Here is a 57,671-nt window from a genome sequence, read left to right as displayed (position 1 = left end):
CGGTTTCCTAGCCGCCGGCTTGCTGTGGGGGCGGTGGACCGCGCAGTGGAACGTGGTGGTGTTCTTCCTGCTGTGCGTGGTCGCGGCCGCGCTGTACGGTGCGTGGAGCGTGAGCCGCCGCATCCTGGTGGTGCAGGGCGTGCCGGCGATTGCCGCCTTGGTGGCGATTTCGTTGTCGTAGGGGCGGGGCATGCCCGCGACTGCTGGCTCGCGCGGGCGATTCGTTCCCGTTCGCGCCCATGGAGCGCTCCTGCAGGGGCGCGTCGCTCTTTGCAGGAGCGGGCCACGCCCGCGACCGGCCTTCGAAGGCAGTGCGTTCCTCATATCCGAAAGCCTGCCCCGTAGCGCGGTGCGCCTACGCAAGCAGCGGCCATGCGAACAACGCGGCGCCGAGCGCGAACAGCGCGGTCAGGCCGTGCACCAGCGGATGGTTGACGCGCAGCCAGACGAACTGTCCGGCGACGCGGACGGTCCAGAATATCGCCATCCCCGCGAGCACCGCCCTGCCCAGCGGCGTGGTCACGAGTTCCGCGGGATACAGCAGGCACAACGCGCCGACGCCGGCGAAGACCCAGATCAGCTGCACGTTGGCGATCTGGATCACCGCCCGGTTGGCGAGGGTGGTGTCCTTGAGCGTCCGTGGCCAGCCGAACAGCCGCCAGAAGCCGGCGTGGAACAGCGCGAAGCCGAAGCTATGAAGCGCGCACAGCAGCAGGATGGCGTCGCCGCGCATGCTCAGGGCATCCGTTTCGGCGACACCCACATCGCGATGCGGGCGCGGAACACGGCCTCTCCCCCGGGATCGGACACCACCACGTCCACCGGCAGTTCATAGCCTTCGGCCGCTTCGCGCGGTTCGAAGGCCGGGGTGGCGATGGCGCGCATGGTGCCGATGGCCTTCTTCGGGTATTCCACGGTCATCCCTTTCGGGATCCAGCGCATCGACGCCGGGATGCTGACGTCGATGGTCAGCCCGCCCACGAACTCGGCCAGGTTGCACAGCGCGATGGCGTGCACAGTGCCGAGGTGGTTGGTGACCCGTCGACGATGCCGCAGCGTCGCTTCGCCGCGACCCGGTGCCAGCGACACGATGCGCGGGGAGATGCTGCCGAAGTAGGGTGCCTTGAAGCACACCAGCCGGGAGAACAGCCAGTGGCCGAAGGGCTTGCGGCTGAGGGACTGGTACAGCTGGAGGATGCTTGCGCTCATCGGATGTTTCCGGGATCGGTTCTTTCGCCGCGTGTGCGGGGAAGCAGAGACAGATGGCGCGGCTGCGGTTGCCCCCACCCCGACCCTCCCCCGTAAACGGGGGAGGGGGAATGCGCGTCGCGGTGGGCGTCAGGCCGCTTCGCGCGACTCGCGTGCGTCGTGATTGCCTTGGTAGCCGGCCGAACGCAATTCCTCCGCATCGAAGTCGTCGACGCTGATCGCATCGATGGTCAGTTCGCGCAGCTCCTCCAGCTGCGCGCGCTCGTCGGCGGTGATCCAGCCTTCGCGCACGCCTTCGTCCAGCTGCGACTTGAAATCGAGCGCTTCGATGTCGCTGCTCTTCAACGCCTTGAGGAACTTGCGCTCGACCGGTTCCGCGGCGATGGCCTTGGCCAGGTAGCTGTTGATGCGGCCGCCGGGATTGTTGGCGCACGGGGTCAGGAACACGCCGCTGGCAAGCCGGTCCCGCGCCTCGTTGGGTGACATCAGCAGCGCCGCGACGCGATGGCTCAAGCGGTCGCCCGGCGGTACGGCGCGGCGGCCCCAGGGGAAGATCAGCGCCCACATCAGCCAGCCCACCGGACGGATGGGGAAGTTGCGCAGTGCCGCCGACAGTGCCACTTCGATCTTGTGCACGCTGTCGTGGAAGGCCCAGGCCAGCAGCGGCTGGTCGCCCTGCGGCGCGCCTTCGTCGTGGTAGCGCTTGAGCATCGCGCTGGTCATGTAGACGTGGCTGAGCACGTCGCCCAGGCGCCCGGACAGCGACTCCTTGAACTTCAGCTTGCCGCCCAGCAGCAACATCGACACGTCGGCCATCAGCGCCAGGTTGGCCGAGTAGCGGTCCAGCTTGCGGAAGTAGCGGCGGGTGTAGTCGTCGCCAGGCGCCGCGCCGATCCTGGCGCCGGTCAGGCCGAACCAGAACGAGCGCACCGCGTTGGAGATCGCGAAGCCGATGTGGCCGAACAGGTTCTCGTCGAACTCCTCCACCGCCTGCGCGAAGTCGGGGTTCTGCGCCGCCTTCATTTCCTTCATCACCCACGGGTGGCAGAGGATCGCGCCCTGCCCGAAGATCAGCAGGCTGCGGGTCATGATGTTCGCGCCCTCCACGGTGATCGCGATCGGCGAGGCCTGCCATGCGCGTCCGCCCAGGTTGCGCGGGCCGAGGATGATGCCCTTGCCGCCCACCACGTCCATGAAGTCGCTGGCCACCTGCCGGCCCATCTCGGTGCAGTGGTACTTGGCGATGGCCGACGGCACCGACGGCACGTCGCCGCGATCCACTGCGGCCGCGGTGGCCTGCGACAGCGCGCTGGTGGCGTAGGCCTTGCCGGCGATGCGCGACAACGCTTCCTCCACCCCCTCGAAGCGGCCGATCGACAGCCCGAACTGCTTGCGGATGCGCGCATACGCCCCCACCACCACCGCCGCCTGCTTGGTGCCGCCGCTGGCGGTGGAGGGCAGGGTGATGGAACGGCCCACGGCCAAGCACTCGTTGAGCATGTTCCAGCCGAAACCGGCCTTGTCGACGCCGCCGATCAGCTGGCTGAGCGGAATGAAGACTTCCTTGCCCTTGATCGGCCCGTTCTGGAACGGTGAGTTGAGCGGGAAGTGGCGACGACCGATGTCCACGCCGGGGGTGTCGCGCGGCAGCAGCGCCAGGGTGATGCCGATGTCCTTCGTATCGCCGATCAGGCCGTCGGGGTCGTACATGCGGAACGCCAGGCCGATCAGCGAGGCCACGGGCGCCAGCGTGATGTATCGCTTCTCGAACGTCAGCTTGACGCCCAGCACGTTCGCGCCGTTCCAGTCGCCCTTGCAGACGATGCCGTAATCCGGGATGGAGGTCGCGTCCGAGCCGGCGAACGGGCCGGTCAGGCCGAAGCAGGGCACTTCCTCGCCGACGGCCAGGCGCGGCAGGTAGTAGTCCTTCTGCTCCTGGGTGCCGTAGTGCATCAGCAGTTCGCCCGGACCCAGCGAGTTGGGCACGCCGACGGTGGAACTGACCACGCTGCTGACCGAGGCCAGCTTCTGGATCACCTTGTGGTGCGCCAGTGCGCTGAAGCCCAGGCCGCCGTATTCCTTGGGGATGATCATCCCGAAGAACTTGTTGCGCTTGATGAAATCCCACATCTCCGGCGGCAGGTCGGCATGGACGTGGTTGATCTGCCACTCGTCGGTCATGCGGCAGAGTTCTTCGACCGGACCGTCGAGGAAGGCCTGCTCTTCCGTCGTCAGCTGCGGCTTGGGATACGCGAGCAGCTTGTCCCAGTCCGGGTCACCGGTGAACAGTTCGCCCTCGAAGCCCACCGACCCGGTCTCCAGCGCAATGCGCTCGGTCTTCGACAGCGGCGGCAGCACCTTGCGGAAGAACTTCAGCAGCGGCGCGGTCACCAGCGCCTTGCGCACCGGCGGCACCAGCAGCGGAATGGCGATGGCCGCGACCATCAGCGCCGCGATCAGGGTGGCGGTGGCGTTGGCGCCCAGCAGCCAGCAGGCGACCAGCAGGGTCGCGGTGATCGCGGCCCACCACGCCAGCCGCAGCCGGTGGTAGGCGGCGAAGGCGCCGGCCAGCAGGAACGCAAGGAAGGGGATCGCGATGCTCATCATGCCTCTCCGGGGCTGGGCGTGGACCCGATCGCCATGATGCGCGCGTGAGCGGGGACGCCACGTGATACAACCGTACGCTTGAGTATGGTGAGGCTTCCGGGTGTTGTCAACGCGCTACGCGGCGCCGGGACGGGGAGGGCGGCACGATACTTTTCCCTGCCCCAGCGTATGGATACACTCGGCCCATGACCTCATCCGCACTTGATGAAGCGGCGTCGGCCGCTGCACCGGAACGTACCGGGCGCCTGAGCGCCGACGACTGGGCGCAGGCCGCGCTGGACCTGATCGCCGAACAGGGCGTGGCCGCCGTGGCGGTGGAACCGCTGGCGCGCCGCCTGGGCGTGACCAAGGGCAGCTTCTACTGGCATTTCCCGTCGCGCGATGCGCTGCTGCAGTCGGCGCTGGAGCGTTGGGAACACGTGGAGCAGGAAGCCGTGTTCGGCGCGCTGGAGCGCGTGCCGGATCCGCGCGAACGCCTGGCGGCGCTGTTCCAGATGGTGGCGCACGAATACCAGTCGCACGTGATCTACAGCGCGCTGCTGAAGGCGCAGGACCATCCCGCGGTACAGCCGGTGATCGAGCGGGTCTCGAAGCGTCGCCTGGATTACCTCACCGCGTCGTTCCGGCAGACCGGGCTGGGTCGCGAGGATGCGCAGCATCGGGCACGATTGACCTATGCGGCCTATGTCGGCTTCCTGCAGCTGAACCTGCAGTTGCAGCAGGCGCGGATGCCACAGGAAGAGTTCGAAGCCTATGTCGAGCACCTGACGAAGACGCTGGTCCCGGTCTGACCACTCCCGTCGCCGCAAAGGCGACCGCATTCGCATGACAGCGTTGGACATCGCATGCGCATGCATGCGCATGTGGCATTGCCGCGAGCGACTTCGCGCTTGCCCCGATACACTCGCGCCATTGCGACACTTTTCGGCAGCGATGCCGGTTCTGTTTTGGGAGGACCACCGATGAATGCCGTTCCGCGCCCGCAGGCGTCGCCTGCGCATGGCAGCCGTCTGGCTGCGCTCAATGATTGGGTCGCCGAGGTTGCGGCGCTCACGCGTCCCGACGCGATCCACTGGTGCGACGGCAGCGACGCCGAGTACGCGTCACTGCTGGAAGGCATGGTGGCCGAGGGAACCTTGCTGCCGCTGAACCAGCAGACGCATCCGGGCTGCTACCTGCACCGGTCCGATCCCGACGACGTGGCCCGCGTCGAGCACCTGACCTTCGTGTGTACGCGCGAGCGCGACGACGCCGGCCCCAACAACCACTGGATGCCCCCCGCCGACGCGCACGCGAAGATGGATGCGCTGTTCGATGGCTGCATGCGCGGCCGGACGCTGTACGTGGTCCCGTACTGCATGGGCCCGATCGATTCGCCGCTGGCGCGCTGCGGGGTGGAGATCACCGACTCGCCGTACGTCGTCGCCAACATGCGACTGATGACGCGCATGGGCGTGGACGCGCTGTCGCGGATCGAACGCGAAGGCGCGGACGGCAAGGTCTTCGTGCGCGGGCTGCATTCGACCGGCGAGCTGGATCCCGAACGCCGCTTCATCATGCATTTCCCCGAGGACCTGGCAATCAAGTCCTTTGGTTCCGGCTACGGCGGCAACGCGCTGCTGGGCAAGAAATGCCACGCACTGCGGCTCGCGTCATGGCAGGCCCGGCAGGAAGGCTGGCTGGCCGAACACATGCTGATCCTCGGGCTGGAGACGCCGGCCGGCGACACCCATTACATCGCCGCCGCCTTCCCCAGCGCCTGCGGCAAGACAAACCTGGCGATGCTGATCCCGCCGGCGTCGTACCGCGCCAAGGGATGGAAGGTCACCACGGTCGGCGACGACATCTGCTGGATGCATCCCGGCGAGGACGGCCGGCTGTGGGCGATCAATCCCGAGGCCGGCTATTTCGGCGTGGCCCCGGGCACCTCGGCCAAGACCAACCCGAACGCGCTGGCCATGATCCAGCGCGACACCATCTATACGAATGTCGCCGTCACCGACGACAACCAGCCCTGGTGGGAAGGACTGGACGACCGCGTGCCGGCATTCGACTGGCAGGGACGCCCCTTCGACCCGGCCAACGGTCCGGCGGCGCATCCCAATGCACGTTTCACCGTCCGTGCGCGGCAGTGCCCCAGCTGGTCGCCGCGCGCGGAGGATCCGCAGGGCGTGCCGATCTCGGCCATCGTCTTCGGCGGCCGTCGCTCCACCCTGGTGCCGCTGGTATTCGAGGCGCGCGACTGGACCCACGGCGTGCAGGTCGGCGCCTCGATGGGGTCGGAGACCACGGCCGCCGCGACCGGCGCCGTCGGCGTGATGCGCCGCGACCCGATGGCGATGAAGCCATTCTGCGGCTACCACTTCGGCGACTACTTTGCGCACTGGCTGTCGTTCGACAAGCCCGGCGCGAAGCTGCCGAAGATCTTCCACGTCAACTGGTTCCGCAAGGGCGAGGACGGCAAGTTCCTGTGGCCCGGCTTCGGTGAGAACATCCGGGTGCTGGAGTGGATGGTGGCGCGCGTGGACGGTAGCGTGGTGTCCGGCGAGGACAGCGACATCGGCCTGTTGCCCACCCGGACGCAACTGGACCTGGATGACATCGCCCTCGCAACGGAGGACCTGGATCGCTTGCTGGGCATTGAACATGACGCATGGGCCGTCGAGCGCGATGCGGCGGTGGCGGACCTGAACGCGTATGGCGTCCGGCTGCCGGTTGGCCTTGGATCGAGCGACCCGGCTTGACCTTGCTGAACCCGGGGCAACAACCGAATGGAGCTACGTCCGTTCTTCACTGGGTTTGCATAACCATCTGTTTTTCAAAGGATTAATGCTGACTATCCCATAAGTCACGGATGCCTGTTTGCACTTCCTTTTTTTGTAAAAATTGCATTATTCTTCCGCCACCTTCCGCCAGCACCTGACGGCGGTCGACCCATTGGCCCGGAAATTCTGGACCTCTCGCTGTCCCACTCTTCGAGAAAGATCCCCAATGACAAATCTCAAGAAACTGCCGGGCGCAATCAAGCTCGCGCTGTTCGTCGGTGCTGCATCCGTCGTACCCGCCAGTGCAGTTGCGCAAGACGCTGAACCCGCCGAGAACACCTCCGCCGCCACGCTCGATCGCGTCCAGGTGACCGGTTCGCGCATCAAGCGCGCCGAGATCGAAGGTGCGCTGCCCGTCACCGTGATCACCCGCGAGGCCATCGAGGTCAGCGGCAAGACCACCGTCGCCGACCTGCTGCAGAACTCCACCTTCAACTCGTTCGGTTCCAACAAGCCTGCCTCCGGTTCATCGGCGCAGTCGATGTCCGAGCTGAGCCTGCGTGGCTTGGGCGGCGGTCGCAGCCTGATCCTGATCGATGGCCGTCGCCTGCCGCTCTCCCCGCAGTTCAGCGAGGCGGGTTCCGACCTCAACTCCATCCCGCTGGCGGCAGTCGAGCGCGTTGAAATCCTGACCGACGGTGCCTCCGCCATTTACGGCGCGGACGCCATCGGCGGCGTGGTCAACATCATCACCCGCAAGGACTTCAACGGCGTCGAGGCCACTGTCGGCATCGGCAACGCGCAGTACGGTGGCGACACCGAGTCCGGGTCCGTCGTCGCTGGCATCGCCGGCGAGCGCGGTCGCATGCTCGGTGGTGTGTCGTACGCCAACCGCGACATTTCCTACATTCGCAACCTGCCGTGGATGCAGGGGCGCAGGGGCCCGTCGTCCAACGCCAACAACTACTACGTCCCGGCGGTCAATCCGATCAACGGCAATGTTTCGCCGGGCAAGTTCATTTCCTCCGTGCCCGGTGGCTGTGACAACCCCGGCTTCTGGCAGGATGGCGCGGTCTGCCGTTACGACTACAACCTGGTCGCGGCCGACACGGCTTCGCTCGAGCAGAAGTCGCTGTTCCTTCGCGGTGATTACCAGATCACCGACGACTGGTCGGTCTACCTGAACTCCAGCCTGACCCGCGTGAGCAGCTTCGGCCGCTTCGCGCCGACCCTGGCTGACACGGGTATCTTCATCCCGGCCGCAAGCCCCAACAACACGACCGGCCAGGACGTGGTGCTCAAGCACCGCTTCGCCGCCATCGGCCCGCGCGACAACTTCGACGACACCGATACCTACGACACCACCCTTGGCTTCAACTGGCAGGCGACCGACAGCGTGGCAGTGGACTTCGGCATTCGTCGCGCCGAGTCCAAGTTCCAGTCGCTGGGCCGCAACTACGTCAACATCCCGATTGCTACCGCGCTGATCCAGAGTGGCCAGTACAATATCTTCGATCCGCTCGGCAACCCGGAAAGCGTGCTTGGCGCCGTTCGTGCAACCACCGGCCGCGACAGCTTCTTCAAGGAAGACGAGATCTACGCCATCGGCACCTTCGACCTGTTCGAACTGTCGGGTGGACTGTCGGGCCTGGTCGTCGGTGCGGAGCACCACAAGCAGGATTTCGCCGACATCTATGACTCGCAGTCCGAAGCCGGCAACATCGGTGGTTCGTCGGGTAACTCAAGTTCGGGTTCGCGCGACTACACGTCGGCATACTTCGAATGGCTGCTGCCGTTCACCAGCCAGTTCGAAGTCAACGTGGCAGCGCGTTATGACTCGTACTCGGACTTCGGCGATTCGTTCGTGCCGAAGATCTCGCTCCGTTACCAGCCTCTGGACAGGCTGACGCTGCGTGCCAGCTACGGCGAAGGCTTCCGCGCTCCGCCGCTCACCATCCTCAACTCGAAGGATGCCTTCTCCGCCGACAGTGTCGTCGACGCGGACACCGCCATCGCTTACGGCCAGCCCCCGGGCTCGACGCTGCAGATCGACGGCCTGCGCGTGGCGACCCCCGACCTGGAGCCGGAAGATTCCAAGCAGTGGTCCGCTGGCGTGGTGTGGGACCCGACCGACTGGCTGAGCCTGAAGCTCGACTACTACAACATCGAGCTGACCAATTCGATCCGGTTCTTCTCGGCGCAGACGGTCATCAACCGCGAACGTAACGGCACCTTCCTGCCGGCCAGCCTGTACACCGTCCGCGACCCGGTGACCAACGCGCTCCTCCAGGTGCGTGCCGGTTACGCCAACGAGGGCTTCATCGAAACCGATGGCTTCGATTTCAGCGCCGTGACCAGGCTGGATCTGGGTGCCTATGGTTCGTTGAGGAACAACCTGCAGGTCAGCTGGATCAACAAGTTCGAGACGGGTGGCCCGAACTCCGACACGACCGACTTCATCAACACCACCGACACGCCCCAGTGGCGCGCGACGCTGCTCAACGAATGGGAGAAGGGCAACTTCTCGCTGGCATGGGCGATCAACGCCATGGACCAGACCGTGTCGTACACCGAGGACTACCTGGTCAACGACCTGGGCTATACCTGCCAGGACATCGTGGACTTCGGCTACCTGTCCACGAATTGCGGCAACGACAAGGCGTACATCACCCATGACGTGTCGGTCAGTTACAAGGCACCTTGGGAAGGCCGGTTCACCATCGGCGCGATCAACGTGACCGGCAAGGAGCCGCGCCTCGACCAGTTCGGCTTCACCCCGCCGTACTACAACAGCTCGCTGTACTACGGCATCGGCCGCGAGGTGTACTTCCGCTACACCCAGAACTGGTAATCGCAGCTCTGGCGAGTCAACGAGGGGCCCCGTCCGGGGCCCCTTTTTTTGCATGTAAGATGGACCAGTAGAACCGCAAGACATGACGAACGGGGTTATGCCGCACATCGATGAATGGTTGTCGCGCGCGCGACAGGCGATCGCGGCCAGGGACATGGCGGGTGCCACGGCGCATTACCGCAAGGTGCTGGAGTCAGGCGAGAATCCCGAAGCCTTCCTGCACCTGTCGAGTTTCGAAGCCAGGGCGAACGACAATTACCGGAAGGGGCGTGAGTACGCGTTGCGCGCCCTGCCTTCCGCGACGGGGCTGCCGGCCTTGGTCCCCAGCGTCCTGTTGTGCCTCAGGCATTTCGAGGAATCGGCCGCCATGCGCCGCTACATCGATGCCTCGCCCTTCCTGCGTGGCATGGCGGACCCCAAGACCCTGCACCTGGTGTCCGCCCAGTTGAGCTGGCTCGGCGACCAGGCCAGCGCGATCGACTTCGTGACCCTCGCCATGCGGCAGGCACCGCAGATGCCGTCGCTTCGCCTTGCCAGGGCGACCATGGAACTGTTCCTCGGTCGTTTCGACGACGCCGAGGCGGACATCATGGCGTGCCTCCGCCAGGACCCGGGCTACGCGAATGCCTACTGGGTGCTGGCGTGGATGCGCAAATGGAATGCGGACAACCACCATGTCGACGCCATCCGTCGCGCACTGGACAGGCCCTCGCAGAAGGCGGTGGACAAGACGAGGCTGCTTTATGCGCTGCACAAGGAGCTTGACGACCTCGGGGACGTCGCGGGCGCCTTCGCCGCGCTGGATACGGCCAGTCGCATGCACCGTGCGGCGCACGGCTACGATATGGAAGACACGCGCCGCCTGTTCTCGAAGCTGAAGCAGATGCCGGTCCAACCGCCGGTGGCTGCGCGAGGCGAGGGATTCACCCCGGTCTTCATCGTCGGCATGTACCGATCCGGCACGACGTTGCTGGAGCAACTCATGGGTGGCGACCCCGGCGTGTTCAACGCTGGCGAATTGCACGACATGGCCGCGCGCATTCGCCTTGCGACGGATCACTATTTCCCCAGTGCGATCGACCCGGTGGCCATCGACCGCGTCCCCGGGGTGGATTTCGCCGAACTCGGCCGCCAGTACATGCAGGGCGTGGCCTGGCGATTGAATGGACATACGCACATCACCGACAAGTGGCCGCCCAACCACATGAATGTGGGGTTCATCTGCCAGGCGATGCCCCACGCCAAGATCATCCACATGTCGCGTGATCCGGTGGAAACCTGCTTCTCCAACTTCCGCGAGCTGTTCGCCCACGCGGCGGCCTACTCGTACGACCAGGTCGAGTTGGCGGACTACAACAACCAGTATCGTGACCTGATGCAGCATTGGCATTCGATGTTCCCGGGTCGCATCCTGGACGTCACCTATGCCGACCTGACCCGCAATACCGAGGCGACGATGCGCAAGGTCGCCGACTTCTGCGGCTTCCCGTTCACCGACAAACTGTTGCAACCAGACTCGCATGGCAAAAGCGTCGCCACGGCCAGTGCGGTGCAGGTCCGGGAGAAGGTGGTGGTGCGCGACGTACCCAAATGGGCGCCCTACGAGAAATACCTACAGCCGCTGATCGACGGCCTGCATTGAGGCCCGCGCGGCCCGGAGAGCCATGGAACCCGTCAACCACGAAACCAGAGCGCGCTACGACGACCTGCCCTACAGTTCGTATGCATACCAGTACAGCGCGCCAGAGCAGCTTGCCGCCGTTGCCAGCCTGTTCGGACTACCGTCGGCCGGGATAGCGACTGCACGTGTCCTTGAACTGGGCTGCGGGGCAGGCGGCAACCTCGTGCCGGTCGCATTGCGCCACCCCGCATGCAAGGCCGTTGGCGTGGATATCTCGCGCATCCAGATCGACGAAGGAAAGGGGGTGATCGACCGGCTCGGGATCGGCAATATCTCCCTGGTCGAAGCGGACTTGCTCGAGCTCGACGCAGAGTCGCTCGGCGAGTTCGATTACATCATCGCCCATGGCGTCTACAGCTGGGTCCCCCGACAAGTGCAGGAAGCGATGCTGGCATTGATCCATCGCTGCCTTGCCCCGGATGGCGTGGCTTACATCAGCTACAACACTTATCCCGGTTGGAAGACGAAGGAGATCGTCCGCGACGCAATGCTGATGCACGGCGGCGCGCGACCGACTGCGACCGAGCAGGTGGCCTATGGCCGGTCCATGCTGGGTTTCCTGAAGCAGACGGCACTGGCGGGCGGGCTGACCGCCGCAGCGGTGGACGAGTGCATGGCGCAGGTCATGAACGGACCGATCGACTACGTGGCCCACGAATACCTCGCGCCCTACAACCAGCCGTGTTACTTCCACGAGTTCGTCCGGCGCGTGGAGAAGCATGGGCTCGCCTATCTCGGCGAGGCGCAGCCATCCATGATGATGCCATCGAACTACAACCCGGAGTTGTCGCGCCAACTCTACGGCGCGCTTGGCGGGGACCAGGTGCGCGTGGAGCAATACCTGGATTTCGCGGTGAGCCGCGTGTTCCGGCAAACCCTGCTGGTTCATGCCGAGCGCGCGGCCGGTCTACGCTGGGAACTCGATAGAGGGGCATTGCACGGCATGCACTTCGCATCGCGCCTGGCCACCGTGGGCGGGCCGATCGTGCTGGATGGACAGCCGCAGGAGTTCGTGGCGCCACCGAATACGGCGAACATCAGCGTCGCCCTGAGCGGGATCAAGCAAGCCATCGACCTGCTGGCCAAGACATGGCCGGGCACGGTGACGCGCGACGAAATGATCAGGTACGCCTACCAGACGCAAGGCGGGAATGACGCCGTATCGGCCGAGGTGCTCGGCGGTGCGATCGACGAACTGTGCGAGAAGCTGGTGCTCCGTGGCATGGCGCAGGTGCGCCTGGCCGCGGTGGCCGTGGTGCCTGCCAGCGGCGACCGGCCTGTCGTGGATCCCGTCGTGCGGAAGCAGCTTGCCTCGCTGGCCCCGCACCGCAAGCACGTCGCGAACGCATGGCACGACAGCGTGGAGGTGATGGATATCGACCGCCTGCTGTTCCCGTTGATGGATGGCACCGTGGACCGGGCGGAGCTGATCGCAGCGACAGTCGACGCCCTGCGCGATGGGCGCTTGTCGCCACCCGTGGACGGAAACAACGACCTGGGTACGCATGCCTCGGCAGCCGTTGCCGACATGCTCCAGCGCATGGAGCAGTCCGCAGTCCTGTCGAGGTCGCCCGTTCAGTAGCGCTGGCCGATCTCCGACAGCCTCCACACAAGTGGCGTGAGGTACTCGCTGTAGGGTTGCCACTTGGGACGCAAGGGCAGGCTCGGCTTGCGCCGGACCTGGACCGCGCTTGCGGTATTGACGCTCTGCGAGTTCGCTTCCGCCTCCAGCATGGCCGACTGGTATTCGACCCCGAGGTGCGCGGCCACGCGCTTGAGTTCCGAAGCGGGATCCGCGGCGAGCGCGGCGTAGGTCACGTCGTGGATCCGACCGGGGAAGCGCTGGCGCCAGTGCTGCATCAATGCAAAATACTCCCGATAGTAGTCGGCCAACTCCACTTGGTCGTATGAATAGCGGCAGGTGGTTTCCGAGAATGGCTCGCGGAGGCTGGAGAAGCAGGTTTCGATCGGGTCGCGTGACATGTGCAGGATCCTGGCGCCCGGCAAGGCGCGCAGGATGAACCCGAGATTGAGGAAGTTCGAGGGGAGCTTGTCGGTCACGAAGCGCTGGCCGGGGTAACGATAGGCCACTGAGTCAAGATAGCCTGCCCCAATGCTGGCATAGTCGAAACCGCCCGACGCCTGGATGATCTGGTGATCCAGTTCTGTGCTGCAATGGTGATCTGCCGCCAATCTCAGCTGGCTGGTGAAGTCATACAATTCCCCGCCCGCGCAGATTTCCGTGTGCCCGGACAGCAGATGCTCCAGTAACGTCGTGCCCGAGCGGTGCATGCCTACAATGAAGACGGGGGTGAACGGGGCGTCCGACATCATGGATGGAGGGCTCGACCCATCGGCCGGCAGCGCCTTGAGCATCGAAAACAGCCGCTTGTTGTCCTCCGCCGAGTAATCCACCACTTGCCGCATCGTCTTGCAGGCCAGGTCCAAGGCGTCGGCGGCGTCGGCATGGTGTCCCGCGCCATCGAGTTCCCGATGAAGGGCATACGCGAGCAGCGCCTTGTTCGCAGGCGCGTTCGCACGGCTTGTTTCGCGCTTCAATGCGTCAACGTGGATGGACCCGCCCCCATGCCGCGGCAAGCGCGACAGATGCCACCACGCAGGCGCATGGCCGGGGTTGATGCGTAGCGACTCCATGAAATGCCGCTCGGCCTCGTCGAAACGCCCGAGGTGGGTCATCGCCAGTCCGATCTCGGACTGCAATGCGCTGGAGCCGGGATGTCGCGCTGCAGCCGCTTGCACGTGTTGCAGGGCCGATTGCGGCTGGTTGAGGACCTGCATCAGCAACGAGAGCAGCAACGCAACGTCGGGGTCCTCGGACAGTGTCGGCGGAATGCGCGGAATGAAGTCGTGCAACTCGGGGATGAGGTTGAACGTCTTGAGTCGGCGTAGCAGCTGCATGCATTGCCGCTTGTTGCGGATGCCGGCGCGATACGCGGACAGGGTGTAACCGCGCGCCAGTCGATAGTTGTCGTCGACGGACTCCAGCCTGGATCGCTGGATCAGGACGCCGGGATGATGGGGTTGCGCGGCCAGCATGGCATCGCTGATCTTGCGGGCGCGCGCGAGGTCGCCGGTCCTGATCGCGTTGCGTACCTGGACGAGTTGGTGCTCGATGCCGGAGGCGGGCGTGCCGCCACTAGGGGGGGCGCTGGAGATCGGCAATTTACGGATCCTGCTGGTATCGTGGTTGTCGTATCGCCGTTTCGTCGGCGTGCCCGCTCATGTGAGGGGACGACGTCGTGGCACAGGCAGTCGCCAATGCGTGGCTCCGGCGGGACGTACGCTCAAAGTTCGCCCATGTCGATGTTGTCGTTGTATTCGAGGATGCCGGCGATGGTTTCGCTGACAAGTTGCCTCTCCAGGTCGCTCAACATTGGATGCCAGACGTCGAAGATCAGCACGACGCGCAGACGATCGCTGTTGTTCCAGGCTTCGTGCAGGATCGTGTCGTCGAACATGACCAGTTCGCCGGGTTTCCAGGCGTGGGTTTCACCGCCGACGCGCAGTGCGCAGTCCGGAGGGATGATGAGGGGCATGTGCACGGTCAGGCGGCTGTTCGTCGCGCCATGGTGCGCGGCGATGTGGGTTCCCGGCTTCAAGGCAGAGAAGAAGCTGACTGGAGCACGATTGGGAACGATGCACATGGGGGCGTTGTCCGCCAGCGCTTCCACGGTCAGTGGACACCGCTGCGCATGCTCCTCGATGAGTTGGCCGCTCTTCCAGAAATAGTAGGCGCCCCAGTCCGGGTTGTTGTTCAACGGAGCGAACTGGCCTTTCGGTTCATCGTCCGGCATTTGCACATAGGGGACGAATTCCGCTTGCTCCTCGAGCAATGCCTGCAGTTCACGCAGCATGTCGGGGAACGCGGCTTCCACAGCCGGGGCCCAGTCGAAATCCTCGCGATGGAAGATCGGGATCGAGGGCAAGCGCGCGAAGGGGAGCGTAAGCGGCCTGGACAAAGCCATGTCGCGGCGACCGGTCAGCACGTCAAAGCTGTGCTGGAAACGTTCCAGCTTGCGGGGCGAGCCAGTGCGCATCAGGTCGCCCAGCCGTCCCTCCAGGAACTGACGAAGCCGCGCCTGGTTCTCCGCCACCATTCTCTGCGCATGCCCAACCAGCGATTGCAGCTCGGGCGCCTGACGCGCGGGTTCGGGCATGTACGCCAGTCCGGAACCGTAGGCGGCGGCCGCTTCGCGATCACGGCCTTTTGCCTCGAGCATGCGCGCCTTTTCCATCCGCGGGCCCCAGGCAGCTGGATCGGCCTTGATCGCGTCATCGATCGAGGCCAAGGCCGCATTCTCGTTGCCCAGGACGGCATGGACGCGGGATAGATGGGCGTGGGCCATCGCGAACCCCGGTGCTGCGGCGACCGCTTGCTCCAGCAGGTCGCGCGCCATATCGATGTCGCCGCGTTGCGCAGCCTGCATGGCCAGGCAATCCAGCGCGGGGGGGAAGCCTGGCTCCAGCTCCAACACCTTCTGCCAGCAGACGGCGGCGGAAATGGACTGACCGTCCTGCGCAAGGCGGTCGCCCTCAAGCATCAACGCGTTGATGCGTTCGTTATGCGTGTCGTTCATTGCATTGCGGACAGGCGGGGAAGCGAAGAGGTGCATTGTCGCGCTCTTGGGGCGGGCCTGCCAGCGCGCGTCAGGGGGTGGGGCAACCCATTGGCTATGTCGCCGGAGCTGGCTCGGGCATCCGTGCCTTGGCACGCCCTGGGCCTCGCTGCGTCGGCTGGTCGCTGCAGGCGGCATGGCGTGGCGCATGAGCGGATCGCAGGACTCCTGCCGCACCGCGGGACAAGGCCGTCACACGCCAGAAGGCGGGGTCGGTCGCTCCACGCCATCCATCCGGAAGCGTGCGTTGAAGGCCACGGTGATGCGCAGGCCATCGCCTTCCGGCTCGAAAGGCGTCACCTCGTGCAGCAGCCATGACGGGAAGATCACCAATTGCCCCGGCTTGAGGCGCGTCGGGATGCTCCCGATCTGGTACGGCGGCTTGAGCTTGTGGGATGCCATGTCGACGAACATCGTGTTCGACGCGAAAGGGTTGATGAAGGTGAGTTTGCCGCTGTCCTCATTGCCTTCGTCGCCTTCCTGGCAAACGCAGTAGACCCCGGACCAAGAATGCATGGGATGGTTGTGCACCCCGAAGTACCCGCCCCTGCGCGTGACGTGGAACCAGGATTCATACGCGATGTGCAGCCTCTGCAGCGTCTGGAGGTCGTAGCCGTTGAGTTCGCGGATGACCTGGTAGAGATTCGAGACGCAGAAGTCGCGTAGCCTGGCGACGGACGGCTGCCGCCAATCGAACAGCGTGAACTGGCTCTCGAAAAGCGACGCATTGCGATGCGTGAAAGGATCCGGATTGGCGTACTTGTCGCCATACGACTGGCATTCGACGAAGAACCGTCGCAGTTCAGCGTTCAGGGTATCGCAGTCCGCCATCTCGATGGTCGCGATGGGGACGGCGAAGGCGGTGATGATCGTCGAGGTCATGGCACGGCAGGTCGGCGCAGAGTATCTAGTGTAAGCCCGCGCCTCCATGGCGGGACGACGGCCGTCCGTGGCACGCTGCGCGCTGCTGCAGTAGCGCTGCGGGCCTAGAGTCCGGGAAGCACGCAGCCTGTGCCCTGCCCCATGCAAGGTGTCGCCCGCTGCTTCTGCATCGCATCCTCGCGGTCCCGCGCACGCCGCCGTTCGCGATCAGCCACGGTCATGCAGACCTGCTGCCGACGATGGCTGCCGGTGACCTGCGTGCGCGTGCATACCATCCTGCTGTCGGCGCGCGCGCCGGTGAGGATGGTGTTCACCTGCTCCTGATCGTTGAACAACTGCACCCTGGAATCCGACGGCAGGCCATCGATGTCATTCTCGCTGGCATCAAGCATGGTTTCCATGCGTGCCAACAGCCCAAGCACCGTGTCCCGATCAGACGGGGAGATCTCCGAGTAAGCATCGCCTGCCGACAAGTCCGCACGGATCTGCGCGGCCTGCACGGCGAACGAGCGGGCTTTCACGTCGAGATCCGTTTCGGACGCATGCGTGGCGTGGAGGAATGTCCACGCCAGGAGAATCCCGAGCAGCAGCATCTTCAGGTAGTTCAAGTCATTCTCCCAACCATGATCAGTTTCGCCGACCTTCGCAGGGTGTACTGCGGCGGGCGCGGATATTGCGAGACAGCATAGCAGCAGGGCTTGCCCGCGTTGGCGGCCCCGATGGTCCTCAAGGTTCGAGTGGGCGGCCGGGATCGGTGCGCATGGATCGATAGCGATCCAGGTTCTCGCGATCGGCTGCAATCTGGCGGTCGCGCTCGGCCTTCGTCGCGCAGACCTGCTGTTTGCGATGACTACCCGTGACCTGGGTGCGCCGGCAGATGATGCGGCTGTCCTCGCGTGCACCGGTGAGGATCGCGTTGACCTGCTCCTGGTCGTTGAACAGATCCACCCTCGCCTGCGTCAGAAGTGCGTCCACGGACTCGGCCGAGCCAAGCGTGGTTTCGATGCGGGTCAACAAGGCCAGCACGACATCGCGATCGGATGCGGATATCTCGCTGTACTCCTCGCCGGTGGCAATCGCGCTGCGGATCAGTTGCGCCTGCTGCGCGAACGGGCGGGACTGCACGTCCAGATCGCCCTGTGTTGCGTGGGCGGTCGACCCAAGCATGCAAAACAGCGCGAAGCCGAGTAGGGCATTCACGTTTCGCATTCAACATCCCCCTCTGGAAGTGAATGACGTCAATAGCACTGATCGCGCATTCAATTCAAGTTTCCGGGATCGCTGGCTCGATCGTTGCCGGCAGCCAAAAGAAAAGGGCCCCGAGGGGGCCCTTTCCGTAGTGCGTAGTGCAGTCCAGCCTGGATCAGAAGCGCTGGGTGTAACGGACGTAAGGCACGCGGCCCCACGGGTCGTACAGGAACGAGTCGTAGCTGGAACCGCCCAGCGAGGTGTCGAACACCGGGATCTTGTCGGCAACGTTGTTGATGCCCAAAGTGATCGTGGCGTTCCACGGCGCCTTGTAGTTCAGCTGGACGTCGTTGATGACGTACGACGGCAGGCGGTCCGGGAAGGTCTGCAGGCGGACCCACTCGGCCTGCTGGGCCGGCGAGCGGGCCTGGTTGCGCTCCAGACCCAGCCACTGGCGGTAAGCCGCCGACTGCGTGCCGTGGATGTAGCTGATGTTCCAGTTGACCGACCAGTCACCCATGTCCCAGGTGTTGGTCAGGATGCCACGCATGCGCGGATAGCCCGGCGTGCCGACGACGCTGGCTGCGCCGTTGGCCGCGTAGTTGCCGACGTAGCTGACGTTGAACATGTTGCGCAGGCGGCCCGCGGCACCGAAGTCGAAATTGGTGCGGAGGGTCAGGTCGTAGCCATCGGTTTCGATGAAGCCGATGTTGCCCGAACCGGTCTGGGCATTGACGATACCGCCGGTGACGGCGTCGAACTGCGCGCCCAGGCCCAGAGATTCGTTCGGCAGCACGGTGCCGGCCGGGAACACCGACAGGCCGCTCGGGCAGATCGACAGCACGCCACGCAGACAGCCGACGACGGTGGCCAGGGTGATGCCCTGGATCGACTCAGTGATCTCGATGTTGTAGTAGTCGAGGGTCACGTTCAGCCAGTCACCCGCATCCCACACTGCACCCAGGCCCCACTGCTTGGACTGCTCCGAACCCAGGTTCGGGTTGGAGATGCCGTAGGTGCTGACCTGCGTCTGGCAGCTCGGGGTGCCAGCCAGCAGCTGGCAGGTCTGCGGATCGGACGTCGCGGTGGCACTGAACGCGGTGCGCTGCGTCAGCAGGTTCAGCGGCGGCGCGCGGAAGCCCTCGCCATACGTCGCACGCAGGGTCAGGTTGTCCAGCGGCTGCCAGCGGAACGAGATCTTCGGGGCGAAGTCGCTGCCGTAGTCGCTATAACGCTCGTAGCGGCCAGCCAGGTTGATCTCGAAGCTGTCCACGATCGGGAACAGGATTTCGCCGTAGGCCGCGTACACGTCGCGACCGCCTGCAGCCGAATTGCCTGCCGAACCCACGATCTGGCCCGATTCGGACAGCGGATCGTAGATGTCCTGGTAGAACTCCTCGCGGAACTCCGCACCCAGCACGGCACCGGCGGTGCCGCCGGACATGTCGAACAGGTCGAACGCGGCGCTGCCGTAGACTTCCTTCTGCGTGGTCTTCATGTCGCGCGAGATGGTCGCGGTCATGCCGAGGCCGCGCGGATTGCCGGCGTACGGATCGTAGATGTTGTAGCAGCGGGCGGCCGTGGTGCAATCGATCACCTGCTGGGCAAGCCCACCGACCACGTAGTTGGTGCCCAGGTTGGTGGCACGCGACTCGACGTAGCGCGCGCCGAAATCGACGTCGAACGTGTCCATCACGCGGCCTTCGAAGCCGAGGCTGTAGTTGTACGTGGTGTTCTCGAGGAAGTTGTCGCGTTCACCCAGGGCCGCAAACCGGTGGAACAGGAAGATGTCTTGGCCGTTGAGCGACTGGTAGTACGGGTCAGCGGCATTCGGATTGTTGCCGCCGATGGTGCCCGGGTGGTTCGGGCTGCCCGCGCGCAGGCGGATGGCGCCGCCCGGCCAGGGGCTGGACGGCACCGCGGCGAAACGGCCGAAGCCTTCGGTGCGGCTGACGGTGGCGCCGAAGTACAGCATCCAGTCGTCATTGATCTGGTAGTCGCCGCGGGCGAACACGGCGGTGTTCTCCAGTTGCGTCAGGTTGGCCGACGTGGCCAGGTGGTTGAACTGGCAGACGCGCGCGGAATCCTGGTAGAACAGGTCGCTGTCGTCGCCATTGGTGCACAGGCCCGGGACGGCGGTGCCGAACGTCGGATGCGTCAGGCGCTGGCCTGCAGCACTCGAGGTCGAGAGCGAGAAGTTGTTGGAGAAGATCGACGCGCCCAGCAGGCCGGCTTCCGGGTTGTACCAGTAGTCGCGGTCACGGCTGTAGATCACGTCGCGGTTGGAGTACGAGGCACCGGCCAGCACGCGGCCACGCTCGCCGGAGCTGCCGATCACGAAGCTCATTTCCTCGGTGTCGCCGCCCGCAGAGGTGGGACGACCCACGCCAACGGTGAGTTCGGCACCTTCGAAGTCACGACGGGTGATGATGTTGACCACGCCACCCAGGGCGTCAGAGCCGTAGATCGCGGAGGCGCCGTCGGACAGGATTTCAATGCGCTCGATCGCCGCCATCGGGATCGAGTTCAGGTCCTGCGAGTTGCCGAGCATCGGGGCGGTCGGGGCGCGACGCCCGTCGATCAGCACCAGGGTACGGGCGGTGCCCAGGCCGCGGAGGCTGATGCCCGAGAAGCCGATGCCGGAGCTGCCGGAGGTCGACTGGAAGGAACCGAAGGAGTTGAAGCTGGTGTTGCGCAGGTAGTCGGACACCGACACGTCGCCGCTGGCTTCCAGCTGGGCGCGATCGATCACGACGACCGGCAGGGCACCTTCGATGTCGGCACGCTTGATGCGCGAACCGGTGACGGTGACGCGGTCGAGGCTGCTGGCGCTCTGGCCGGTCGATCCTTCCGAATCTTCCTGCGCGAATGCCACGCCGGTACCCGCCACGGCGGTTGCGCCGGCGACGAGCGCGAAGGTAATCGCGTCGCGGAGCTTGGTGGTCTTCAAGGTCATCTCTCTCTCCAAGTGAGTCTTGGGTTAATCCCCATGGGAACCATGCCGACGGGGCCAAGGTGGCCCTGAAAACGACACGGTTGACCCGATACTAGCGGCCCTTGACGAAAAATTAAAGTGTCGTTAACAAAACGACCGTAGAGTGTGATGACGACCGCAAGGTGCCGGCGACACGCCGGGAGGACTCAGAGGTCCTGTTCGTAGCGGACGTACGGGACAGTGCCCTCGTCCAGATTCTCATTATTGAGCGAGAATGGGTTCTTGCCGCGGGTGACGACGTTCTCCGCGCCCACTGTGAGCTGGCCACTCCACGGGGTGCGCCATGTCAGGCCGAGCCCCAGGCCTTCCCACTTGGGCTGGCCGGGGGTATCGACCACGCGGCCGATGATGTTGGCGCTGAAGGCGCCATAGCCGCCGCCCAGCTCGAGACTGCGGCTGCTCCAGCTGTCGGCCAGGCCGGCGGGAGCCGAGGCATACGGCACCAGGGTGGCCTTGGCGATGGTGCCGGCGATGGTGACGAATCCGCCGGAATCACCCACGTTGCGCTGGGCGTAGACGGTCAGGTCGTTGAAGTCGATCTCGTTGCTGCGGCTTGCGTTGCCGCGGGACAGCCAGGCCGGCAGGGCTTCACGGCTCTCGCCCACGGTCACGCCGAGACGGTTGTTGCCACGCCCGAACGCGGCCCCGGCGGTGGCACGGTTGCCGCTGAGTTCGGCCAGATTGCAGTTGTTGGCCAGGCTGTTGATGGCGCTCAGGCCGGCGGGACTGCACAGGAGTGCAAGCGAGTTGCCTGCGCCGATGCCGAACGCGGAATCCAGGGTATTGCTGCCGGCGCGCCACCGGGCGCCGGCTTGCGGAGTACCCGCAGTCGGCTCGAGGACGAGGTAACCGTGGACCTTGCCACTGGTGTTGTCGAGGATCGGCACCACCGCCTGGTCGCTGCGCTTGCCTTGCGCATGCGCGCTGCCGGCTGCCGCGCCAAAGGCGAGCAGGAGTGCGGCGGTCAAGGCGGCTAGGCGTGGTGACATGGTGCGTATCGGACCCACGGACCGGGCCGAAGTTCCTCCCCTTCGATGAAAATCCAGCCTACCGGATTTATGGATTGTTAACAATACCCTAACGCGCGTGTACAGCTTGTCAGTGGACTTGGGCCTGCCGGCGTCGCGCGGATGCCCGGATCACTGCAGGCGTTCCGGGGCCTCCGGCTGCAGTGCAGACTCATGGAACAGGCCCGCGACCTCTTCGGGCCCGAAACTGTACTGCTGCCCGCAGAACTCGCACTGGATGCGGGCGACGCCATCGATGATCGCGGCCTCGGCTTCCTCCCTGCCCAGGGACGCCAGCATGGCCGCCACCCGCTCACGCGAGCACGAACAGCCGAACCGGAGCGGCCGGTCGCCCAGCTGCTGCGGTGCGTCCTCGTGGAACAGCCGGTGGAGCAGGGTGTCGGTGGACACCGCCAGCAACTCGTCGCCGGCCAGTGTGTCGAACAGGGCGCCGGCGCGGGTCCAGCCGTCGGCATCCCCCTCGTCGCCGGGCAGCTTCTGCAGCATCAGCCCCGCGACGGCACCCTCGCCCACGGCCAGCAGCACGCGGGTCGGCAGCTGCTCGGACTGGCGGAAGTAGTCCTCGAACGCGCCCGACAGCGAGTCGGCTTCCAGCGGCACCAGGCCCTGGTAGCGGACCGGGTCGCGGCCGGGGGCTGACGGGTTTTCGATGGTGATCGCCAGTACGGCGCCCGGGGCGAGCGCCCGCAGGTCGCGCCCTTGTGCCAGCGCCACATCGCCATCCATGCGCACGATGCCGCGCAGGGTCCCGGCCGCCGTGCATTCGGCGAACAGGGTGCGCAGGGCGCCGTCGCCGCGTAGCTGCACCGAGAGCCGCCCTTCCACCTTGGCATGCCCGGTGAACAGGGCGGCCGCCGCGACGGCTTCGCCCAGCAGTTCGCGGATGGCCGCAGGCGACTGGTCGCGCGCGGCAATCTGCGCCCACGCCTCCCGCAGGTGGACGTGCACGCCGCGGACGCCGGCCTCGGGCAGCAGGAAGCGGGTCAGGCGATCGGAGATTTCGGGCGTGGACGTCATGGCGGTTCCGGGCGGGCGTGGGCGGCGGTGGGCGCGTGGTCGATAATGCCGGCTGGCGTTCCACGGGCGGGTGAGGAAGATGGGGGCAACGGCATGACGCCGCAAGGCGATGCGGCACGCACCGGCAGGCCCGGCCGACCGAAACGTCGGCGCTGGCTGCGTCGGCTGCTGATGCTGCCGGTGCTGTTCGTGGTGTTGTCCGCGGCACAGGTGGCGGCGTTGCGCTTCGTCGATCCGCTGTTTTCGTCGTTCATGGCCATCCGCCAGTTCGAAGCCTGGACCGCGGGCGAGTGGTCGTTCCGGGTGGCCTACGACTGGCGCGACCTGGGGGACATCGCGCCGACCCTGCCCGTGGCCCTGGTGGCCGCGGAAGACCAGGCCTTCGCCGGACATCGCGGGTTCGACCTCGAGGCCATCGAGCATGCGCGCAAGCGCAACGAACGCGGCGATGCGTTGCGCGGCGGCAGCACCATCAGCCAGCAACTGGCGAAGAACCTGTTCCTCTGGCAGGGACGCAGCGCCGGTTCGCGCTGGGTGCGCAAGGGGCTGGAGACCTGGTATACCGGGCTGATCGAACTGATGTGGCCGAAGCGGCGCATTCTCGAGGTGTACGCCAACGTGGTCGAATTCGGCGATGGCGTCTATGGCGCTCAGGCTGCGGCCCGGACCTATTTCCGCCGCGACGCGAAGGACCTGACGCTGGCCCAGAGTGCGCGCATGGCGGCCGTCCTGCCCAGCCCGAAGCGCTACAGCATCGCCAACCCCGGGCCCTACGTGCAGCGGCAGTCGCGCTGGGTCGAGCGAAACGTGCGCCAACTGGGTGGCGCGGCGTATCTCGACACACTGGACTAGGGCTGCGAGAAACACGCCCGCGCAGCGCCTGGTGCGCCGATCCGCACGCGGCCTTGTGTAGGATGCCGGGATGACCCGCGACCAGCTCACCGTTGTCGTTGCCGCACACGACGAGGCGGATGCCCTGCCGTTGCTGCACGACCGCATCGTGGCCACGATCGATGCCATGGCGGACGTATCGCTGGACGTGCGCGTCCTGTACGTCGACGACGGCAGCCGCGACCGCACCTGGGACGTGATGCGCGACATCGCCGCGGGCGATGGGCGGGTCGCGCTGCTGCGGCTGTCGCGCAACTTCGGCAAGGAGGCGGCGCTCACCGCCGGGCTGGACCGGGTGGACGCAGGCGCGGCGCTGATCCTCGACGCCGACGGACAGGATCCGCCGGAGCTGCTGCCGCGGTTCGTGGCGAAATGGCGCGAAGGCTTCGACGACGTCCATGGCACGCGTACCCAGCGCGAAGGCGAGGGCTGGCTGAAGAAGTCGACTGCACACGTGTTCTACCGGTTGATGCAGCGGCTGTCGAAGACACCCATCCCCACCGACACCGGCGATTTCCGCCTGCTGTCGCCGCGCGCGCTGGCGGCGCTGCGCCAGCTGCGCGAGCGGCACCGGTTCATGAAGGGACTGTTCGGCTGGATCGGCTTCAACAGCGTTTCGATTCCCTACGACCGCGAAGCGCGCGCGGCGGGCGAAAGCAAGTTCAACTTCTGGCGGCTGTGGAACTTCGCGCTGGAGGGCGTGACCAGTTTCTCCACCGCGCCGCTGCGCCTGGCGACCTACGTCGGGCTGTTCACCGCGGTGTTCGCCTTCCTCTTCGCGATCTGGATCGTCGGCAAGGCCCTGCTGTTCGGCGACCGCGTCGCCGGTTGGCCGACGATGATGAGCGTGATCCTCGGGCTTGGCGGCGTGCAGCTGATCGCGCTGGGCACGATCGGCGAATACCTCGGCCGGCTTTACGAGGAATCCAAGCAGCGACCGTTGTACCTGGTCCATGACTGGTACCCCGCGCCGATGGGAGTATCCTCGCAGGACAGCCAGTCCACGGGAGGAACGAGCGATGCGAATCGTGCGGCAACTGCTGGAGGCCAAGCGCCCTGAGATCTTCTCGGTCGCACCGGACGCGCCGGTGATCGACGCGATCCGGCTGATGGCGGAGAAACACGTGGGCGCGGTGCTTGTGCTGGAAGGCGCGGCGCTGGCCGGCATCCTGTCCGAGCGCGACTATGCGCGCAAGGTCGTGCTCGAGGGGCGGTCGTCGAAGGACACCGCGGTGCGCGACATCATGACCGCCGAGGTCATCACCGTGGCACCGGACGACAACGTCCAGCGCTGCATGCAGACAGTGACGCGGCATCGCATCCGCCATTTGCCGGTGGTGGAGGCCGGACGCGTGCTGGGCGTGATTTCGATCGGCGACCTGGTGGCGGCGGTAATCGAAGACCAACAGCTCGAACTCGACCAGCTGCAGCGCTATATCGCCAGCTGAGGCCTTCGCGCGTCAGCGCGCGTACTCGCCGCCGCAGTCGCTGTCCTCGCCCGGACCGGGCTCGATGGTGGCCAGCAGGCCGGCGGGTGGCGCGATACTGGCCAGCGTCAGCGCCACGGCGCCGCGAAGTCCCAGCGCAGCCAGGTCGGGCCGGAACGATGGCGAGACGAAGCTGCCGGATATCCGCAACGGCGACCGCAGCGCGAGGATGCTGCGGTCCTTCGGGCGCGGCCGCAGCAGCAGGTCCAGGGTTTCATCACGCAGGCTGATGTCACCTTCGCCGATGAGGATGGTGTCGGTGGTATCGAAAGCCAGCGATTCGGTGGTCATCACGCCATCGACCACGTCGAAATCGGCGAAGGCGCAGCGGATCGGCACCTGCCGGTCGCCGGTCAGCAGGAAGCGCAGCGCCTCGGCGATGTCCAGCCCGGCCAGCTCCATCACCAGGTTGCTGATCTTGCCCGGACCCATGCCGATGGCGACGTCCCCATTCGCGCTGCCGAGGATGGCGGCGATGGAATTGCCGTTGCCGCGCAGGTCGATCTGTCCACCGATGCGTCCCACGGCCTGCTCGGCCAGGTTGGCGTTCGGCATCAGCCGCGCCAGCTCGATGCCGCGCACCGAGGCGACTGCGGTCGTATCGATGCGTTCGCTTCGGGCATCCATGCGGATCGTCGAACGGATTTCGCCGCCCGCGATGCCGAGGTTCAGCGGTTCCAACCGCAGCAACCCGCCTTCCAGTAGCAGGTGCGCATCCATGTCGTCCATCGGTAGTGGCGGCGCATCGACGCGGGCGGCCTTCCATGCCACGTCGGCATCCATGGCGCGCAGCTTGGCCAGCTCGTAGGGGGTCTGCGGGAACAGCCGGTCCGGGGCTGGATCGGGTTCGTCGGGGGCTGCGCCCACGAAGCCCGACAAATCGTCGAAATCCAACCGATCCGAATGCAGGCGGGCATGGAAATGCGGACGATCACCGGTCACGTCGACGCGCACGTCGCCCGACAGGTCGCTCTTGCCCACGGTGCCTTCGAACCCCGTGTAATGCCAGATGTCGCCGGCGCGTCGCAGCCGCCCGTCGAAGTTGTAGGCCGCCGTGGGCGGCAAGGCGAGTCCGACCAGGGGATACAGGTCTTCTAGGTCCTGCCCGCGCAATGCGAGTTGCAGGTCGAAGTGCCGGAACTGGAAGGGGTTGACCAGAGCGCCGCGTGCGGTGGCATGGGTGGCGCCGGCGCTGGCGCGCAGCGAGATGCGATAGGGATCATCGGCCTGCGCCAGCGCAAGCGGGGATTCGGCGACGCCCTCCAGGGTGAAACGACTGCCACGCCACGTGCCGCCGCCGTCGATGCCGACCGGCGGTGCGGCGTCTTCCCGGCGCGGCTCTCGGCTGGCGATTCCAAGCTGGAGATCGGTACGGCTTGCGGTATCCACGAAGCGCAAGTGGCCATCGTCGACCCACAGCCGCTCGAGCCGCCAGCGTGGCTCGCCATCACGCGGGCGACGCCCGAAATCCCAGTTGCCGCCTTTGTCGTCCGGGTTCGCCTGCAGCAGCACGACGGGCTGCGACAGGCGGACGTCGGGGATGCGTACGCGCCCGAGCAGCAGCGGCCACGGACGGATCGACACCTGGACACGCGAGGCCTGGGCCATCCACGCTTCTTCATCCGTTGCCCAGTCCGCATTGCCCAACCGCACGCCATCGGCCTGCACGGTCGTGGTGTTGCCCAGCGAAACCCGCAGGTCGCCCTGGATCTGGAAGCTGCGTCCGGTGCTGGACTGCACCATCCACTCGACCGGGCGCTTGAACCAGTTCCAGTCGAAGATGGCGATCAACACCACGGCCAGCGCGAGCAGCGTGGCCGACGCGATCTGGAAGCGGGTGGAGGGCGGCCACCAGCGCCGCGTTGCCCTGGACGTGTTGGCGGGGGAGGGGTCGAGCGCCATGCCGCCAGTATCGGCATCAGGCGTGTGGCCGGCGCGAAGGTCTGTAAGGCCTCGGCGCAGTGGGACTGATCCGCAGCGTCGCAGTGCCTTCAGATCACCTGCGCCATTACCGCCACGTAATGGCAAACGCTGCCGCCAATGACGAACAGATGCCAGATCGCATGCGCGTAGGGGATCGATTCGCGGTGGTAGAAGAACGTGCCGAGCGTATAGAACGCGCCACCCGCCAGCAGCCAGCCGATGGTCCAGCCATCCAGCGATGACAGCATCGGCTTGAAGGCGACCAGCACCAGCCAACCCATCGCCACGTAGATCAGGGTCGACAGTCGCTTGAAGCGCCCGGTGTAGAACAACTTGAACACCACGCCGGCAACGGCGAGCGTCCAGATCGCCGCGAACAGGCCCCAGCCCCATGGCCCGCGCAGGCCGACCAGGGTGAACGGGGTGTAGGTGCCGGCGATCAGCAGGTAGATCGCACAGTGGTCGAATACCTTCAGGCGGCCCTTGGCAACCGGATGCTGGATGGCGTGGTACAGCGTGGATGCGGTGTAGAGCAGCAGCAGTGCGATGCCGAACACGATGGCGCCTGCCAGTTGCCAGCCATCGCCATGGATGGCCGCCAGCGTGATCAGCACTGCGCCGCCCGCGAGCGCAACGGCGGCGCCAAGGCCATGCGTCAGCGCGCTGGCGATTTCGTCGCGGAGGCTGCCTGCATCATGCATGGGGGGAGTGTCGCCGGTTTCCCCCGGGGAATAAACTGTGGGGATGGTGGTACAGCGTTCCGGCTCAGAGGAACTGCGCGCGCCGCCCCCTGCTTTCACCCAGGATATTCACGCATGGGCACATTGACGCCGGCTTTCGCAGTCCCGATCTACACCGCGCAGATGCCGGACTGCAGCGCCGTGAATGCGCAGCTCAGGCAGTTGTTCCTGTCGCGGGAGAATGCCGACTACGTTCGACATGATCCGTACCCGGTGGCATCGCAGGGCCTGTTCGAGAGCCGTTTCGACCTGTTCGACTGGCCCGAGCCCTGCGTGGCCAAGATGCGCGATTTTTGCCTGTCGCAGCTCTACCAGCTGATCGGCGAGATCAACGGTTACGACACGCAGACCCTGCAGCGGCTGCATCTTGCGCAGGAGTCGTGGTTCCACATCACCCGGCATGGGGGCTACTTCGGCTACCACAACCACCCGATGCACTCGTGGTCCGGTGTGTATTGCGTATGCCAGGAAGGCGACGAAGGCGTCGACAGTAGCGGCTTGCTGACCTTCATGAACCCGCACCCGGCCAGCACCATGTACATGGACATGGCGTCGTTGCGGATGAAATCGCCCTACGGCAACGGCAGTGTTGCGCTGCGCTTGCAGCCAGGCCAGTTGGTGCTGTTCCCATCGTGGATGCTGCACGAAGTCACCGCCTTCCTGCCGAAGCAGGAGGGTTTTCGGATCACGGTTGCGTTCAACGCCCGGTTCATGATGGTCGGCGAGACGCCTGCGCCGGGGCGCTGAAGCTCAATCCACGCCCACTGAGTGCGCGTGTTCGCGCGTGGCCATGAAACGCACGTCCGGCGCGCGTTCCTCGGCCAGCTGCAGGTTGACGCGCGTCGGTGCGATGTAGACCAGCTCGCCGGCGGCATCCAGCGCGAGGTTGAGTGCATTCTTCTCGCGGAACTCTTCCAGCTTCTTCGCGTCGTTGCAGCGGATCCAGCGCGCGGTGGCCACCTGTACCGGTTCGAACGTGGCGTCCACGCCGTATTCGTCCTTGAGCCGGTAGGCGACCACGTCGAACTGCAGCACGCCGACCGCGCCCAGAATCAGGTCGTTGCTCATCAGCGGGCGGAAGAACTGCGTGGCGCCTTCCTCGCTCAACTGCGCCAGGCCCTTCTGCAGTTGCTTGAGCTTGAGCGGATCGCGCAGGCGCGCGCGGCGGAACAGTTCCGGCGCGAAGTTGGGGATGCCGGTGAAGCTGAGCGCTTCGCCCTCGGTGAAGGTATCGCCGATGGAGATGGTGCCGTGGTTGTGGATGCCGATCACGTCGCCTGGATACGCCTCGGCGGCGATCTCGCGGTCGCTGGCCATGAAGGTCAGCGCGTTGGCGAGCTTGACCTCCTTGCCGCTGCGCACGTGGAAGGCCTTCATGCCGGCGGCGAAGCGCCCCGAGCACACGCGCATGAACGCGACGCGGTCGCGGTGTTGCGGGTCCATGTTGGCCTGGATCTTGAACACGAAGCCGGACAGCTTCGGCTCGTTCGGTTCGACGGTACGGCCAGTGGTCTCGCGCGGCTGCGGCGACGGCGCGTGCGCGACGAAGAAGTCCAGCAGCGGCTGTACGCCGAAGTTGTTCACGCCCGAGCCGAAGAACACCGGCGTCTGCCTGCCGTCCAGGTAAGCCTGCTTGTCGAACGGATGGCTGGCGCCCTGCACCAGTTCCAGTTCGTCCCGCAGCTGCGCCAGCATCTCGCTGCCGATCTTCTGCTCCAGCCCTGGCGCGTCGAGCGACGGGAAGATGGTGGAATCCTGCCGTGTGAAGTTGCGGCCGGGTTCGTACAGGTGCACTTCGCCCGTGATCAGGTGCACCACGCCCTTCAGGCGCTGGCCCATGCCGATGGGCCAGGTGACCGGCGCGCACTGGATGCCGAGCACGGACTCGACCTCGTCCAGCAGCTCGATCGGGTCCTTGCCCTCGCGGTCGAGCTTGTTGATGAAGGTCATGATCGGCGTGTCGCGCAACCGGCAGACTTCCATCAGCTTGATCGTTCGTTCCTCGACGCCCTTGGCGACGTCGATCACCATCAGCGCGCTGTCCACCGCCGTGAGCACGCGATAGGTGTCCTCGCCGAAATCGGCGTGGCCCGGTGTGTCGAGCAGGTTGACGATGCGGCCCTCGTACGGGAACTGCATCACCGAGCTGGTCACCGAGATGCCGCGTTCCTTCTCCAGTGCCATCCAGTCGGAGGTGGCGTGGCGCGCGGCCTTGCGGCCCTTGACCGAACCCGCCATCTGGATCGCGCCTCCGAACAGCAGCAACTTTTCGGTCAGCGTGGTCTTGCCCGCGTCGGGGTGCGAGATGATGGCGAAGGTGCGGCGGCGCGCGGCTTCGGTGGGGACATCGGGCATGGCGAGGGCACGCGGCTGCGTGCGGGGGAATGCGGGAAGGACGCGGATTATACGCGGCGGACGGGTCAGTCGCCGGCGCCGATGGACTCGCTGAAGCGCAGGATGCCGCGCGGGCCGAACATCCGGAACGGCACCGATTCCAGCCGCATGCCGCGGTTGGCCTGGACCACGAAGTGCAGGTGCGGGGCGGTGCTGCGCCCGGTGTTGCCCGACAGCCCGATCGCCTGGCCGCGACGCACGCGCTGGCCGACGCGCACATGCACGCCACCGGGCTGCAGGTGCGCATACAGCGCCATGGTGCCGTCGTGGTGCAGGACGCGGATGAAATTGGCGCGTTCCAGCGCGTCCGGGTCGTCCGGAGCGGCATCGTCGAAGCTGCCCTCGGTCTGCATCACCACGCCGTCGCGCGCGGCCAGCACGGTGGTGCCGAGCGGTGCCGCGAAGTCCACCGCATGCCGGTTCCCGGCGTCGGCATGGCTGTGTCGGCCGCCCCACGCCTGGGTGATGCGCAGCGCCGCCGTGCCCAAGGGGTAGCCGTACTCCACGTCGCGCGGTTGTGCACTCGGGCTGCCCGGGATGGCCTCCACGCGCAGCCCGGTCGCCTGCGCCAGCACGGCCACCACCACGCCTTGCCCTGACGGCACGGTGGCGCGTGCCGGGAGCGGGGGGTCGCTGGCGGGCGTGGTGCCCGGGACGGCATGCACCATCACTTCGATCGGGCCGCCCAGTGTGTTGTCGATCCAGGCCAGGTGGCGACCGTCGCGATGCTCGAAGCGCAGCCGCGCCACGGCGGCCGGTTCGACACGGATCGGGATCTCGGCGATGCCACCCTGCGTCGCGTGACCCTCGGTGCGGTCGCTGTAGCGGGTGCTGCCGTTGAGGTCGCTCCAACGATAGATGCGGCCGGATTGCGCGTCTGCCGATGCTGGCACCAGCAGGGCGAGGATCGCGGCACTCGCAAGGCAGGCGCGCATCAAATCGTCAGGGCTGGCAACCGGGCGCCAACTGCAGCGCGGTGGCGATGTCGCCCAGGTCGAACGCGGCAATCGCCTTGTCGTCGTGCACTGCATACAGCACGCCGTGCGGGAAGCGTGGCGTGGCCGCGGCATGCAGTGCAACGCCATCGGTCCATGCGGTGAGCTGTCCGGAGAAGGTGCCCGCCGCGGCCAGCGTACGCCGGTCGAACATCCGGAAGCGGGTGAGGGGACGCAGCTGGTCGGACACGATCCAGTAACCGGTCTCGGCATCGCAGGCCCACAGTGCAATGCCTTCGGGTTCCGCATCGAAGCTGCCGACGGGCAGCTTGTGCCCGGTGTAGTGGCCCTCCAGCGTGTATACCTGCACCGTCTGGGCGTGGCGCATGTCCTCGTCGGCGATCATCAGCCGATCAAACGCCGGGTCGCCGGCGATGGATTCGACGATACGCAGCGCGTTGTCCGGGCTGGTATCGCCAAAGTTGCCCAGCGCCTGGACGTTGATGGTGCCGTTCGCCTGCACGCGCAGCCGGTAGTGCCGCACGCGCTGGTCCAGCTGCGCCAGTGGCGGCAACACGTCGAACCGTTCGCCTTCCTGGAAACTGTCGGTCACGTAGAGGCGCAGCTCGCCGGGCGCCGGTTCGTATACCCAGACGCCATACGGGCTGCGCAGTTCGCCTTCGCCCACCACGTCCACCGGCGTGAAATCCGGCAGGCGCAGCACCTGCACGCGGCGATTGTCGCGTTCGGAGACGAATAGCAGGTCGCCATGGATAGCCAGGCCATTGGGGCGCGTGAACCGGCCCGGATCGGTGCCGGGGCCACCAACGGTGCGTAGCGGTTCGCCGGTATCGCCGTCGAAGACCACCAGCTGGTGCACGTTCTTGGCGGTGGCAATTACCCAGGTGCCGCCGTCTTCGGTAGGCCAGGTGGCCAGGGAATCGAGTTCATGCCCGGGCGCGCCCTGGGCAACGAAGGCTTCGGTGACGGTCGCCACGTCCGCAGCCGGCGCCACGGGGAAGGGATGGGGCAGGGGTTTGGTCGCGCAGCCCGCCAGAAAGAGCAGGGCCGCCAAGGGGAGTGCGGTCTTCATTGATGTGAATTATGACCGGCGGCCACCCATCCGGGGAGGTTGCATCGGCAACTATCCATCGCTTCATTCGGATGAAGCGATTGACATTCCCGGGAAGCACTGGCAACCTGCGGCCATCCATCGAGACCGGCTGAGGGACAGGCCCGAAGACGCCGGGGCAACCTGATGGCAAGCGCGCAAGCGCTGCCGTCGCGGTGCCAAGTCCTGCGGGGACCTGTGCGTCCACCGGAAGATGGTTGCGAACCGCCTCCCCCACGGCGGCTTGCATGCCCACCGCGGTTGGTGGGTCTTCCGGCAGTCCCGCAGGCATCGATGGTCCACCCATCGACCGGATGCCTGCCATGACTTTCCAGCCTTCCCCCCGTTCCAGCGATGCCGCGTACGCGAACGCCGCGACTTCGAATGCCGCGGTGCATCCCGTCGCGGCCGCTACGGCGCCGCGCCCGGATGCCGTGCGCGGCCGCATCGATGCCGTGCTGCCGACGCGTCACGCCGGTGAGCGTCGCGTGCGCATCGCGTGGGAACTCGTCGGTCCGGAAGGCGCGCCGGTGGTGTTCGTGGCCGGCGGCATCTCCGCGCATCGCCACGTGGCGGCCAGTGCGACCTTCGCCGAGCGCGGCTGGGCCGACGGACTGGTCGGTCCCGGACTGGCGCTGGATCCGGCACGCGTGCGCATCCTCGCCTTCGATTACCTCGGCAGCGACGGCACCCTCGACGCGCCGATCGACACCACCGACCAGGCCGATGCCATCGCCGTGCTGCTGGATGCACTCGGCATCGATGCCTTGCACGGCTTCGTCGGCTACTCGTACGGCGCGCTGGTCGGCCTGCAGCTGGCGCAACGGCATCCGGCGCGGCTGCGCACGCTGGTCGCGGTGAGTGGTGCGCATCGCCCGCACCCTTACGCCGCCGCGTGGCGCGCGCTGCAGCGGCGCGCCGTGGCGCTGGGCCAGTTGCAGTGCGCCGACGCGCAGGGCCTGTCGCTGGCGCGCCAGTTCGCGATGCTCAGCTATCGCACGCCGGAGGAATTCGACGACCGTTTCGACGTGGCACCGGAACTGGTGAACGGCCGCGTACGCGTGGCCGCGGAAGACTACCTCGACGCCGCGGGTGCGCAGTACGTGGCGCGCACGCCGGTCAATGCCTACCTGCGGCTGTCGGAGTCGATCGACCTGCATCGCGTCGATCCGGCGGGGATCCGCGTGCCGACCCTCGTCGTCGCCGTGGAGGGCGACCGGCTGGTGCCGCTGTCCGACGCGGTGGCGCTGGTCGAAAGCCTCGGCACGCACGGCCGCCTGCGCGTGCTGCGCTCGCGTTATGGCCACGACGCCTTCCTCAAGGAACACGATCGCATCGATGCGCTGCTGGCCACGGCCCTGCGCGACAACGGAGAAACCGCATGAGCCAGTTCGATTCCAGCGCAGGCAACGCCGCCTGTCGTCCCGCCACCGCCGCCGTGCGCGCCGGCATCGATCGCGACGCCGCGTTCGGTGCGGTGGTGCCGCCGATCGTGCTGTCCTCCAACTTCAGCTTCGACGGCTTCGGCAACAAGCGCGAGTACGACTACACCCGCAGCGGCAACCCGACGCGCGACCTGCTGGCCGAAGCGCTGGCGGAGCTGGAAGGCGGCGCCGGCGCGGTCGTGGTCTCGACCGGCATGGGCGCGATCACGCTGGTACTCAACGCACTGCTGTCGCCCGGCGACAAGCTGGTGGTTCCGCACGACGCCTACGGCGGCAGCTGGCGCCTGTTCAATGCGCTGGCCGGCAAGGGACACTTCGAACTGATCACCGCCGACCTGACCGACCCGCGCTCGCTGGCCGATGCATTGGCGCAGGCGCCGAAAGTCGTGTTGATCGAAACGCCGTCCAACCCGCTGCTTCGCATCACCGACCTGCGCTTCGTCATCGACGCCGCGCACAAGGCCGGCGCAACGACGGTGGTGGACAACACCTTCCTCTCGCCCGCACTGCAGACGCCGATCGCGTTCGGCGCCGACTACGTGGTGCATTCGACCACCAAGTACATCAACGGCCACAGCGACGTGGTCGGCGGCGCGGTGGTCGCCCGCACGGCCGAAGACCATGCGCAGCTGGTGTGGTGGGCCAATGCGCTGGGCCTGACCGGATCGCCGTTCGATAGTTTCCTCACCCTGCGTGGCCTGCGCACGCTGGATGCACGCCTTCGCGTGCACCAGGAGAACGCGAACGCGGTCGCGGCCCTGCTGGACGGCCACCCGGTGGTGTCGAAGGTCTACTTCCCGGGCCTGGCGTCTCATCCCGGCCACGCACTGGCCGCGCGCCAGCAGACCGGTTTCGGCGCGATGCTCTCGTTCGAGCTCGATGGCGGCGAGGATGAAGTGCGCGCCTTCGTCGACGGCTTGCAGTACTTCACCCTGGCCGAATCGCTGGGAGGCGTGGAAAGCCTGGTCGCGCATCCGGCGTCGATGACGCATGCCGCGATGACGCCGGAGGCGCGCGCCAAGGCCGGAATTTCCGATGGCCTGCTGCGGCTGTCGGTGGGCATCGAAGCGGGCGACGACCTGGTGGCCGACCTGTCGGCGGCGCTGGCGCGCGTGCAGCGGGTGGTGGATGCGCGTATCGAAGCGCGTCGGCAGGTGGACGCATGAACACGGTCGTCCCGCTGCGCGCTGCGCGTCGTGTCTCACCCGCGCCGCGGATCGCGCTGTTGGGCACCGGCACCGTCGGCACGGCCTTCGCGCAGCGCTACCAGCGCCTGCGTGCCGACGGCGCGGCGCTGCCGGACGTGGCCTGGATCAGCAATTCGCGGCTGCAGGTGCCGTGCACGGCCGGGCTGGCCGATGCGGTGGACGTGGCGCGCGCCGCGCCGCGTCGCAGCGGTGGCGTGCCGCCCTGGGCGGAAGGCGTTGGCCTGCACCGCGGCGACATCGTGGTCGATGCCACCGCCAGCGAGCGGGTCGCCGACTGGCATCCGGAGTGGCTGGCGCGCGGCGTGCACGTGGTCACCGCGAACAAGCTGGGCAGCGGCGGCGACCTGGGGCGCGCGCAGGCGATTGCCGAAGCGCAGCAGGACGGTGTGCGCTACGGCGACAGCGCCACGGTCGGCGCCGGGCTGCCGTTGTTGCGCACGATCCGCGCGCTGGTGGCGGGGGGCGACCGCATCCATGCAGTCGAAGGCGTGCTCTCGGGCACGTTGGCCTGGCTGCTGTCGCGCTTCGATGGCGCGCAGCCGTTCTCGACGCTGGTGCGCGAGGCGCGCGATGCGGGGTATTCCGAACCCGATCCGCGCATCGACCTGTCGGGCGAGGACGTGCGCCGAAAGCTGCTGATCCTCGCGCGTGCATCCGGCTTGCCGCTGGAGGCACACCAGGTGCGGGTCGCGCCCTTGCTGTCGCCCGCGTTGCGGGATGCCGCGCCGGACGACGTGGACGCCGTGTTGCCATCGCTCGACGCCGACCTGCTGGCGCGGCTGCAGGCGGCGCGCGCGTCGTCGACGCGCCTGTGCTTCGTGGGCCGGTTCGATGCGGAGGGCCGCGCAGAGGCCGGACTGCGTGCGTTGCCGGCTGCACATCCCTTGTGCGCCGGCAGCGGCACCGACAACCGCGTTGCGATCTGGAGCGATCGCTACCGTGACAGTCCGCTGGTCATCCAGGGGCCGGGGGCCGGCGCCGAGGTCACCGCGGCGGCCTTGCTGGACGACGTGCTGGCGATCTGAAGCGGTGTCCGACCGCCGACGCGCGGCGCGTTGGTACAGGCGGGGGATCGCTGCCGGAGGACGCATGGACAGGGCACCCCATCGCCGTGGGCGGATGCTGGCCGCTGTCGCCACGATGGCGCTTGCGGCATGCAATGCAGCGCCGGACGGCGGCGCGGGAGAAGCCGCGGGTCACAGCAGCGGTGGCGAACCCATCGACATCGCGCAGTTGCCGCCGCTGCCGGGGCTCAAGGTCCGGCCGCTGACCGACGTGGCGTTCGAGCGTACCGACGCGCGCCGTGCGCGCGGTCGTTATCTCGCCGAAGGCATCCTGCAGTGCGCGGTGTGCCACTCCGAACGCGACTGGAGCCGGAGTGGCGCGCCACCGGTTGCGGGTCGCGAAATGGCCGGCCACGTGTGGAAGGACGAGGGCGGCACGCGACTGGTGGCGCCCAACCTCACCCCGGACGACGAGACCGGCATCGGCCGCTGGAGCGACGACATGCTGGCGCGCGCGATCCGCGAAGGCATCAGCCACGACGGCCGGCCACTGCATCCGCAGATGTGGTACCCGTCGTTCGCGATGCTGTCCGACGAGGATCTCGCGTCCGTCATCGTGCATCTGCGTGCACTGGCGCCGATCCGCAACCCGCTGCCGCGCACGCAGTTGCCGGACGAGGTGCTGCAGGCGATCGCCGCCAGGCCGGTGCCGATCACCGCGCCGGTCGCCGGGCCCGTGGACGACAGCCCGGTCGAACGCGGCCGCTACCTCACCAACATCGCCGATTGCGGTGGCTGCCACACCGCCTGGGAAGGCGAGCGGCTGGCCGGTGCCTTCGCCGGCGGCAACGCCATCGAACGCGACGGCAGGCGCATCTTCAGCACCAACATCACCCCGCACGCCACCGGCATGGCCTACGACGAGGCCGCCTTCATCGCCATCATGCGCAACGGCAAGCAGGGCATGACCGATGCCGTGATGCCATGGGTGGCGTTCCGCAACCTGACCAGCGACGACCTGGGCGCCATCCACGCCTTCCTGCAGACGCGGCATGCGGTCGCGCATCGCGTGAGCAGCCTGGCCGAGCCGACGATGTGCGCAGTGTGCGGCCAGTCGCACGGGTTGGGCAGCCTCAACCGGGTCGAACGACCGCAAGGCGTCGTCGTGCCCAACCTGCTGCTGCGCGAGTACGAGGGCACCTATCGCAACGAAGCGCTGGACTGGACGGTTCGCATCGCGCTCCACGATGGCCAGCTGCACGCCCATACCGAAGGCGAGCCGACGCGCGTGCTGCTCCCGATCAAGGAGTCGCTGTTCGCAGTGGAGGGCGGGCTGGGTCCGATGCGCTTCGTGCGGGGCCGTGACGGCAAGGTCGGCACGCTGGTGTCGGTGGACGTGGACGACGTGCCCTTGCTGCGCCTTGCAGGCGATCGTCCAGGCGCATCCCACTGACGGCCTGCGTCAGGCGGGGCATTTCCCCGGTTCCAGTGGAGGCGCCACGTAGCCAGGCGGATCGACATCGCCGATGCCGGCGCGCAGTTCGGTAATGCGCGACTTGAGCCGTTCGACCGTGGCGGCGTGAGCAGGGTCTCCATAGAGGTTGTCGCGTTCCATCGGGTCGTGCTGGAGGTCGTAAAGCGCCCACTCGGCGGGTTGTTCCCAGAAGTGGATCAGCTTCCAGCGCCCGGTGCGCACGCCGCGGTGCTTGCGTGCGCAATGCACCGCCGGGTATTCGTACCACTCGTAGAGGAAGTCCTCGCGCCAGTCGGCCTCGCCGCCTTCCAGCAGGGGCTTCCAACTGCGGCCTTGCATCCAGTCCGGCACCTCCACGCCGGCCAGATCCAGCAGCGTCGGTGCGACGTCGATGTTCAGCACCATGTGCGCATCGTCCGCGGTCCCGGCAGGGATGCGGCCCGGCCAGCGCATCAGCATCGGCACGCGGATCGAGGGTTCCAGCATCAGCCGCTTGTCGTAGAAGCCGTGTTCGCCGAGGAACATGCCGTTGTCGGAGGTGTAGACGACGATGGTGTTCTCGGTCAGCCCCTGTGCGTCGAGGAAGTCCAGCACTCGCCCCACGTTCTCGTCCACGCCCAGCAACACGCGGTAGTAGTTGCGAATGTACGCCTGGAAGACTTCGTGCAACCGTTCTTCGTCGGGCAGTTCCTTGTCCACCTGCGCCTTGCGACGTTCGTTGTCGCGGAAGAAGTCGCCCATGTGGGCGATCTCCTGCGTGGTCTTCGAGTAGGCGATCGGGGCATCGCCTGGCTGTGGTTCGCCGAACCCCGGCGGCAGCGGGACCTCGACGTCCTTGAACGCGTCGTAGAAGCGCGGGTCCGGTTCCCACGGCCCGTGCGGCGCCTTGAACTGGTAGCACAGGCAGAACGGCTGGTCCTTGGGTCGCTGCTGCAGGTAGTGCAGGGCCTGGTCGCCGATCACGTCGTCGGTGTGCCCGCGGAAGCGCACCGGCGCGCCGTTGACGATGAACTGCGGGTCGAAATAGCTGCCTTGTCCGCGCAGGATGGCCCAGTGGTCGAAGCCCGTCGGCATCGACTTGATGTGCCACTTGCCGACCATCGCCGTGTGGTAGCCGGCCTTCTGCAGCAGCATCGGATAGGTGATCTGGTCGTGGCGCAAACCCATCTGCTCGTACCAACCGGGCTCCTCGCCATTGCTGGTCACACCGTGCGTGTGCGCGTACAGGCCGGTGAGGAAACTGGCGCGGCTGGGCGCGCATACCGACGTGGTCACGAAGGCCTCGTCGAAGCGCAGGCCTTCGCTGCCGACGCGGTCCATGTTCGGCGTCTTCAGCACGTCGTTGCCGTAGATGCTCAGCGCGCCGCGGGCCTGGTCGTCGGTCATGATGAACAGGATGTTCGGCGCATCCTTGCCGACGGGCGCAACGGGCCGGTCCGCACCTGCGTGCGCCTGCGCCAGGACGTTCGGGAGGGCTGCGCTGGCGGCGCCGGCCCCCATCAGTTGCAGCAGGCGACGGCGGTTGAGTCGGGCGGGCATGGGCGGCCTCCGGTCGGTCAGCGGCGGGGATCGACGGCCCTGCGGCAACGCCATCCATGTGCCTGGCAGCAGCCGGGAAGGCAGGATACCCCCGGGATGTAAACGATTACATGACGCGCTGCACGATGTCGCGGTCGATGGCCGACAACGGCTCCGGCAAGTGGTCGGATGGCCAGAAGTCGATGGCGTCGATCTCGACATTGGCGGTGAATGCGGCCGGCTGTCGCAGGGTCGTCGCGTAGACGAGGCCGCGCAGCAACGTTCCATCGGCGCGGGCCAGGGTGAAGCTCGCGGTCGACGCCAGCACTTCCGCGGATTGTCCGGACTCTTCGAAGAGTTCACGCCGGGCGCTGGTTTCGGGGTCTTCGCCGGGATCGACGAAACCGCCCGGCAACTCCCATACGCCACGGCGACGGTTGTGCACCAGCAGCAGCCGGTCATCGTGCCAGGCCACGACCAGCACAACATCGAATGTCCCATGCGATCCCGCGCGAGGCGGCATCTCGACGGCCAGCAGCTGTTCCCCGCGTTCGTTCGTGACCGGGAGAGACGGCACTCGATCGCATTGGCCGCCGGGCTCCAGGTCGGCATTGAGTGCTCGATGTGCTGCATCTACAGCATCGGCGCGTGGCCCCGGGCAACGCCCTGTGATGGCCGGCAATGCCGCGGCAGGCGATGCAAAGTGGCTTTTGATGATGGCTGCCGCTTGCGCCGGCTGATGCTGCAGCAGGAAGTGCGGACCTTCGAGTCTGGCATGTCTGGCATCGGGCAGACGGGCCTTGATCGCGCGCCAGCAAGCGTCCGGGACCAGGCGGTCATGGCTGGCCTGCAGGTACAGCACCGGGCAATCGATCTGCGCCAAATGCGACCGGACATCGACACGCAACACCTCGGACAGCTGGTGACGGGCCACCGCAGCAGGCATGCCCGAAGTTGCCGCTTGCTGCCGAAGCCGCCACGCGGGCGTGGACCAGCGCCCCATCATGAACGGCATCAGCTGCCATGTCGGTGGTTTCGGGAACGGCAGCATGAGCAAGGGATGCAGCGGTCGCGACCATGCGCGTGGCGAAGCGGCGAACGTCGCGCACAGCACCAGACCCTGCAATCCCGATGGCCGCGCCGCGGCGAGCCGGATGCCGATCGGGCCGGAGAACGATTCGGCGATCAACAGGAACGGACGGTCGTGCGGCAGGCGCGTGCGTGCGTGATCGACCAGTTCGCTGTAACCGAGTCGCTCCGATTGCGGATAGGCGACGATGCCGGGCGTGAATTCCGGTGTCAGGCTGGTGGTGAACTCCCGGAGCAGCTCGCCGGTGCCATCCATTCCCGGGAGGATCAGGGCATGCACGCCGGCTTCAGCATTCGATCACGTTGACCGCCAGTCCGCCGCGCGAGGTTTCCTTGTACTTGTCCTGCATGTCGCGGCCGGTGTCGCGCATGGTCTTGATCACCTTGTCCAGGCTGACCTTGTGCTTGCCGTCGCCGCGCAGCGCCATGCGGCTGGCGTTGATCGCCTTCACCGCGCCCATCGCGTTGCGCTCGATGCACGGGATCTGCACCAGTCCGCCGATCGGGTCGCAGGTCAGGCCGAGGTTGTGTTCCATGCCGATCTCGGCCGCATTCTCGATCTGGCTGGGCGTGCCGCCCAGCGCGGCGGTCAATCCTGCGGCGGCCATCGAACAGGCCACGCCCACCTCGCCCTGGCAACCGACTTCGGCCCCGCTGATCGAGGCGTTTTCCTTGTAGAGGATGCCGACCGCGGCGGCGGTGAGCAGGAAATCGAACACGCCGCGCTCGCTCGAACCCGGGCAGAAGCGGTCGTAGTAGTGCAGCACCGCGGGCAGGATGCCGGCTGCGCCGTTGGTGGGTGCGGTGACCACGCGTCCACCGGCGGCGTTTTCCTCGTTCACGGCCAGCGCGTACAGGTTCACCCAGTCGAGGACGGTGAGCGGGTCGCGCATCGCCGCTTCCGGGCGCGACGAGAGTTCCTTGTGCAGGGTGGGCGCACGGCGCGACACGTGCAGCCCGCCGGGCAGGGTGCCTTCCTCGCGGATGCCACGCGCCACGCAGGCCTGCATCGCCGACCACAGTTCGCGCAGGCCGGCGAAGACCTCGTCCTCGCTGCGCCAGCTCTTCTCGTTGTCCAGCATCAGCTGCGCGATGGAGATGCCGGCATCGCGCGCGCGCTGCAGCAGTTCGTCGCCGCTGGAGAACGGGTGAGGTACCGGCGTGGTGTCCGCGACGATGCGGTCCTCGGCCGCTTCGTCGGCATTGACCACGAAGCCGCCGCCGACCGAATAGTAGTCGCGCGTGGCGATCTCGTCGCCTTCCGCATCGAAGGCGGTGAAGCGCATGCCGTTGGTGTGGTGCGGCAGCTTCTGGCGCTTGTTCATCACCAGGTCGCGCTTTTCGTCGAAGGCGATCTCATGCGTGCCCTGCACGCGGATGCGCTTGTCCTTGCGGATGCGCTCCAGGGCGGCCGGGATGATGTCGGGGTCGATGGCGTTCGGGTAGTGGCCTTCCATTCCCATCAGCACCGCCTTGTCGGTGCCGTGGCCACGGCCGGTCAGGGCCAGCGAGCCGAACACCTCGGCGCGGATCCGCGCGACGTCCTGCAGCCGGCCCGGTTCGACCAGCCAGCGCTCGACGAAGCGCGCCGCCGCGCGCATCGGCCCGACGGTATGCGAGGAACTCGGCCCGATGCCGATCTTGTAAAGGTCGAACGTGCTGACGGCCATGGCGCGTATTCTATCGACCGCCGGCCCGGTGCAGTGCCGCGTTGCGGCAATACCATCTTCGGGAACGGGCCATGCCGTTGATCCTCTACCAGCGCGACGATTGCCACCTGTGCGACCTCGCGCTGGACGTGCTGTCGCAGGTGCGTGCGCCTGACTTCCAGAGCGTGTTCATCGATGATGACGCCGTGCTGGAAGCCCGTTATGGCGCAAGGGTGCCGGTACTGAGGGATGCCGCCAGCGGCGATGAGCTGGACTGGCCGTTCGACGGGCCCGCAGTGGCGCGCCTGCTCGGGGAGCGGTGAGGCTGCGGTGCGGGCTGGCGCATGCGCCGCTGGCCCCTGCGCCTGCGTCCGCGGTACGAGGGGGTTGCCGGACCCTGCGCAGTTCGGGTCCGGCGATCCGATCGGCGACGGTTACAGCGCGTAGCCGAACTGTTGCCGGAACTGTCCGGCGAATTCGTCGTAATCGAAGCGCTGGTTCTGGGTGCCCGGGTGTTCGACCTTCAGTGCGCCCATCAGGTTGCCGATGCGGCCGATGGTCATCCAGTCGTGGCCCTTCTCGATGCCCCAGATCAGGCCGGCGCGGAAGGCGTCGCCGCAGCCGGTCGGGTCGGTCACCCGGCGCTCGTGCGCGGGCGGGATGTCGTAGGTCTTGCCGTCGGCGTGGATGCATGCGCCCTTCGGGCCGCGCGTGGCGATGTAGGCCTTCACCTTCCCGGCGATCTCCGCCTCGCTCCAACCGGTGCGTTCCTGCAGCAGGTTGGATTCGTAGTCGTTCACGGTGACGTACTGCGCCTGTTCGATGAACGCGCGTAGCTCGGTGCCGTTGAACAGCGGCATCGCCTGGCCGGGATCGAAGATGAAGGGGATGCCGGCCTCGGCGAACTCCCTCGCGTTCTGGATCATGCCTTCGTAGCCGTCGGGGCTGACGATGCCGATGGTCACGCCGGGCACGTCGCGTACGTGGTTCTCGTAGCTGCGCATCATCGCGCCCGGGTGGAAGGCGGTGATCTGGTTGTTGTCGTGGTCGGTGGTGATGAAGGCCTGCGGGGTGAACAGCTCGTCGATCACCTTGACGTGGTCGAGGGGAATACCGTTCTCCTCGAACCATTCGCGGTAAGGCCCGAAATCCTGGCCGACGGTGGCCATCGGGACCGGGTCGCCACCCAGCAGCTTGAGGTTGTAGGCGATGTTGCCGGCACAGCCGCCGAACTCGCGACGCATCCGCGGCACCAGGAACGAGACGTTCAGGATGTGCACCTTGTCCGGCAGGATGTGGTTCTTGAACTGGTCGGGGAACACCATGATGGTGTCGTAGGCCAGGGAACCGCAGATCAGAGCGGACATCGGGTGTCTCGGTGGCGGAAAGGGCGATTAGGGTAGCCGGGCGGCCGGGGCGAGGCCAGCCGCGGCCGGCGCGGGCTTTGCGGGTGCGCTGGATGGGGTGATAGCAGGCGGCGGCGACCGGAAGCGTGCCCGGCGCCACGTCGCGTGTTCCGGGAGGCCGCGGCAAAGCGCTTTTTTGCTAGGCTAGCCGCCCCTGTACGCACCCCTACGACGGACTCCAATCCCCGATGTTCAAGAAGTTCCGCGGCATGTTTTCCAATGACCTGTCCATCGACCTGGGCACGGCCAATACCCTCATCTTCGTCCGCGGGCAGGGCATCGTGCTGAACGAGCCATCGGTGGTGGCCGTGCGCCAGGATCGCGCCGGCGGGCAGAAGGCGGTGGCCGCGGTAGGCAGCGAAGCCAAGCAGATGCTCGGCCGCACCCCCGGCAACATCACCACCCACCGGCCGATGAAGGACGGCGTGATCGCCGACTTCACCTATACCGAAGAGATGCTCAAGCACTTCATCCGCAAGGTGCACAAGAGCCGCTTCCTGCGGCCCAGCCCACGGGTGCTGATCTGCGTGCCCTGCGGTTCCACCCAGGTGGAGAAGCGCGCGATCAAGGATTCGGCGCTGGAAGCCGGCGCCCGCGACGTGTCGCTGATCGAGGAGCCGATGGCGGCGGCGATCGGCGCCGGCATGCCGGTCACCGAGGCCCGTGGCTCGATGGTGGTGGACATCGGCGGCGGCACCACCGAAGTGGCGGTGATCGCGCTCAATGGCGTGGTCTATTCGCAGTCGGCGCGCATCGGTGGCGACCGTTTCGACGAATCGATCATCAACTACGTGCGCCGCAACCACGGCATGTTGATCGGCGACGCCACCGCCGAGCGGATCAAGATCGAGATCGGCTGCGCCTATCCGCAGGAGCGCAACGTCGAGATGGAAATCTCCGGCCGCCACCTTGCCGAAGGCGTGCCGAAGATGGTCAAGATCAGTTCCAACGAAGTGCTCGACGCGCTGCGCGAGCCGCTGGCCGGCATCGTCGCCGCGGTGCGCCAGGCGCTGGAGCAGACCCCGCCGGAATTGTGCGCGGACGTGGCCGAGCGCGGCATCGTGCTGACCGGCGGCGGCGCGCTGCTGCGCGACCTCGATCGCCTGATCAGCGAGGAAACCGGCCTGCACGTGCAGGTAGCCGATGATCCGCTGACCTGCGTGGCCCGCGGCGGTGGCCGCGCGCTGGAGCTGCTGGACCTGCACGGCAACGAGTTCTTCGCGTCGGAGTGACCTGCCGGCGCGGCGCGCCCCGCGCGCGACCGCGGCCTGTATCGTAGGGTCCGGACCCTCGCGCCCGCGGGCGCTTCCTCGGGCACTGCCGCCACTCCCACGCCGACGACCGACGACACGACGTGCCTGCCTATGCCAGCCCCAACGCTTCCCGCCCCGGCGACGTCGCCGGGACGCTGCGATTGCTGGCCTACCTGGCGCTCGCGGTCACCCTGATCGTGCTCGACCACCGCGGCGGCTGGCTGTCGCAGGCGCGGGCGACGATGCAGGTGGCGGTACAGCCCCTGTGGCAGCTGGCGGGGCTGCCTTCGCGCATGGGCCGCAGCATGCGTGACGACGCGGCGACGCGCGGCCTGCTGGCCGAGGACAACCGTCGCCTGCGCAACGAACTGCTGGTGATGGGTGCGCGCCAGGCGCGGCTGCAGGTGGAGTCGGAGGAGAACACGCGCCTGCGCGGCCTGCTGGGCGCGGCCGAGCGTGGTGGCCTGGACGTGCAGCTGGCGCCGATCCTCGACATCGACCTCGAGCCCACGCGCCAGCGCCTGCTGCTCGATGCCGGCAGCCGCCAGGGCGTGCGCCAGGGCCAGAGCGTCATCGATGCCGGTGGGCTGCTGGGCCAGATCATCGCGGTCACGCCGGGGACGGCCACGGTGCTCCTGCTCACCGATCTGGACCACGCGGTGCCGGTGGTGGTACCGCGCAACGGCGTGCGGCTGGTGGCGTATGGCGTGGGCCGCAGCGACCGGCTCGAGCTGCGCAACATCCCGGTGTCGGCCGACCTGGAGGAGGGCGACGTGGTGGTCACCTCCGGATTGGGTGGACGGTTCCCGCCCGGCTTCCCGGTGGGCACGGTGACCTCGCTGCGCCCCGACGACAGCCACGCCTTCATCCTGGGCGAGTTGATGCCGGCGGCGCAGCTGGATCGCGGTCGCGACGTCCTGCTGTTGCAGGAAAACCGGGCGCCGATCACGTTCGATGTGGAGCAGGCGCAGGCTCCCCCGCTCGATGACGCGGTGCAGTTGGAAGACGCGGCTGCACCGGACGCAACCCCGGCGCAGGGGCCCGCGCCGTGAGCCGGCGCAGCCGCCTGTGGCCGCTGCCGGCGAGCGTGCTGGTCGCCCTGCTGCTGGGCCTGTTGCCGCTGCCCGAGCTGCTGCAGCCGCTGCGGCCGTACTGGCTGGCGCTGGTGGTGGCGTACTGGGCGATCGAGGAGCCCGATCGCGTCGGCCTGGGCTTCGCCTTTTCCGTTGGCCTGGTTGCCGACCTGGCCTCGGGCACGCTGCTGGGCGAACAAGCGCTACGCCTGGTGGTGATGGCCTTCATCCTGCAGCGCTTCCGCGCCCAGTTGCGCTTTTTCCCCGTAGCGCAGCAGGCGCTGGCGATCGGTGGCCTGTTGCTCAACGACCGCGTGGTCAATGCCGCCGTGCACCTGTTGCTGGGCCTGCCGCAGTTGCACTGGATGTACTGGCTGGCGCCGCTGCTGGGCATGCTGCTGTGGGGCCCGGTGTTCCTGGTGCTGGACGCGTTGCGGCTCGGCCGCCGCGCGCGCTGACGGCGGCCGGCCGTGGCACGTCGCTCGCAGCGCATGCGCAACCCCGCCGCGGAGGCGGCACAGTTCCGGCTGCGCGCGCTGGTGGGGTTCGGCGTGGTGCTGTTGGCGCTGGGCGTGCTGGCGGCGTGGTATTTCAAGCTGCAGGTGGTCGACCACGAGGAATATGCGCGCCGCTCGGAAGCGAACCGCATCAAGCCGCGGCCGGTGGTGCCCGCGCGCGGATTGATCTACGACCGACAGGGCCGCCTGCTGGCCGACAACGTGCCCGCCTACCGCCTGGAGGTGACGCCGGAGGATGCCGGCGACGTGCAGGCGCTGGTGGAGGCGCTGGCCCAGGTGGTGGAGCTGACGCCGGAGGAGATCGAACGCTTCCATCGCGAGCGCCGTGCCACCCGCAGCTTCCGCGCGATCACGCTGAAGGCGCGCGTGAGCGACGAGGAGGTCGCGCGCTTCGCCGTGGACCGCTGGAAATTCCCCGGCGTGGAAGTGGTGCCCTACCTGACCCGCCGCTACCTGCACGGCGACCTGTTCGCACACGTGATCGGCTACGTTGGGCGCACCGACGAAAACGACGTGCAGCGCTACGGCGCTTCGCAGGTGCTGTTCCCGCACACCGGTCGCACCGGCCTGGAGCGGTACTACGACCCGCAGCTGCGCGGCCGCATCGGCTACGAGCAGGTGGAAACCAATGTCGAGGGCCGCGCGCTGCGCACCATCGGCATGGTGCCGGCGAAGGCCGGCGCGGACCTGCGGCTGGGCATCGACCTGGAGCTGCAGCGGGCGATGGTGGCCGCGTTCGGCGAACTGCATGGTTCGGCGGTGGCGGTGGACCCGAAGACCGGGCAGGTGCTGGGCATGGTCAGCCTGCCGAGCTTCGACGCCAACCTGTTCGTCAACGGCATCCCGCATGCCGACTACCGGCGGCTGATGGATGACCCGGCGCGGCCGCTGTTCAACCGCAACGTACTGGGCGGCGGACCGCCGGGATCGACGATCAAGCCGTTCGTGGCGCTGGCCGGCGTGGACAGCGGCATGCGCACGCCGGAAAGCCGGGTGTTCTCGACCGGCGAATTCTTCATCCCTGGCCAGCGCCGTGGTTATCGCGATGCCGGCGGCGCGGGCGGTTGGGTGGACCTGCGCGATTCGATCTCGCGCTCGATCAACTACTACTACTACCAGCTCGCCTACCAGATGGGCATCGCGCGCTTCGACGAATACATGGTGCGCTACGGCTTCGGCCAGCCGACCGGCATCGACCTGGTGGGCGAAAACGCGGGCGTGGTGCCGTCGCCGCAGTGGAAGGCCTCGCGCACGCGCGAGCCGTGGTATCCGGGCGAAACGGTCATCGCGGGCATTGGCCAGGGCTACTGGATCGCCACCGCGCTGCAGCTGGCGCGTGGCACCGCCGCGATCGCCGACGGCGGTACCCTGCGCGAACTGCGGCTGGCGGCGGAGACGCGCGAGGGCTTCGACCAGCCCTGGCAGGAGGTGCCTGCAGGTGCCACCGCCTCGATCACCGACAACGCGATGCACCTGCGCGCGGTACGGGAAGGCATGGAGAACACCATCCACGGCCGCGGCACCGCGACCGCGATGGCCCGCGGCGCCGAGTACCGCATGGCCGGGAAGACCGGCACCGCGCAGCGCATCAGCCGTCGCGGCACTGCACGCATGGATCCGCGGCAGTTGCCGTACCACCTGCGCCACCAGGCGCTGTTCGTCGGCTACGCGCCGGCCGAAGACCCGACGATCGCCGTCGCGGTGGTGGTGGAGCACGGTGGCTACGGCGGCACCACGGCGGCGCCGATCGCGCGCCGGATCTTCGATGCCTGGATCGTCGGCACGATGCCGGAGGTGCCGGAGTCGGAAGCCATCGAGGCTGGCGTGACCGATCCCGTCGATCCGTCGGATAGCGAGCCCGCGGATGCCGCTGCGGACCCGGCGTCGCGTCCGGCAACGGAGGCGGCGCGCCCGTGAACACCATCCTGCGCTGGCTGTTCGACATGTTCCTGCGGCTGACCCGCACGCTGGACTGGCTGCTGCTGGCTGCGTTGGTGGCGCTGATGGTGATCGGCCTGGCGCTGCTGAGCAGTGCGACCAACCAGGACATGGCGGTGGTGCAGTCGCAGGCCGCGCGCTACGTCGTTGGCCTGGGCGGGTTGTGGGTGCTGTCGCGGGTGCCCGTGCCGCTGCTGCGACGGGCCACGCCGTTCGTGTACGGCCTGTCGCTGCTGCCGCTGGTGCTGGTGCTGTTCATCGGCACGGGACGCAGCGGCGCGCACTGGATCAACCTGGGCGTGTTCTTCTTCCAGCCGGCCGAGCTGATGAAACTGTGCCTGCCGATGATGGCGGCGTGGACGCTGGTGCAGGGGCCGTTGCCGCCGCGTCCGCTGCAAGTGCTGGCGGGCGTGGCCGTGATCGCGCTGCCGACAGGACTGATCCTGCTGCAGCCGGATTTCGGCACCGCCATGCTGGTGCTGGCCAGCGGCGTGTTCGCGCTGTACCTGGCGGGCCTGTCGTGGTGGTGGTTCATCGCGGGCGGCGTGGGTGCGGCGGTGGCGGCGCTGCTGGCGCTGTTCGCGCCGATGTCGTGGTTCCCGATGCTGCAGGCCTACCAGCGCGACCGCATCCTGACCTTCCGTGATCCGGAGAACGATCCGCTGGGCGCGGGCTGGAACATCATCCAGTCGAAGATCGCGATCGGTTCCGGCGGCTGGAACGGGCAGGGGTGGGGCAAGGGTTCGCAGTCGCACCTGGACTACGTGCCCGAGCACACCACCGACTTCATCTTCGCGGTGCTGGCCGAGGAATTCGGCTGGATCGGCGTGGTCACGGTCCTGGCGCTGTACGGCTTCATCATCGGCCGCTGCCTGTGGATCGCCGCCGAGGCGCGCGACGGCTACGCGCGTGTGCTGGGCGGCACGCTCGGGCTGGCGCTGTTCGTGTACGTGGTGATCAACGGCGGCATGGTGTCCGGCCTGCTGCCGGTGGTGGGCGTGCCGATGCCGATGCTGAGTTTCGGCGGTACCGCGGCGGTGTCGCTGCTGGCCGGCATGGGCGTGGTGATGGCGGTGCGCGCGCAGGGACCGGCCAAGCGCGGAAGATGACCGCGGCGCGAACCGGCATCGCCAGCGCGCGTCGTCCATGCGATGCCGCGTGGTACCCTCGCCGCCGATGAATTCCAGCACACCTGCACGCCTGATCGCCTGCCTGTTGCCGTTCGCGCTTGCTGCCTGCGCGACCCAGGCCACCTCCACCGAACACGACGCCGCTGCGGCCGATGCCGCCGAACCGACGGGGGATGCCGTCGCGCCAGCGCCCGCGGCAGGCAATGGCCTGCTGCCGCCGGTGCCGCAGCCACCCGAGCGCCCGGTGGCGCCGGAATCGGTCACCAACCCGGACCTCCCGCTGCAGCAGCGGGTCGACGCCTTTGTCGACTACACCGCCACCACCTACGACGTGGACCGCGCGCACATCCGCCGCACGCTGGCGCAGGCGCAGCACCGGCAGTCGATCATCGACGCCATGAACCGCCCGGCCGAGGCGGTGCGCCAGTGGCACGAGTACCGCCCGATCTTCATCAACCAGGCGCGCATCGACGGCGGCATCGCGTTCTATCGCCAGAACCGCGTGGCGCTGGATCGCATCGCCGCCGAGACCGGCGTGCCGGCGGAGATGATCGTGGCGATCATCGGCGTGGAAACCAGCTACGGCCGTGTCACCGGCAACCACCGCGTGATCGATGCGCTGTACACCCTGGCGTTCGGCTTCCCGCGCCGCGCGCCGTTCTTCGCCGGCGAACTCGCGCAGCTGTTCGCGCTGGAGAAGGCCGAGCCGCAGCTCGACATCCTCGCGCTCAAGGGCAGCTACGCCGGCGCGATGGGCCTGGGCCAGTTCATGCCGTCCAGTTACCGGCTGTGGGCGAAGGATGGCGACGGCGACGGCCGCCGCGACCTGCTGACCCACCTGCCGGACGTGTTCGCCTCGATCGCCAACTACTTCGTGGTGCATGGCTGGGAGCGCGGCGGTCCGGTGGTGGCGCGTGCGTCGCTGGAGCCGGGCCGCGAGCCATTCCAGCCGGACACGCTGGACCCGGTGCATCCGCTGTCGCAGCTGGCCGCGCGTGGCTACCGCCCGCTCGCGGGCGAGCCGGTCGCCGAAGGTGCCACCGTGCTGAACTTCCAGGGCGCGTCCGGTCCCGAGCACTGGATCGCCTACCGCAACTTCTACGTGATCTCGCGCTACAACCGTTCGCCGATGTACTCGCTGGCGGTGCACCAGCTGGCGCAGTCCATCCGCCAGGGCAGCGGCGCAGGATGAAGGCGGCGTGGCCCGCGCTGGCGGTGCTGCTGCTGGCCGCGTGCAGCGGCGCGCCCAAGAAGCCCGATGCGCCTGCGGCGCGAGTCGCAGGCGGCGCAAGCGGGCCGATCACCACGCACGTGCCGGCACCGGTGCCTGCCGGTTGCATCCCCGGCGTGTCGCCGTATCCGGCGATGCAGGAAGACCTGTCCACGCGTGGCGACTACGTCGCCGGCGGGCTGTACAAGCCCGGTGTCAGCGACACCGTGCCCGACTACCTGCCGAGGGTGGAGTGCATCCCCGAACCGGTCGTGGCGCACGAGCCGCTGTCGCGCGTCGGCAACCGCACGCCGTACACCGTGCTGGGCCGGTCCTACCAAGTGCGCGACAGTGCCGACGGCTTCGTCGAGACCGGCATCGCCTCCTACTACGGCAACAAGTTCCACGGCCGTCGCACCTCCAACCAGGAGGTGTACGACATGTACGCCTTCACTGCCGCGCACAAGTCGCTGCCGTTGCCCAGCTTCGCGCGGGTGACCAACCTCGACAACGGCCGCTCGGTGGTGGTGCGGGTGAACGATCGCGGGCCCTTCCACGAAGGTCGCGTGATCGATCTCAGCTATGCCGCCGCGGTAAAGCTCGACATCCACCGCCAGGGCACCGGTCGCGTCGAAGTGCGGGGACTGACGCCCGGGCAGGCCCAACCGACGCTGCAGGCCGCGGCACCGTCGTCGAGTGGGCTGGACGGGCTGGTGCAGGCATTGCCGGCGCCGCCGCCCGTTGCCGTCACGCCCCTGGCCGCCGCGCCTGCCGCGGCAACACCTGCCAGTGTCGCCACGCCGGTCGCCCCGGTGGCCGCGACGAGCCCGCCCGCGGCCAGCACGCGCGCCGCAGACCACCCCGGCTACGGGCGCGAGGAAAACCGCTTCACCCTGCTGCAGGATGGTCGCGTGCGCACGGCCGATGAGTTCGACGCCTGGATGCGCGAGCGCCAGGCACGCATCGACGCGCAAGCGGCCGCTGCGCCGGTTGCCACGCCAACTGCCATGCCGGTGGCGAGCGGAAGCCCGCCGTCGACGCCGCCTGCGGCAAGCGTTACGCCGGTGGCCGCCGCAACGCCGGCACTTTCCGCCGGGGGCCTGACCCTGCAGGTCGGTGTGTTCTCGCAGCGCGACAACGCGCAGCGCGTGCTGTCCACGCTGCATGGCGCCGGCATTGCCAGTGCCAGCGTGCAGGACGCGGCACGCGATGGCCGCGCGCTGTGGCGTGTGCGCGTGGGCGGCGTCGAACCTGCGGGTGTCTCGCAACTTTCTGCACGGATCGCCGCCCTCGGCCTCGGCACGCCCCAGATCGTGCGCGAGTAGACTCATTCCTCCTGTCCTCCCACGGCTGCGACCAGCGGCCGTGCACTGAAGAGCCCGTATTGCCGATGAACCTGTTCCGCCTGTCGCCACGTGCCCGCGCTTCGGCGCGCCTTGCCGCCCTCGTCGCCACCTGCATTGCCGTTGCCGGGCTGGCCATCGCGCAGACGCCAACGCCCGCACCCGCACCGATCTCCGCGCAGCCGGCGCTGAGCGACGACCTGCCGGTTCCGCCGGCGCCCGAGATCGTTGGCAATGCCTGGCTGCTGATGGACCACGCCACCGGCCAGATCCTGGCCGGGCACAACGTGGATGCGCGCGTCGAACCAGCCAGCATCACCAAGGTGCTGACCAGCTATGTCATTGCCGCGGAAATGCAGGCCGGCAAGGTCAGCGCCGACGACCAGGTGATGATGACCGAGAACGCCTGGCGCAAGGGTGGTGCGCGTACCGACGGCAGCTACAGCGGTTTCCCGGTCAACCAGACCGCGACCCTGCTGGAGATGGAGAAGGGCATGGTGGTGCAGTCGGGCAACGATGCCGCGATCGCGCTGGCCGAGCACGTCGCCGGCAGCGAGGACGCCTTCGCCGCGCTCATGAACGCCTATGCCAAGCGCATCGGCATGAAGCACTCCAACTTCGTCAATTCGCACGGCCTGTCCGAGCCCGACCATTACTCCACCGCGCGCGACCTGGCGCTGTTGGGCAGCGCGATGGCGCGCGACTTCCCCGAGGAGTACTCCTACAACGCGATCAAGGAATTCACCGTCGGCCCGATCACCCAGCGCAACCGCAACCTGCTGTTGTGGCGAGACGACAGCGTTGACGGCATCAAGACCGGCCACCATTCCGGCGCCGGCTACTGCCTGCTGGCGTCGGCCAAGCGCGGCGACCAGCGCCTGGTGTCGGTGGTGATGGGCTCGACCAGCGAAGCGCAGCGCGCCACTGATTCGCTGGCGTTGCTCAATTGGGGCTTCCGCTTCTTCGAAACCCACGCCCTGTACGACGCAGGCACCACCGTGTCCACGCAGCGCGTGTGGAAGGGCAAGGCCAACGAAGTGAACCTCGGCGTGGCCGAGCCGCTGCTGGTCACCATGCCGCGTGGCAAGTACGCACAGCTGCAGCCGTCGATGGACGTGCCGACGCAGCTGGTCGCGCCGATCGAGCAGGGCCAGCAGGTAGGCACCGTGCGCGTCACGCTGGATGGCGAAGTCATTGCCGAGCGTCCGCTGGTGGCGCTGGAAGCGGTGGAGCAGGCCGGCTTCTTCAAGCGCCTGTGGCACGAGTTCCTGATGTGGTGGAACTCGGATTGAGCCGGGCCGCGCACGCGCGACCTTGCGCGTGCGGATGCCTGCCGCCAGGGCACTGCAACGAAGAAGAAGGGCCGGCATTGCCGGCCCTTCCTGCATTCATCGCCGGACGGCGTCGCTCAGCGCGACAGCTCCAGCAGGGTGGAATTCACCCAGCCCTTGTTGCCCAGCTCGTCCTCGACTTCCCACATCGTGCCTTCCTTGTTGCCGGTGGGGTACAGCATCATGCCCGGGTCGAGGTCGCGCACGGCGCCACCGCTGCCGTTGGCGTTCTTCAGCAGTCGCCCGGTGCGGGTCATGGTCACGGCCTGGTGCACATTGGCCGCGGACGCGTTGTCCGGCAGTCCGCCGAGCTGGGCGACCAGGTCGGTATAGGCCTGCAGGTAGGCCAGCGCCAGCACTTGGCCGATCTCGGTATTGCTGTAGCCCGAGGCACCGGCCGCACCCCAGCCGCTGCCGCCCCAGAAACTGCCGCTGCCACCCCAGCCCAGGTCGGTCTTGGTGGCATGGCCCTCGGTCATCGCCACCTGCTCGGACGAGCGCACGTCGGTAACCGTCAGCATCACGTCGGCGGTCTTGCGCTGCAGGTTGATGCCGCCGGCCACGCGGCCGAGGTTGGCGTTGCGGCTGCCCAGCAGTCCGCCCAGCACGGCGCCGACGGCATTGCCGCCGGCATTGGCGTTCTGGGAAATCAAATCGGGTACCAGCACGTAGTCGGCGGCACGGACCTGGCCGCGGCCGATGTTCGAGCCACGACGCAGGTCGCCGCCGGAGGCCAGCTCGCGCTCGGCCTGCATCGCGGCCATGCCGCGGCCGCGATCGACGAGGGTGAAGCAGCGCGAACGCTGCACGTACATCTTGATCAGCGCGGCCGGCGACTGCAGCTGCTGGCCGGTCCACCAGTTGGTGCCTTCGGGCTCGAGGACCGCAATCGCGCCCAGCGGCTGCGCGCAGGTCGGGATCTCGGCGGTCTTCTGCTGGCGCTCCTCTTGCGCGCTGCCGCGACGCTGGGCATCGGCGGCGGGCGTGGCGAGCAGGGTGGCGGTGCCGACGGTCAACGCGACCGCAAGCGCATGGATACGGAATGTCATGGGCATTGCTTCCTTCTCTGGAGATGGATCTGTCCTGCCCCGCGGGGCCCCTGGCGATGCCCCGTGCATGACCCCCATGCGGCACCGTCGGGCTCGATTCTAGTGCGTTCGCCGGCAGGCAAAGCGAACTGCTTCGACAGAACGAACGTCTTGCGGGACCAGCCGAGGCCAGCGTGCGATGCTTGGGATTGATGCCCTGCACCCCGATAATCCGCCCATGGAAATCAAATCCGACAATCCTGAACACGGCTTCCAGTTCCCCGGCACGTTCGAGATCACCGCGATGGGATCGGCGACCGCGGGGCTCGAGTCCGAGATCCCCCGCCTGCTGATGGCCGCCGGGCTGCGCGTGCTGGACGAGACCATCTCGTGGCGCGAGTCCACCGGCGGCAAGTACGTGTCGGTGAAGCTGAGCTTCCACGCCGAGGATCGCGCGCAGTACGAGGCCGCGCACGAGGCGCTGCGTGGGCATCCGGAAGTGAAGTGGACGCTGTAGGAGCCATCGCCGGTCGCCGGCGTTCTGGCCCACGCCGGGGCATCGCGTGATCCGTCGCCTGCTCTACCGCAGCCGCCAGGCCTACGAATTCGGGACGGATGACCTGTTGCGGCTGCTGCTCGCGGCACGCCGGTACAACGGCGCGCAAGGCGTCACCGGCTTGTTGCTGTTTCGCGAGGGCTTGTTCATGCAACTGCTGGAAGGCGCGCGCACCGACGTCGAAATGCTTTATGCGCGCATCGCCCAGGATCCGCGGCACCGGGAGGTGGAAATGCTGCAGATTGCGGATGGCGTGGAGCGGATGATGCCCGGTTGGCAGATGGGCTATGCGCAGGCGCCGCAGATCGACGGCAAGGATGTGTTCTCCGGGCTGGTGACCGATGCCGGTGCGTTGCAGCTGTTGGCACGGGCCGGGGATCGAAGCAGCGGCATTGCCGCCACCATGCGCGGCTTCCTGGCCGGCGAGGGAGCCCCGCCGGCCCCGGGCGTGGCGACGCGATGAGCGACATGCCTGCCCGGGTGCGGGACCTCGGCCGCCAGGCCTATGGACCGGTCTGGCGCGCGATGCAGTCGTTCACCGACGCGCGCACCGACGACACGCCCGACGAACTCTGGGTGGTCGAACACGACCCGGTGTTCACCCTCGGCCAGGCCGGCAAGCCCGAGCACGTGTTGATGCCGGGCGACATCCCGGTGGTGCACGTCGATCGCGGCGGGCAGGTGACCTACCACGGGCCGGGCCAACTGGTGGTGTACCCGCTGCTCGACATCAAGCGGTTGAAGGTGGGGGTGCGCGACTACGTCTGCCGGATCGAGCAGGCGATCATCGACACGCTGCTGGAGTGGAACATCATCGCGGTGCGCCGCGAGGGCGCGCCCGGTGTGTACGTGGGCGACGCCAAGGTCGCCGCGCTCGGCATCCGCGTGCGTCGCGGCCGGACGTTCCACGGCCTGGCCTTCAACATCGCGATGGACCTCGAGCCGTTCCGGCGCATCAACCCCTGCGGCTATGCCGGACTGGCGGTGACCTCGACGCACGACCTCGGTGGACCGTCGGCGCTGGAGGCGGTGAAGCCGGTCCTGCTGGACGAGCTGGCGCGCCAGTTCGGGCTGCGGCTCGAAGCCGCGCCGGCACCCGCGTTCGATGCCGCCGATGCGGCCTGACTTGCCCTGTGCCACCCCCGGCATGGCAGTGTTCCAGCGCCACTCCCGGCGCTTGCGTGGGCACCGTTTACAATGCCGTTTCGATCCGCCGAGCCCGTGGCCATGACCTCGCCTGCTTCCCGTGCCATCCCGCTTGCCGTCGTCGCCACCGATGCCGCGCCGTCGCTGGTACCCGGCGCCAGGCAGGTGGCCGGCGACAAGATCGCGCGTTCGCCGGTGCAGTTCGCCGACGCGCCGGTGCTGCGCAAGCCGTCGTGGATCCGCGTGCGCATCCCGTCCAACGGCGCCGTCGCCGCACTCAAGGCCAAGCTGCGCGAGAACCGTCTGGTCACGGTGTGCGAGGAAGCCAGCTGCCCGAACATCCACGAGTGCTTCGGCCACGGCACCGCGACCTTCATGATCCTCGGCGAAGTCTGCACCCGTCGCTGCTCGTTCTGCGACGTGGCCCACGGCCGGCCCAAGCCGCCGGATGCGTCGGAGCCGCTGGCGCTGGCCAACACCATCGCCGACATGGGCCTGAAGTACGTGGTCATCACCTCGGTGGACCGCGACGACTTGCGCGATGGCGGCGCCCGGCACTTCGTCGACTGCATTCGTGAGGTGCGCGCGAAGTCGCCCAGCATCCGCATCGAGATCCTCACCCCCGATTTCCGCGGCAAGGGCCGGATGGAGCGCGCGCTGGAGATCCTGGCCGCCGCACCGCCGGACGTGTTCAACCACAACGTCGAGACGGTGCCCGAGCTCTACCGCAACGTGCGCCCGGGCGCCGACTACCAGTGGTCGCTGACCCTGCTGCAGAAGTTCAAGGCGCAGCATCCCGGCGTGCCGACCAAGAGCGGCATCATGCTGGGCCTGGGCGAAACCATGGAGCAGGTGCAGGGCACCCTGCGCGACCTGCGCGCGCACGACGTGGAGATGGTCACCATCGGCCAGTACCTGCAGCCGTCCGCACACCACCACCCGGTGCTGCGCTACTGGACGCCGGACGAGTTCAAGGCGCTGGAGGACTACGGCATGGCGCTGGGCTTCACCCACGTCGCTTCGGGCCCCCTGGTGCGCTCGTCCTACCACGCCGACCAGCAGGCGGCCGGGGCCGGCGTCGCCGCCTGACCGCGCAGATGCGCGCGGACCGGCCGCTCCCGGCCGGGTTGCCATGGCGGATCGGGTGCACGGTCAGCGCCTTCGGTCGAGGTGAAGTGCAGGCCGGCCATCGCCGCGTCTCCACACCGCTGACCGCGCGTTCAGCTGCCGTCGCCTGCAGGGTTTACATTCGGGGTCGCGCCGATGCAACTTTCAGCACTGGTACCAGTCACATCCTTCCGACATCCTCGACTGGCCGCATTCAGGATCCCCACGCGATGAAAGCCCCACGTCCGCTCCCCGCCGTCCTGCTCGCCCTGGCCCTGGTGCTGCCGCTGGGGCTGATCGCCCGCGCCGATGCCGACGCGCTGCCGTCCGCGCCGACCACCGAACAGGTGACCACCTCCAAGCTGGTCTATGGCCTGCTGTCGGACAGCCGTTACGCCTACCGCCCGCGGCCGCTCGACGCGGCGATGCCACAGGAGATCTTCGATCACTACCTGGAGGCGCTGGACGCCAACAAGCTGTTCTTCAGCGCCGACGACGTGGCCGGGTTCGAAGGTTTCAAGGCGTCCCTGGGCCAGGACGTGCGCAACGGCAACCTCGAGCCGGCGTACGCGGTGTTCGCGGTTTACAAGCAGCGAGTGGCCGAACGCATGGGTGGCGCGCGTGAGTTGCTGAAGCGCGACATCTTCGATTTCACCGGCCAGGACCGCTGGGAATACGATCGCAAGGACGCGGAGTGGGCCGATGCACAAGCGCTTGACCAGCTGTGGCGGCAATCGGTGCGCAACGACTGGTTGCGCCTGAAGCTGGCCGGCCGACAGCCGGACGAGATCCGCAAGACGCTCGACCGCCGTTACCTGAACTACGCCAACAGCGTGGCCGCGTTGAACCAGGAGGATGCCTTCCAGAGCTTCCTCAACGCCTACACCTCCACCGTCGATCCGCA

At 67.5% G+C, this 57,671-nt stretch carries 49 protein-coding genes and 1 riboswitch (2 of these 50 running past the window's edge); of the genes, 28 read left to right on the top strand and 21 right to left on the bottom strand.

Annotated features, from left to right (window positions below):
* On the top strand, positions 1–181 hold the 3' portion of the coding sequence (locus tag E2F46_RS09310) for a DUF1304 domain-containing protein (RefSeq protein ID WP_133321798.1). Its footprint begins 170 nt before the window's first position; the window shows 181 of its 351 coding nt (coding positions 171–351); the start codon falls outside the window, past its left edge; it ends in the stop codon at positions 179–181.
* 174 nt (positions 182–355) lie between these two features.
* On the opposite strand, the gene E2F46_RS09305 is transcribed toward E2F46_RS09310, so the two are convergent.
* From E2F46_RS09305 to E2F46_RS09295, 3 genes are all read right to left on the bottom strand, one after another.
* The gene (locus E2F46_RS09305; protein ID WP_133321797.1) at positions 356–733 is read right to left on the bottom strand and encodes a hypothetical protein; all 378 of its coding nucleotides are present in this window, start codon (positions 731–733) and stop codon (positions 356–358) included.
* Positions 734–735: 2 nt separating this feature from the next.
* Positions 736–1,209, bottom strand: a complete 474-nt coding sequence (locus E2F46_RS09300; protein ID WP_133321796.1) for a hotdog fold domain-containing protein — start codon at positions 1,207–1,209, stop codon at positions 736–738.
* A 129-nt stretch (positions 1,210–1,338) separates the two neighbouring features.
* Positions 1,339–3,813, bottom strand: a complete 2,475-nt coding sequence (locus E2F46_RS09295; RefSeq protein WP_133321795.1) for an acyl-CoA dehydrogenase — start codon at positions 3,811–3,813, stop codon at positions 1,339–1,341.
* A 188-nt stretch (positions 3,814–4,001) separates the two neighbouring features.
* Here E2F46_RS09295 and E2F46_RS09290 point away from each other — a divergent pair, with 188 nt between their 5' ends.
* The 5 genes from E2F46_RS09290 to E2F46_RS09270 all read left to right on the top strand — a co-directional run bounded on the left by E2F46_RS09290 (position 4,002) and on the right by E2F46_RS09270 (position 12,695).
* Entirely contained in the window at positions 4,002–4,607 is a 606-nt protein-coding gene (locus E2F46_RS09290) for a TetR/AcrR family transcriptional regulator (protein WP_133321794.1), read from the top strand.
* 171 nt (positions 4,608–4,778) lie between these two features.
* A complete protein-coding gene (locus E2F46_RS09285) occupies positions 4,779–6,560 on the top strand; it encodes a phosphoenolpyruvate carboxykinase (GTP) (RefSeq protein ID WP_133321793.1) in 1,782 nt (593 codons plus the stop codon).
* A gap of 247 nt (positions 6,561–6,807) precedes the next feature.
* Positions 6,808–9,432, top strand: coding sequence for a TonB-dependent receptor plug domain-containing protein (locus tag E2F46_RS09280; RefSeq protein WP_133321792.1), 2,625 nt, complete (start codon positions 6,808–6,810; stop codon positions 9,430–9,432).
* A gap of 82 nt (positions 9,433–9,514) precedes the next feature.
* Positions 9,515–11,074 (top strand): tetratricopeptide repeat-containing sulfotransferase family protein, encoded by a 1,560-nt coding sequence (locus E2F46_RS09275; RefSeq protein WP_133321791.1) that lies wholly within the window; start codon positions 9,515–9,517, stop codon positions 11,072–11,074.
* A 22-nt stretch (positions 11,075–11,096) separates the two neighbouring features.
* Positions 11,097–12,695, top strand: coding sequence for a class I SAM-dependent methyltransferase (locus tag E2F46_RS09270; protein ID WP_133321790.1), 1,599 nt, complete (start codon positions 11,097–11,099; stop codon positions 12,693–12,695).
* Here E2F46_RS09270 and E2F46_RS09265 read toward each other — a convergent pair.
* The 8 genes from E2F46_RS09265 to hslO form a co-directional block, all read right to left on the bottom strand.
* Entirely contained in the window at positions 12,689–14,296 is a 1,608-nt protein-coding gene (locus tag E2F46_RS09265; RefSeq protein WP_133321789.1) for a sulfotransferase family protein, read from the bottom strand. The two genes, E2F46_RS09270 and E2F46_RS09265, sit on opposite strands and share 7 nt — an antisense overlap.
* A gap of 122 nt (positions 14,297–14,418) precedes the next feature.
* Positions 14,419–15,711: an aspartyl/asparaginyl beta-hydroxylase domain-containing protein gene (locus tag E2F46_RS09260; protein ID WP_165967416.1), complete on the bottom strand. Its 1,293-nt coding sequence runs from the start codon at positions 15,709–15,711 to the stop codon at positions 14,419–14,421.
* 231 nt (positions 15,712–15,942) lie between these two features.
* On the bottom strand, positions 15,943–16,632 hold the full coding sequence (locus E2F46_RS09255) for a putative 2OG-Fe(II) oxygenase (RefSeq protein ID WP_165967415.1): 690 nt from the start codon (positions 16,630–16,632) through the stop codon (positions 15,943–15,945).
* Between the two features lie 104 nt (positions 16,633–16,736).
* A complete protein-coding gene (locus E2F46_RS09250; protein ID WP_133321786.1) occupies positions 16,737–17,240 on the bottom strand; it encodes a hypothetical protein in 504 nt (167 codons plus the stop codon).
* A 118-nt stretch (positions 17,241–17,358) separates the two neighbouring features.
* A complete protein-coding gene (locus E2F46_RS09245) occupies positions 17,359–17,832 on the bottom strand; it encodes a hypothetical protein (RefSeq protein ID WP_133321785.1) in 474 nt (157 codons plus the stop codon).
* A 163-nt stretch (positions 17,833–17,995) separates the two neighbouring features.
* Entirely contained in the window at positions 17,996–20,776 is a 2,781-nt protein-coding gene (locus E2F46_RS09240) for a TonB-dependent receptor plug domain-containing protein (RefSeq protein ID WP_133321784.1), read from the bottom strand.
* A 185-nt stretch (positions 20,777–20,961) separates the two neighbouring features.
* The gene (locus E2F46_RS09235; RefSeq protein ID WP_207949558.1) at positions 20,962–21,768 is read right to left on the bottom strand and encodes an XOO1806 family protein; all 807 of its coding nucleotides are present in this window, start codon (positions 21,766–21,768) and stop codon (positions 20,962–20,964) included.
* Positions 21,769–21,954: 186 nt separating this feature from the next.
* Positions 21,955–22,860 (bottom strand): Hsp33 family molecular chaperone HslO, encoded by a 906-nt coding sequence (gene hslO, locus E2F46_RS09230; protein WP_133321782.1) that lies wholly within the window; start codon positions 22,858–22,860, stop codon positions 21,955–21,957.
* Positions 22,861–22,953: 93 nt separating this feature from the next.
* Here hslO and mtgA point away from each other — a divergent pair, with 93 nt between their 5' ends.
* The 3 genes from mtgA (at position 22,954) to E2F46_RS09215 (ending at position 25,199) form a co-directional block, all read left to right on the top strand.
* The gene (gene mtgA, locus E2F46_RS09225; protein ID WP_133321781.1) at positions 22,954–23,712 is read left to right on the top strand and encodes a monofunctional biosynthetic peptidoglycan transglycosylase; all 759 of its coding nucleotides are present in this window, start codon (positions 22,954–22,956) and stop codon (positions 23,710–23,712) included.
* A gap of 70 nt (positions 23,713–23,782) precedes the next feature.
* Positions 23,783–24,811, top strand: coding sequence for a glycosyltransferase family 2 protein (locus E2F46_RS09220; protein ID WP_133321780.1), 1,029 nt, complete (start codon positions 23,783–23,785; stop codon positions 24,809–24,811).
* Positions 24,771–25,199 (top strand): CBS domain-containing protein, encoded by a 429-nt coding sequence (locus E2F46_RS09215; protein ID WP_133321779.1) that lies wholly within the window; start codon positions 24,771–24,773, stop codon positions 25,197–25,199. Before E2F46_RS09220 ends, E2F46_RS09215 begins: the two co-directional genes overlap by 41 nt.
* A 12-nt stretch (positions 25,200–25,211) precedes the next feature.
* On the opposite strand, the gene E2F46_RS09210 is transcribed toward E2F46_RS09215, so the two are convergent.
* Together E2F46_RS09210 and trhA are read right to left on the bottom strand one after the other, a co-directional pair.
* Positions 25,212–27,140 (bottom strand): AsmA family protein, encoded by a 1,929-nt coding sequence (locus E2F46_RS09210; protein WP_133321778.1) that lies wholly within the window; start codon positions 27,138–27,140, stop codon positions 25,212–25,214.
* A gap of 89 nt (positions 27,141–27,229) precedes the next feature.
* Entirely contained in the window at positions 27,230–27,862 is a 633-nt protein-coding gene (gene trhA, locus E2F46_RS09205; RefSeq protein WP_133321777.1) for a PAQR family membrane homeostasis protein TrhA, read from the bottom strand.
* Positions 27,863–27,976: 114 nt separating this feature from the next.
* On the opposite strand from trhA, the gene E2F46_RS09200 reads away from it, so the two are divergent.
* The gene (locus E2F46_RS09200; RefSeq protein WP_165967414.1) at positions 27,977–28,648 is read left to right on the top strand and encodes a putative 2OG-Fe(II) oxygenase; all 672 of its coding nucleotides are present in this window, start codon (positions 27,977–27,979) and stop codon (positions 28,646–28,648) included.
* Positions 28,649–28,651: 3 nt separating this feature from the next.
* On the opposite strand, the gene E2F46_RS09195 is transcribed toward E2F46_RS09200, so the two are convergent.
* From E2F46_RS09195 to E2F46_RS09185, 3 genes are all read right to left on the bottom strand, one after another.
* On the bottom strand, positions 28,652–30,256 hold the full coding sequence (locus E2F46_RS09195) for a peptide chain release factor 3 (protein ID WP_133321775.1): 1,605 nt from the start codon (positions 30,254–30,256) through the stop codon (positions 28,652–28,654).
* A gap of 65 nt (positions 30,257–30,321) precedes the next feature.
* Complete coding sequence (locus tag E2F46_RS09190) at positions 30,322–31,230, bottom strand: peptidoglycan DD-metalloendopeptidase family protein (RefSeq protein ID WP_133321774.1); 909 nt, start codon at positions 31,228–31,230, stop codon at positions 30,322–30,324.
* 7 nt (positions 31,231–31,237) lie between these two features.
* Positions 31,238–32,323, bottom strand: coding sequence for an NHL repeat-containing protein (locus E2F46_RS09185; RefSeq protein WP_133321773.1), 1,086 nt, complete (start codon positions 32,321–32,323; stop codon positions 31,238–31,240).
* Positions 32,324–32,437: 114 nt separating this feature from the next.
* A riboswitch (SAM riboswitch) is annotated at positions 32,438–32,562 on the top strand.
* Between the two features lie 102 nt (positions 32,563–32,664).
* Between E2F46_RS09185 and metX the strand changes: the two genes are divergently transcribed.
* The 4 genes from metX to E2F46_RS09165 all read left to right on the top strand — a co-directional run bounded on the left by metX (position 32,665) and on the right by E2F46_RS09165 (position 37,451).
* Positions 32,665–33,726: a homoserine O-succinyltransferase MetX gene (metX, locus tag E2F46_RS09180; RefSeq protein WP_133321772.1), complete on the top strand. Its 1,062-nt coding sequence runs from the start codon at positions 32,665–32,667 to the stop codon at positions 33,724–33,726.
* Positions 33,723–34,952: an O-succinylhomoserine (thiol)-lyase gene (locus tag E2F46_RS09175; protein WP_133321771.1), complete on the top strand. Its 1,230-nt coding sequence runs from the start codon at positions 33,723–33,725 to the stop codon at positions 34,950–34,952. The genes metX and E2F46_RS09175 overlap by 4 nt, the downstream gene beginning before the upstream one ends.
* Entirely contained in the window at positions 34,949–36,019 is a 1,071-nt protein-coding gene (locus E2F46_RS09170) for a homoserine dehydrogenase family protein (RefSeq protein WP_133321770.1), read from the top strand. The genes E2F46_RS09175 and E2F46_RS09170 overlap by 4 nt, the downstream gene beginning before the upstream one ends.
* A gap of 64 nt (positions 36,020–36,083) precedes the next feature.
* Positions 36,084–37,451: a c-type cytochrome gene (locus tag E2F46_RS09165; protein WP_133321769.1), complete on the top strand. Its 1,368-nt coding sequence runs from the start codon at positions 36,084–36,086 to the stop codon at positions 37,449–37,451.
* 9 nt (positions 37,452–37,460) lie between these two features.
* On the opposite strand, the gene E2F46_RS09160 is transcribed toward E2F46_RS09165, so the two are convergent.
* The 3 genes from E2F46_RS09160 to E2F46_RS09150 form a co-directional block, all read right to left on the bottom strand.
* Positions 37,461–39,011, bottom strand: coding sequence for a sulfatase family protein (locus E2F46_RS09160; RefSeq protein WP_165967413.1), 1,551 nt, complete (start codon positions 39,009–39,011; stop codon positions 37,461–37,463).
* A 106-nt stretch (positions 39,012–39,117) separates the two neighbouring features.
* The gene (locus E2F46_RS09155) at positions 39,118–40,359 is read right to left on the bottom strand and encodes an NUDIX domain-containing protein (RefSeq protein WP_133321767.1); all 1,242 of its coding nucleotides are present in this window, start codon (positions 40,357–40,359) and stop codon (positions 39,118–39,120) included.
* Between the two features lie 7 nt (positions 40,360–40,366).
* The gene (locus tag E2F46_RS09150; RefSeq protein WP_133321766.1) at positions 40,367–41,749 is read right to left on the bottom strand and encodes an L-serine ammonia-lyase; all 1,383 of its coding nucleotides are present in this window, start codon (positions 41,747–41,749) and stop codon (positions 40,367–40,369) included.
* Between the two features lie 71 nt (positions 41,750–41,820).
* Here E2F46_RS09150 and E2F46_RS09145 point away from each other — a divergent pair, with 71 nt between their 5' ends.
* Positions 41,821–42,051 (top strand): glutaredoxin family protein, encoded by a 231-nt coding sequence (locus E2F46_RS09145; RefSeq protein ID WP_133321765.1) that lies wholly within the window; start codon positions 41,821–41,823, stop codon positions 42,049–42,051.
* A 111-nt stretch (positions 42,052–42,162) separates the two neighbouring features.
* On the opposite strand, the gene E2F46_RS09140 is transcribed toward E2F46_RS09145, so the two are convergent.
* On the bottom strand, positions 42,163–43,095 hold the full coding sequence (locus E2F46_RS09140; RefSeq protein ID WP_133321764.1) for a carbohydrate kinase family protein: 933 nt from the start codon (positions 43,093–43,095) through the stop codon (positions 42,163–42,165).
* Positions 43,096–43,322: 227 nt separating this feature from the next.
* Between E2F46_RS09140 and E2F46_RS09135 the strand changes: the two genes are divergently transcribed.
* From E2F46_RS09135 to E2F46_RS09100, 8 genes are all read left to right on the top strand, one after another.
* A complete protein-coding gene (locus E2F46_RS09135) occupies positions 43,323–44,366 on the top strand; it encodes a rod shape-determining protein (protein ID WP_133321763.1) in 1,044 nt (347 codons plus the stop codon).
* A 122-nt stretch (positions 44,367–44,488) separates the two neighbouring features.
* Positions 44,489–45,439 (top strand): rod shape-determining protein MreC, encoded by a 951-nt coding sequence (mreC, locus tag E2F46_RS09130; RefSeq protein ID WP_133321762.1) that lies wholly within the window; start codon positions 44,489–44,491, stop codon positions 45,437–45,439.
* Entirely contained in the window at positions 45,436–45,918 is a 483-nt protein-coding gene (gene mreD, locus E2F46_RS09125) for a rod shape-determining protein MreD (RefSeq protein WP_133321761.1), read from the top strand. Before mreC ends, mreD begins: the two co-directional genes overlap by 4 nt.
* A gap of 33 nt (positions 45,919–45,951) precedes the next feature.
* Positions 45,952–47,895, top strand: coding sequence for a penicillin-binding protein 2 (mrdA, locus tag E2F46_RS09120; protein WP_133321820.1), 1,944 nt, complete (start codon positions 45,952–45,954; stop codon positions 47,893–47,895).
* Complete coding sequence (gene rodA, locus E2F46_RS09115; RefSeq protein ID WP_133321760.1) at positions 47,892–49,025, top strand: rod shape-determining protein RodA; 1,134 nt, start codon at positions 47,892–47,894, stop codon at positions 49,023–49,025. The genes mrdA and rodA overlap by 4 nt, the downstream gene beginning before the upstream one ends.
* Before the next feature lie 67 nt (positions 49,026–49,092).
* Positions 49,093–50,238, top strand: coding sequence for a lytic murein transglycosylase B (gene mltB / locus E2F46_RS09110; protein ID WP_133321759.1), 1,146 nt, complete (start codon positions 49,093–49,095; stop codon positions 50,236–50,238).
* Positions 50,235–51,581, top strand: a complete 1,347-nt coding sequence (locus tag E2F46_RS09105) for a septal ring lytic transglycosylase RlpA family protein (protein WP_133321758.1) — start codon at positions 50,235–50,237, stop codon at positions 51,579–51,581. The genes mltB and E2F46_RS09105 overlap by 4 nt, the downstream gene beginning before the upstream one ends.
* Before the next feature lie 65 nt (positions 51,582–51,646).
* Complete coding sequence (locus tag E2F46_RS09100; protein ID WP_133321757.1) at positions 51,647–52,891, top strand: D-alanyl-D-alanine carboxypeptidase family protein; 1,245 nt, start codon at positions 51,647–51,649, stop codon at positions 52,889–52,891.
* A gap of 116 nt (positions 52,892–53,007) precedes the next feature.
* Here E2F46_RS09100 and E2F46_RS09095 read toward each other — a convergent pair whose 3' ends face one another.
* Positions 53,008–53,979 (bottom strand): CsgG/HfaB family protein, encoded by a 972-nt coding sequence (locus E2F46_RS09095; protein WP_133321756.1) that lies wholly within the window; start codon positions 53,977–53,979, stop codon positions 53,008–53,010.
* Between the two features lie 217 nt (positions 53,980–54,196).
* On the opposite strand from E2F46_RS09095, the gene E2F46_RS09090 reads away from it, so the two are divergent.
* The 5 genes from E2F46_RS09090 to E2F46_RS09070 form a co-directional block, all read left to right on the top strand.
* Positions 54,197–54,475 carry a DUF493 family protein gene (locus E2F46_RS09090; RefSeq protein WP_133321755.1) on the top strand — a complete coding sequence of 93 codons (279 nt, stop codon included), beginning with the start codon at positions 54,197–54,199 and terminating at the stop codon, positions 54,473–54,475.
* 46 nt (positions 54,476–54,521) lie between these two features.
* Complete coding sequence (locus E2F46_RS09085; RefSeq protein ID WP_133321754.1) at positions 54,522–54,977, top strand: BLUF domain-containing protein; 456 nt, start codon at positions 54,522–54,524, stop codon at positions 54,975–54,977.
* Positions 54,974–55,639, top strand: coding sequence for a lipoyl(octanoyl) transferase LipB (lipB, locus tag E2F46_RS09080; RefSeq protein ID WP_133321753.1), 666 nt, complete (start codon positions 54,974–54,976; stop codon positions 55,637–55,639). The genes E2F46_RS09085 and lipB overlap by 4 nt, the downstream gene beginning before the upstream one ends.
* Positions 55,640–55,741: 102 nt before the next feature.
* Positions 55,742–56,749: a lipoyl synthase gene (gene lipA, locus E2F46_RS09075; RefSeq protein ID WP_133321752.1), complete on the top strand. Its 1,008-nt coding sequence runs from the start codon at positions 55,742–55,744 to the stop codon at positions 56,747–56,749.
* A gap of 248 nt (positions 56,750–56,997) precedes the next feature.
* Positions 56,998–57,671: the start of a carboxy terminal-processing peptidase gene (locus E2F46_RS09070; protein WP_133321751.1), read on the top strand. It continues 1,510 nt past the right edge of the window; the window shows 674 of its 2,184 coding nt (coding positions 1–674); the start codon lies at positions 56,998–57,000; the stop codon falls past the right edge of the window.

Origin of the sequence: Luteimonas aestuarii (assembly GCF_004357985.1) — a bacterium.
Lineage (GTDB): Bacteria > Pseudomonadota > Gammaproteobacteria > Xanthomonadales > Xanthomonadaceae > Luteimonas > Luteimonas aestuarii.
The sequence above is the reverse complement of the archived record's forward strand: the minus strand, read 5'-3'. Positions and strand labels throughout refer to the sequence as shown.

Bases quoted from the DNA above. Each gene is read 5' to 3' on its own strand.
- E2F46_RS09190 (WP_133321774.1), bottom strand. From the start codon at position 31,230: ATGCGCGCCTGCCTTGCGAGTGCCGCGATCCTCGCCCTGCTGGTGCCA.
- E2F46_RS09255 (WP_165967415.1), bottom strand. From the start codon at position 16,632: ATGACCTCGACGATCATCACCGCCTTCGCCGTCCCCATCGCGACCATC.
- E2F46_RS09185 (WP_133321773.1), bottom strand. From the start codon at position 32,323: ATGAAGACCGCACTCCCCTTGGCGGCCCTGCTCTTTCTGGCGGGCTGC.
- mtgA (WP_133321781.1), top strand. From the start codon at position 22,954: ATGACGCCGCAAGGCGATGCGGCACGCACCGGCAGGCCCGGCCGACCG.
- E2F46_RS09165 (WP_133321769.1), top strand. From the start codon at position 36,084: ATGGACAGGGCACCCCATCGCCGTGGGCGGATGCTGGCCGCTGTCGCC.
- E2F46_RS09160 (WP_165967413.1), bottom strand. From the start codon at position 39,011: ATGCCCGCCCGACTCAACCGCCGTCGCCTGCTGCAACTGATGGGGGCC.
- E2F46_RS09200 (WP_165967414.1), top strand. From the start codon at position 27,977: ATGGGCACATTGACGCCGGCTTTCGCAGTCCCGATCTACACCGCGCAG.
- E2F46_RS09140 (WP_133321764.1), bottom strand. From the start codon at position 43,095: ATGTCCGCTCTGATCTGCGGTTCCCTGGCCTACGACACCATCATGGTG.
- trhA (WP_133321777.1), bottom strand. From the start codon at position 27,862: ATGCATGATGCAGGCAGCCTCCGCGACGAAATCGCCAGCGCGCTGACG.
- E2F46_RS09305 (WP_133321797.1), bottom strand. From the start codon at position 733: ATGCGCGGCGACGCCATCCTGCTGCTGTGCGCGCTTCATAGCTTCGGC.
- E2F46_RS09145 (WP_133321765.1), top strand. From the start codon at position 41,821: ATGCCGTTGATCCTCTACCAGCGCGACGATTGCCACCTGTGCGACCTC.
- E2F46_RS09285 (WP_133321793.1), top strand. From the start codon at position 4,779: ATGAATGCCGTTCCGCGCCCGCAGGCGTCGCCTGCGCATGGCAGCCGT.
- E2F46_RS09210 (WP_133321778.1), bottom strand. From the start codon at position 27,140: ATGGCGCTCGACCCCTCCCCCGCCAACACGTCCAGGGCAACGCGGCGC.
- E2F46_RS09260 (WP_165967416.1), bottom strand. From the start codon at position 15,711: ATGAACGACACGCATAACGAACGCATCAACGCGTTGATGCTTGAGGGC.
- E2F46_RS09105 (WP_133321758.1), top strand. From the start codon at position 50,235: ATGAAGGCGGCGTGGCCCGCGCTGGCGGTGCTGCTGCTGGCCGCGTGC.
- mrdA (WP_133321820.1), top strand. From the start codon at position 45,952: ATGCGCAACCCCGCCGCGGAGGCGGCACAGTTCCGGCTGCGCGCGCTG.
- E2F46_RS09280 (WP_133321792.1), top strand. From the start codon at position 6,808: ATGACAAATCTCAAGAAACTGCCGGGCGCAATCAAGCTCGCGCTGTTC.
- E2F46_RS09170 (WP_133321770.1), top strand. From the start codon at position 34,949: ATGAACACGGTCGTCCCGCTGCGCGCTGCGCGTCGTGTCTCACCCGCG.
- mltB (WP_133321759.1), top strand. From the start codon at position 49,093: ATGAATTCCAGCACACCTGCACGCCTGATCGCCTGCCTGTTGCCGTTC.
- E2F46_RS09095 (WP_133321756.1), bottom strand. From the start codon at position 53,979: ATGACATTCCGTATCCATGCGCTTGCGGTCGCGTTGACCGTCGGCACC.
- E2F46_RS09135 (WP_133321763.1), top strand. From the start codon at position 43,323: ATGTTCAAGAAGTTCCGCGGCATGTTTTCCAATGACCTGTCCATCGAC.
- E2F46_RS09150 (WP_133321766.1), bottom strand. From the start codon at position 41,749: ATGGCCGTCAGCACGTTCGACCTTTACAAGATCGGCATCGGGCCGAGT.
- E2F46_RS09290 (WP_133321794.1), top strand. From the start codon at position 4,002: ATGACCTCATCCGCACTTGATGAAGCGGCGTCGGCCGCTGCACCGGAA.
- lipA (WP_133321752.1), top strand. From the start codon at position 55,742: ATGACCTCGCCTGCTTCCCGTGCCATCCCGCTTGCCGTCGTCGCCACC.
- E2F46_RS09270 (WP_133321790.1), top strand. From the start codon at position 11,097: ATGGAACCCGTCAACCACGAAACCAGAGCGCGCTACGACGACCTGCCC.
- E2F46_RS09295 (WP_133321795.1), bottom strand. From the start codon at position 3,813: ATGAGCATCGCGATCCCCTTCCTTGCGTTCCTGCTGGCCGGCGCCTTC.
- E2F46_RS09175 (WP_133321771.1), top strand. From the start codon at position 33,723: ATGAGCCAGTTCGATTCCAGCGCAGGCAACGCCGCCTGTCGTCCCGCC.
- E2F46_RS09100 (WP_133321757.1), top strand. From the start codon at position 51,647: ATGAACCTGTTCCGCCTGTCGCCACGTGCCCGCGCTTCGGCGCGCCTT.
- E2F46_RS09300 (WP_133321796.1), bottom strand. From the start codon at position 1,209: ATGAGCGCAAGCATCCTCCAGCTGTACCAGTCCCTCAGCCGCAAGCCC.
- hslO (WP_133321782.1), bottom strand. From the start codon at position 22,860: ATGACGTCCACGCCCGAAATCTCCGATCGCCTGACCCGCTTCCTGCTG.
- E2F46_RS09215 (WP_133321779.1), top strand. From the start codon at position 24,771: ATGCGAATCGTGCGGCAACTGCTGGAGGCCAAGCGCCCTGAGATCTTC.
- E2F46_RS09240 (WP_133321784.1), bottom strand. From the start codon at position 20,776: ATGACCTTGAAGACCACCAAGCTCCGCGACGCGATTACCTTCGCGCTC.
- E2F46_RS09275 (WP_133321791.1), top strand. From the start codon at position 9,515: ATGACGAACGGGGTTATGCCGCACATCGATGAATGGTTGTCGCGCGCG.
- E2F46_RS09090 (WP_133321755.1), top strand. From the start codon at position 54,197: ATGGAAATCAAATCCGACAATCCTGAACACGGCTTCCAGTTCCCCGGC.
- lipB (WP_133321753.1), top strand. From the start codon at position 54,974: ATGAGCGACATGCCTGCCCGGGTGCGGGACCTCGGCCGCCAGGCCTAT.
- E2F46_RS09195 (WP_133321775.1), bottom strand. From the start codon at position 30,256: ATGCCCGATGTCCCCACCGAAGCCGCGCGCCGCCGCACCTTCGCCATC.
- E2F46_RS09220 (WP_133321780.1), top strand. From the start codon at position 23,783: ATGACCCGCGACCAGCTCACCGTTGTCGTTGCCGCACACGACGAGGCG.
- metX (WP_133321772.1), top strand. From the start codon at position 32,665: ATGACTTTCCAGCCTTCCCCCCGTTCCAGCGATGCCGCGTACGCGAAC.